This window comes from Rathayibacter sp. VKM Ac-2754, from assembly GCF_009807095.1.
In the GTDB taxonomy this organism is placed as follows: Bacteria; Actinomycetota; Actinomycetes; order Actinomycetales; family Microbacteriaceae; genus Rathayibacter.
The window spans coordinates 1-56,185 of the sequence record NZ_WUCC01000004.1 but is presented as its reverse complement, the minus strand read 5'-3'; the positions used below and the strand labels follow the sequence as shown (position 1 = coordinate 56,185).

The following is a 56,185-nucleotide window of genomic DNA, read 5'->3' as shown; positions in this document are numbered from 1 at the left end:
CGGAGGCGAGGAGGGCGTCGAGGACGGCGTCGACCGATCGCCCGGGGTGCAGCCACCGGGCGTCCTCGTCGCTGAGCTTCACCGTGTCGCACCGCGGGAGGAGCTGCTCGACGATCCCGAGCACGTCGCGGCGGGACGGCAGCAGATCGGCGCGGATGTTGGGGTCGAGACTCAGCGTCGTCCCCTCGGGCAGGCGGCCGATCAGGTCGGCCACCCGGCCGGCCCCCGGAGCGAGGAAGACGGCGGCCGACCCTGTGTGGACGTGCGAGGCCCCGGCCGGATCCACCGGATCCGGATCCCACGACAGGTCGAAGTCGTAGCGAGCGGATCCGTCGGCGCCGATGCGCGCGACGGCGCTCGAGGTGCTCCCCCGCCCCGTCGCGCGGACACGCACGCCGGAGGCGCCGAGGTGCGCGCGCGCCCGCTCCCCGCGGGCGTCGTCGCCGAGGTCGGTCGCGAAGCCCACCGGTCGCCCGAGCCGGGCGAGCGTCAGCGCGACGATCGCGGGAGAGCCGCCGACGTGCTCCCGCCGGTGCCCGTCCTGCTCGACGACGTCGATCACGGTCTCGCCGACGACGAGGACGCCACCCGTCGTCACTCGGCCGCCTCCCGGACGCGGAGGGTGGTGAACGGAGCGGTCGGGAACACCAGCTGCGTCAGCGTGCTGAGCCCTCCCCCGAGGAAGATCTCGACGACCGAGGCGTCGATGACGATGCGGATCGCCACTCGGCCGGACTCGTCCGGCGCGGGCAGGGGCGCCCAGTCCACCGAGGGGAACGACGGAGCGAAGTCGACGGAGCCGCTGCGGGTGCGGTCGCAGGTCAGGACGCCCTCGCCCGCGTCGACGGTGATGACCACCTCGTCGTCGGTCTCGTCGGTGAGGAGGCGGAGCTCGCTCCGGTCGCCGGGGAGGCACGACACACTGACGTCGAAGACGGTGCAGGCGCGCGCCGCCGCGCCCGCAGGGAGGACGGGCCGCTGCGCGAGCGCGAGCCGCCCGTCGACTCCGGCGACGAGGTCGAGCTCGCGAACGAGCGACATCGTCGACCGCCACGGCCCGGTGGGTGTCGCGTCGGCGTAGTCCCAGTTGCTGGCCCAGGCGATCGTGAGCCGGCGCTCGTCGGGGGCGTCGTTGAACGAGACGGCGGCGTAGTAGTCGCGGCCGTAGTCGAGCCAGTCGTAGTCGGCGAGGTCGGTGGAGTCGCTGATCCGATCGGCGGTGAAGGTCGTGCCGTCGAAGTCCCCGACGAAGTACTGGCTGCCGGATCCCCCGGCGACGCCGCCCGGGTTCAGGCTGACGATGAGGAGCCACTTGGTCTCCTCCGTCCCCCGGATGCGCAGCGGGAAGAGATCGGGGCACTCCCAGACGCCGCCGACGGCGTGCGCCGGGCCGAAGTCGGAGCGGCGGGTCCACGTCTTCAGGTCGTCCGAGGTGTAGACGACGACGCGGCGCTCGACGGCCTCGACGGCGACCATCACCCAGTGGCCGTCGTCACCGCCGAACCAGAAGACCTTCGGGTCGCGGAACTCCGCCGATCCGATGTCGAGAACGGGATTGCCCGCGTAGCGGGTCCAGGTCGCGCCGTCGTCGAGACTGAACGCGAGGGCCTGTGCCTGGGAGGCGCCGGTGCCGTCGGCGAGCGGCGCTCGGGCGGCGGTGTAGACGGCGACGAGGGCCGTCTCTCCGGGGCCCGCGAAGCCGGCTGTGTTGCGGACGTCGGCCACGGCGCTGCCCGAGAAGGCCATCTCCCCGTCGAGGACGGGGATCGCGACCGGCTGCTCCGTCCACGACACGAGATCGGTCGAGGTCGCGTGACCCCAGGACATGTTGCCCCAGGTGCTCCCGCTCGGGTTGTTCTGGAAGAACAGATGGTACGTACCGTTGTGGAAGAGCAGCCCGTTGGGGTCGTTCAGCCAGGTCGATCCGGCGGTGAAGTGCGCGGCCGGACGCCAGGCGTCGGTCGTCGTGATGGTGGTCACAGGGGCTCCTGAGTGAGGGGATCGGTGCGGCCGGACGGGGGGCGCGGGCGGGACGGCCCGCGCCCCCGGGAACTACTCGCCGCCGCTCTGGAAGCGGTCGTAGGCCTGCTGGTAGGTGGCGGTGACGTCGGACGCGCCCATCGACTCGAGCTGCGAGACGTAGGAGTCCCACTCGTCGTCGACCGTGCCGTCGACGATCCAGGTCGCGAACTTCTCCTTGACCAGCGTGTTGATGTCGGTGAGCGCGTACGACACGCGGTCGAGCTCGTCGTTCGAGAGCAGCACCGGCGGGTAGGCGTCGTTCGCCTTGAACGGGAGGTAGTACTCGTTCACGAGGTCCTGGCGCTCCTGGGCGCGGGGCTCGGGCGCGACGACCGTCTCGAAGTCCTCCTTCGTGGTGATCTTCGGGCCGCCGGGGGCGACCTTCTGGCGGCGCTCACCCTCCGCCTCGCCCGCTGCGGCGGGGATCTGCACGAGCATCCCGGAGGCGTCCTTCTCGAGCGTCACACCGAGGGGCCCCCAGCTGGTCTGGGCGCTCATCTCGGGGTCGAAGAGGCGGTCGGCCCAGCGCATCGTGGCGGCCGGGTACTCGTTCGAGCGCGTGATGGCCATCGCGCCGCGGCTGATCTCCTGGTTGTTGGCGACGCTGGCGCGCTTCTCACCGTCGACGCCCTCGAGCACACCCAGCACGGCGTAGTCGCCGAGGCGGTCCTCGCCGATCATCTCCTTCGCCTCCCACCAGAAGAAGGAGCCGAGGATCTCGGTGTCGGCCTTGCCCTTGGAGAGGTAGGCGACGTCGTCCTGCGAGAACGACTCCGGGTCGATCAGACCGTCGGAGTACCAGTCGGAGAGGGCCTCGACGCCCTGCTTGTAGCCGTCGGTGTCCGCGGTGAACCGCACCTCGCCGTCGACGACGATGCGGTGGTCGTTGTTCTCGGGCTGTCCGCCGAGGGCCGCGATCAGGTCGTTCGGGTTCGCGCAGAAGGAGTCGGTGCGGAACGACAGCGGGATCTCGTCGGCCTCGCCGTTGCCGTTCGGATCCTGGGTCTTGAACGCCTCGAGGGCTGCGCGGTACTCCTCGATGGTCGTCGGCATCGGGATGCCGAGCTTCTGGAGCCAGGCCGTGTTGATGAAGAGGAAGTTGGGGTACTGCAGGATCCCGAGCTCCTCGACCGAGGGCAGCGTGTAGATGTGCCCGTCCGAGGCGGTCATCGCGGCGCGGATGTCGGGCCGCTCCTCGAGGATGCCCGAGAGGGTCGGCGCGTGCTCCTCGATCAGGTCCTCGAGGGGCAGGAGGGTCCCGTTCTCGCCGTACTGCACGATCTCGGCGTCGGTGAGGCCGGAGTTGAAGAGCACGTTCGGCACGTCGTCGCTGGCGAGGAGGAGGTTCTTCTTCTCGGCGTAGACCTGCTCGGGCAGGTTCTTCCACTCGATGGCGATGTTGGTGTCCTGCTCCCACTGCTGCACGAGCTGCATCGTGGAGTAGTCGGGCGCGAGCGCCGACTTCGTGCCGCCGAAGGTGAGCGACAGGGTGTCGTCGACGATCGGGAGGCCGGTCTCGTTGAAGCCGACCTCGGAGGAGCGGTCCTCGACGGGGTCCGAGCCGCCGCCGCCGGTGCAGCCGGCGAGCAGGAGCGCGCCGGAGAGTCCGATCGCGGTGGTGGTGAAGAAACTGCGGTGTCTCATCGTTCTGATTCCTCTGTGATGGTGCGGCGGGATCGCCGGACGGTGCTGCAGGGCAGCCGGAAGGGTGGCGGGATCGCCTGGCGGAGTGGGAGGAGCGGTCAGCTCTTCACGGCGCCGAGAAGGGCGCCCTTGGTGAAGTGCTTCTGCATGAAGGGCAGCACGATCAGGAGGGGGATCGTCGAGATGACGATCATTCCGTACTTGATCAGCTCGCCCAGGCGCTGGGCGGCGGCGTAGGAGTCCATCGCTCCCGAGCCTCCGGCCGCGGTGACCTCGGACTGGATGAGCACGTTGCGGAGCACCAGCTGGAGCGGGTACTTGCTCTCGTCGTCGAGGTAGATGAGCGCGTCGAAGAAGGCGTTCCAGTTGGCCACGAGGTGGATCATGATCATCAGGAAGATCAGCGGCTTCGACAGCGGCAGGACGATGCTGAAGAAGAAGCGGAAGTCGCTCGCGCCGTCCATCTGGGCCGCGTCGCGCAGCTCTCCGGGAACGTTGTTCTCGAAGAAGGCGCGGGCGATGATCAGGTTCCAGACGCCGACCGCTCCCGGCAGGACCACGGCCCAGATGCTGTCGAGCAGTCCGAGATCGCGCACCACGAGGTAGCGGGCGATCAGGCCTCCGTCGATGAACATCGTGACGATGAACAGGAGGAGGAAGAAGGTCCTCCCGTAGAGGTCCTTCCGCGACAGGGCGTAGGCGGCGCAGAGGATGGTGGCGACGCTGATCGCGGTGCCGACGACCGTGTAGAGCACCGAGTTGCCGAAGCCCTGCCAGATCGCGCCGTCCGAGAAGATCCGGGCGTAGCCCTCGAGCGTGAAGCCCTCGGGCCAGAGCCAGACGTTCCCGTTGAGGATCTGGGACGGCTCGCTGAACGACGCGATCACGATGAAGTACATCGGATAGACGATCGCGACGATCGCCAGGACCAGCACGGTGATCGCGACGGTGTTGAAGACGGGGTCGGCGAACCGTCCGCGGGTCGGCGGGGCGGGGCGCCGGGGCGAGGACGGTGCGGGCCGCGGGCGGACTGCGGACTCGGGGTGGATGGTCTGGGTCATGGCGTCATCACCAAAGGCTCGATTGGCCCGCCCGGCGTGCGACCCAGTTGAAGGTCGCCAGGAGGACGAGGTTGATCAGGGAGTTGAACAGGCCGATCGCGGCCGAGTAGCTGAACTGCGCTTGCTGCAGGCCCGCTTTGTAGACGTAGGTCTGGATCACCTCGGAGGTCGGCAGGTTGAGGTCGGTCTGCATGAGCAGGACCTTCTCGAATCCGAGGTTGAAGAGGTTGCCGATCGCGAGGATGAACAGGATGGTGATCACCGGCATGATCCCGGGGATGTCGATGTGACGGATCCGCTGCCACTTGCTCGCGCCGTCGACCCTGGCCGCCTCGTGGAGAGCGGGGTCGATCGCGGTGAGCGCCGCGAGGTAGACGATCATCGAGAAGCCGGCGTTCTGCCAGATGTCGGAGCCGATGTAGAGGGGGCGGAACCACTCCGGTGACCCCATGAAGAAGACCGGCTCGCCTCCGAGAGCCACGATCGCGCTGTTCACGATCCCGGAGCGCGGCGAGAAGAGCAGGTGGATCATGCCGACCACGACGACGACCGAGATGAACGACGGCGAGTAGAGCACCGTCTGCGTGAACTTCTTGAAGCGCTCGCTCTGGAGCTGGTTCACGATCAGCGCCAGGACGATCGGCACCGGAAAGGCGATCAGCAGCCCGAGAGCGTTCACCGTCAGCGTGTTCTCGATCAGGCGACCGAACTGGAACGACGAGACGAATCTCGTGAAGTTGTCCAGGCCGACCCATGGGCTGCCCGAGAATCCCTCGGACGGGTTGTAGTCGCGGAACGCGATCTGCGCGCCGTACATCGGCCAGTACTTGAACAGGACGACGAAGACGACGGCGGGAGCCAGTAGTACGTATAACTGCCAGGACCGCGCGGCGCGCTTGACGTTCGCGCCGAGCCTCTGCCTCGGTGTCAGGATCCGCCGGGGTCTCGCGACCCCGGTGGTGGAGTGTGTTGCCGTCATGCGCGCACCTTTGCACTCGCCACAGATCCTCGGAGGACCGGTGAGCATTCGATGGGATGGGGTCGGGGGTCCTCGCGCGGATCGGCGAGGAGGATCGAGACGGCCTGGCGGGCCATCCGCTCGTAGGGCAGCGCCATGGTCGTCAGACCGGGGTCGAGATAGGCGGCGAGGGTCTCCTGGTCGTCGAAGCCGACGACCGAGCAGTCGTCGGGCACCTTCAGGCCGCGCGACTCGAGCGTGCGGTAGGCGCCCCAGGCCGTGCGGTCGTTGCCGCAGAAGATCGCCGTCGGAGGGTCGGACTCGTCGAGGAGCTCGGCCGTGAGGGCCAGGCCGTCCTCGACGGTGCCGCCCTCGCCGTGACGCAGCAGGCGGGGATCGACGTCGAGTCCGGCCTCCTCGAGCGCGCGGCGGTAGCCCGCCAGGCGACCGACACCGGCCGGGAGATCGTTCCCGTCCGGCTGGATGTCGATGTAGGCGATCCGCTCGTGACCGGCGTCGGTCAGCTGACGGGTCGCGATGTAGCCGCCGCGCTCCTCGTCGGGGAAGACGCTCGAGAAGCGGCCGCCGGCGGCCTGCGCGTTGGCGACGACCGTCGGGACGTCGTGGAGCGCCTCCGGAACCTCGACGACTCGGTGGTACATCGAGGCGTAGATCACGCCGAGCACCCGGTAGGACAGCATCATGTCGATCGCCGAGGACTCGAGCGCCCTCTCGCCGAAGGTGTCGACGCTGAGGATGACGTGCCCGCTCTCCCACGCCTGCTTCTGCGCCCCCTGGAGGAGGCGGCCGGCGAACGGAGCGCTGGCGACCTCGTCCGAGACGAAGCCGATGATGCCCGACTGACCGCTGCGGAGCGATTTCGCGAAGGCGTTGGTGCGGTAGCCGAGGGCCTCGACGGCCTCCATGACACGGGCGCGCGTCGCCTCGGTCACCCGGTTGCCGGGAGCGTTGTTGAGCACGAGGGACACGGTCGCCTGCGAGACGCCTGCACGCTCCGCCACCTGCCACATCGTGGCCGTGCGTCGAACCATGTCCACCTCCTCGTGACGATCGGTCATTCGTATAACTGGAAGATACACAGCTGTCGCTGCGGGGTCAACAGGCGGTTCGCCCTATCGCGCTCGAGTCGACGGAGCCGACGCGATCGATCCGTCACGGAGGGCCCGGCCGAGTCGGAGGACACGGGCCGTTCGTGACGGATCGACCGAGGGGCGAGCGGCCGGGTCAGCCGCCGGTGACCTGGCCGATGAGGTCCTGGATGAAGGGGACGACGTCCTGGGCCTGGTCGACGCTGGCGAAGGCGGTCGCGACGAGGGGCCAGACCGAGCCGATCAGGGTGGCGACGACGGCGGCGACGGCCGCCACCCAGGCGAGGGCCGCGTTGCGCGAGACGAAGGCCAGGGCGAGGGCCGCGAGGCCGATCAGGTAGCTGATCACGATCGAGAGCGTGATGGCGCCGACCGGGACGTCGAGGACGCCGACGGTCGTGGCGTCGGCCGCGCCGATCAGCCCGAGCACGGGCAGCAGCACGGCGAAGACGACGAGGGCGCTCACGACGACGCCGGTCGCGAAGGCGATCCAGGCGGCACGCGGCTTGCGGCGCGTACCGCCGAAGGAGCGGGTCCTCATCGGACTACTCCTGCCCGGCGCGGTGCGAGGCGCGGGTGTCGGACGAGTCCGCCTCGACGGACTCGCTCTCGACCGGCTCGACCTCGACCGAGACCGGCGCCGGCGCGGCGTCCGCGCCTGGGTCGACCGGCTCGACCTCGACGCGCACGACGAACTCGGCGGCGGCGGGCGCCTCGACCCCGACAGTGCGCTCGGCGGAGACGTCCCGGGTCACTGCGGCCTCGCGGTCCTCCTCCACGGCGTCCGCCGCGGAGTCGAGCGCGTCCGCCGTGGATGCGCGCGCGGTGTCGACCGCGTCGCGGGCCGCGTCGAGCGCGTTCCCGGCCGACTCGCGTGCGGAGTCGAGCGCGTCCCCGGCGGATCCGCGCGCCGAGTCGAGCGCGTCGCCGGCGGCGGCCGCGGCGTTCGAGGCCGCGTCGCGGGCCTTGTCGACGAGGGGCTCGCCGTCCTCGCGCTCGTCGTCCGGGACCTCGATCGGGTCGAACGGCCCGTGCACATCGGTGACGGTGACGTTCACGACGACGGGGCCGGCGGCGACCTGCGCGGCGGCGCGCGACACCTGCTCGCGGGTGGCTTCGATCACCTCGCGGACCTTGTGCGGGTACTCGACGACGAGGTCGAGGTCGACGGTGACGACTCCGTCGGCGCGGCTGACCGTGACTCCGGGGCTCGTGCTGGTGCCCAGCACGGCGCGCGCGGCGCGGTCGAGAGTGCGGGCGGCGGTACCGCCGAGGTGGTGGACCCCGGTGACGCCGGCGGCGGTCTCGGCCGCGGCGGTCGCCACGAGGCGCTCGGTCGACTCCCCCTCGGGATGGCTGCGGTCTGCACCGCTCAGGTCGATCGAGTGATCGACGACGGAATCGGTCATGGAGTGCTCCTAGAAAGTTCGACCCGCGGTGGCGGGCGCTCTCCGGCCCTCCCGAACAGGAGGGCCGGACGGTGGTGCGGTCAGCTCACGCGGGCGGCGCCGCTGACGCGGGTGCGGAGTCCGCCGACGATCTGGATGACGACGGGGGTCTCCTCTCCGAGGAGCGCGTCCCAGCGGCGGACCGCCGTGTCGATGCTGCGACGCACCTGCACGGGCGAGACACCGCGGCGGGTGTGCGCGGTGACCCGGAGGACGTTCTGCCGACGGATCTCGAAGGCGGTGACGTCGACGGAGACGATGGCGGAGTCGTGCGACAGCGCCTCCTCGAGGACCTGCTCGGCGACCTTGGCCTCGATGGTCACCGACCCGGCGCTCGCGGCGTCGGACCTGACGCGCAGCAGCGTCGAAGTGCGGCCGCGGCCCTGGCGCACGATGAAGCGCACCAGCAGGAGGATCAGGACGAGCGCGACGGCGGCGGTCACCCAGAGGATCCAGGGCTGCGCCGACAGGGCGTCCGCGGTCGGCTGGGTCGCGTCCTCGGCGGCCGTCGAGACGGTCTGCTGGACGTCCGGCAGGAGCGACCCGGCAGCGACGGCTCCGCCGGCGACGAAGAGCACGAGCCCGACGACGAACAGCAGAGCGCGGTTGAGGAATCGATTCGTGGTGGTCATCAGCGGACCGTCCCCTTCTCGGACAGGCGCACGCGAGCGCGCAGACGGGGGCTGTAGTCGTAGGTGGCCAGCTCGGCGTCGACGGCCTCGCGGATGCTGCCGACGTCGGTGCTGCGCCCCGAGGTGCGGGCGACGGTGACGCCGACGGTGCGCTTGCCGATCGACACCGACACCTGGTCGGGGTCGACGTCGCTGGCGTAGGCGGCGGTCCGCGCGATGCTCTGCGCGATCACGCGGTCGTCGACCACGGCCGCGGTGCGGTCGGAGCCGGCGCTGCGGCGTCCGCGACGCCCGGGGGCGAACGACACGACGAGCAGGACGAGCCCGATCACGGCGGCGACGGCTCCTGCCGCGGCGGTCAGCGCGATGGGGGCGCCGGCCGCACCGAGGAGAGCGCTCGCGCCGTCCTGCGGGGCCACGAGCAGCGCGGGCTGCCCGAGGGCGGCGAGCACCGCCTCCGTGCCGAGCCAGGCGAAGAGCAGGATCAGCACGACGGCGAGGACGATCGCCGAGCCCGAGCGCGACGAGTGGGTCTCGCGGCGCACGAGGCGCGGATAGAGCGCGGTGGAACTGGGGGTCGTCACGACACCCTCCTTCGTTCTCGGAGGTCGGCGCCCGTGATGCGGAGGTCGACCCGGCCGATGGTGGAGCCGGTGAGCTCCAGGCACTGGGAGCGGATGGTGGTCTGCGCCGTGCTCAGGCGGGAGAGCAGCGTCCCGGAGGAGCGCCGATCCGACTCGCCGAGGGGCGTGACGTGGATGGGAGCGCGCGCGGTGACGTGGAGCTGTCCTCCGTCGTCATCGAGCTCGACGGAGACGTCGGACGCTGTGACGTTCAGCGCCTCCGCGGTGACGGCCGACACGATCCGGCGCACGGCGCGCGAGGTGATCGTCGTGCGGCCGTGGCGGGCCTGGTCGGCCATCACCGCCGCGGTCACGAGGTCCGCCGCCCGCGGAGGGTGTCGGCCAGCGAGTGCAGATCGAGCTTGCCCTCGATGACCCGGCCGACACCGAAGCCGATCGCCATGGCGAGGGCGACGAAGATCATCGCCCAGAAGCCGAAGGCGAGGGCCGCGAACGCGAGGACGGCGCCGAGGACCAGTCCGTTGCGGGACGGAGTCACTTGACGCGGCTCTCGGTGTCCTCGTCCTTGTCGTCCGAGGGGATGTAGACGTCGGCGACGGTCACGTTGACCTCGGTGACCTCCATGCCGACGACCGAGGAGATGGCCTCGGAGACGGCGGAGCGGATGCTGTCGGCGAGCTTCTGCAGCGCGACGGGGTACTCGGCGACGACGGTGATGTCGGCGGCGACCTGCTTCTCGCCGACCTCGACCGAGATGCCCTGGCCGCGGTCCTGCGCGTTGATCGCGTTGCGGATCGCGCCGATGGCACGGGCGGCTCCGCCACCGAGGTCGTGCACGCCGGGGACCTCGCGGGCGGCGATGCCGGCGACCTTCTCGACGACGCCGTCCGCGATCGTGTTCTTGCCGGTCGAGGTGGAGGTGCCGTGCTTGGCCGAGGAGCCGGTGGCGGGAGTGGTCGGGGTGACGTTGGTCATGGTCTTCTCCGATGTCGTGAGAGAGGCGCGGGTTCCGCGGTGCCGATCAGTTGCGGCACATGGATCAGACGTGTCCAGGGGCGCCGTCGTCCTGCCGGTTCAGCCGAAATCCAGAGAACATCGAGGGGCGACGCGCTTGGCGGCCAACCGCCTCCCGAGGGCATAGGGAGGCTCTTCGTCCTGCGGCCAGCGGTGTCCACAGGGTGGGGCGGACCGGTGGGGAGCATCGCTCCGGAGCGGCGGGCGAGCACGGACTCAGCGGCGGCTCGCTCGCCCTTCCCGGTGGGAGGATGGAGGGGTTCGAGACGGAGCGCATCCGATCCGCCGACCCGGGAGGGCCCGATGACCACGTCAGCCGCCACTCCCCTCGGCCGTCGCGAGCGCAACAAGCAGCAGAAGCTCGAGCGCATCACCGCGGCCGCGAGCGAGCTGTTCGCCGAGCACGGCATCGACGAGGTCACCACGCAGCAGATCGCCGAGCGCGCCGACATCGGCACCGGCACGCTGTTCCTCTACGCGAAGACCAAGGGCGAGCTCCTCCTGCTCGTGCAGAACGCGCACTACGAGGAGGCGCTCGAGCGCGGCCGGCGGGAGGCGGAGACCGCCGCGACCGCGCTCGACGCCGTGCTCGCGGTCCTCGAGCCGATCGTGGAGTGCAACCGCGTGCAGGTCGAGAACGGCCGCACGTACCTCCGCGAGATGGCCTTCGGCGACCCGAGCGAACCCCACCACGCCGCGGCACGGGCCATCGCGGCCGAGACCGACCGCACCATCGCCGAGATCCTCGTGCAGAGGGCGGAGCTCGACGCCGCGCGGGCCGCGACCCTGGCGGGCATCGTCTCAGCCGCGATGTTCCTCGCCCTGGCTACCAGCGCCGACCCGCGGACGAGCGTCGCCGAGATCGTCGCCGCCGTCCGCGCTCAGGTCGCGGCGATCCTCCCCCGCTGACGCCGACGCGACGAGCTCAGGCCGCGAGGAACTCCGCGGCGACGGGGGCGAACTGCTCCCAGTACTGGAAGATCCCGCCGTGGCCCGAGTTCGGGTAGATGATCAGCTCGGAGCCCTCGATGCGGCGGTGCAGGTCCTCGGAGAGGACGGAGGGGACCATCCGGTCGTGGTCGCCGTTCGCGATGAGGGTCGGCTGGGTGATGACGGAGAGGTCCGACGGGGCGGAGCGGCCGTAGCGCTGGATCGCCTTGAGCTGGGTCGTGAACGCCTTGTTGCCGATCTTCACGTCGCGGTCGACGGTGCGCTCCTTCAGGCGGCCGACGAACTGCTTCGCGGCCTTCTTCCCGGCGGCGTCGCGGTTGAAGAACGAGGAACTCCTTGATGTCGGAGCGGGTGAGGATCGAGCGCACGAGGTCGTAGTAGGTGACTCCGACCACCTTGTCCATGTCCTTCCCGCCGCGGGGGCCGGTGCCGGTGAGCACGAGCCTGCGGACGAGCGCCGGGTGCTTCACGACGAGGTCCTGCGCGATCATGCCGCCCATCGAGAACGAGAAGACGTCGATCCTCGTGTGGCCGAGGCCGCGGATGAAGTCGTAGGCGTCGTCGGCGGCCTCCTCGAGAGTCGGGGGGAAGGTGCCGCCCGAGGCGCCGACGCCCTGCTGATCGAAGGTGATCACGTGCCGGTTCGCGGCGATCGCGTCGACGATCCGCGGGTCCCAGTTGTCGAGGGTCGCCGCGAGGTGGGCGAAGAAGACGACGGGGATCTCCTCCGCGGGGCCGAGCTCGCGGTAGGCGAAGGTCTTCCCGGCGGTGGTGACCGTCTTCGCCGGTGCGTTCGCGTAGGAGGTGATGACGGGTGCGCTCATGATGCTGATTCCTTCTTCGGGGATCGGTGGCGGTCGGAGACCGAGGACGACGGCTCTGCCGCGGATGCGACTCGTCGTGAGGGAGGCGAGCGCCTCCGGTGTCTCGTGGAAGGGGAACGTCGCTCCGACGACGGCCCGGAGGACTCCGGAGTCGACGAGAGCGGCGATCTCGCGCAGCTGCGATCCGCTGGCCTGCATGAAGAGGAAGCGGTAGCTCACACCGAGCTTCTTCGCGCGGGCGCGGGTCTTCCGGCTGAGCGCCGCGATCGCGAGGCGCAGCACCGGGTTCAGCCCTGCCTGCACCGCGAAGGCCGGGTCGGGGACGCCGTTGATGCCGACGACCGTGCCGCCGCGCTTCAGGACGCGCATCGACTTCTCGAGGGTCTCGCCGCCGAGCGAGTCGAGCACGAAGTCGTAGCCCGAGAGCTCCTCCTCGAAGTCCTGCGCCGTGTAGTCGATCACGATGTCCGCACCGAGCTCTCGGACGAAGTCGGCGTTCGCCGCGGACGCCGTGGTGGCGACGACCGCACCGAGGTGCTTCGCGAGCTGGATCGCGATCGTGCCGACTCCTCCGGAGCCGGCGTGGATGAGGACCTTCTGGCCCGGCCGGACGTTCCCCCTCACCACGAGCGCCTGCCAGGCGGTCAGCGCCACGAGGGGCAGGGACGCCGCCTCCGCCGCGCTGATCGACGTCGGCGCGAGGGCCACGTCGGCCTCGTCGATCGCGATGCGCTCGGCGAACGTGCCGATCCGGAAGTCACGGGGCCGGGCGTAGACCTGATCGCCCGGCTTCACGCCGCGCACCTCGGCGCCGGTGCGGATGACCGTGCCGGCGACGTCGTGGCCGAGGGTCAGCGGAGTCCGGTAGGGCAGGATCGGCCTGAACTCGCCCGCGCGGATCTTCTCGTCGAGCTGGTTGAGGCCCGCGGCCTCGACCTTCACGAGCACGTCGCGCGGGCCCACGGTGGGCTCGGGCACGTCGGCCTCGTGGAGGGGCTGCTTGTACTCGTCGAACACGAAGGCTCGCATGGGACGTCTCCTGGTGGTCTCGGGTGCCGCGGTCAGCGGCGGAGGAAGTCGCGCGCGGCCTCGGTGACCGCGCGCCGGTTCTGGGACACGACCCCGTGGCCGGAGTCGTGGAGGACCCGGACCTGCGCGTCGGCGAACCGGGCCCGCAGCGGGTCGACGTTCGCGGGCGGGACCATCCGGTCGCTGTCGCCGTGCAGGATCAGCGCGGGGGCCGCGAACGGGCCGGCCGGCACCGGCCGCCTCCCCCACTCCGCGACGGCCTGCAGCTGCGGGCGGAAGACGCCGAGCCCGACGGAGGCGTCGCGGCCCGCCCGACGCCGCTGCAGCCTCGCGGCGTACTCCTTCGCCGACCTCCTGCCCAGGTCGGATCGCGTGAAGAAGAGCAGCGAAGTCGGGTCCGTCCCCGTGAGCCCGCCGCGCAGGATCGAGCGCAGCATCACTCCGGCCATCGTCGTGAGCCCGGCACCGCTCTCGGGGCCGGTGCCGGCGAGGATCACCCGATCGACCAGCTCCGGAGCGCGCTCGAGGATCGCCTGGGCGACCATGCCTCCCATCGACAGCCCGAACAGGTCGACCCGCTCGAGACCGAGCACCCGCAGCACGGCGATCGCATCGCCGGCCGCCTCGTCGAAGGACCGCCGCACCACCCCGGTGGAGCCGCCGACGCCGCGGTAGCCGAGCAGGATCACACGACGCTCGGCGGCGAGCGGATCGATGACCTCCGGATCCCAGCCGTCGAGGTTCGCGCCGAGGTGCGTCAGCGCGACGAGGGGCGGCAGGTCGCCGCGGCCCACCTCGCGGTAGACGAACTCGGCCCCCGCGGCGCTCACCCGTCGCGTCGGTGCATCGACGGCGGAGGCGGCCTTCGCGTCATCCGATCTCGGCGCCATGAGTGCCTCTCCCGCTCGCTCCCGGGTCGCTTACCCGAGTAGACTCAATCATGAGCAGACTCAGTTACTTTGTCAAGGAGGCGTCGATGACGACACAGCAGGGCCCACCGGGTCGACGCGAGCGCGCCAAGGAGGAGAAGCGGCGCCGCATCACCGCAGCGGCGACGGCGCTGTTCGCCGAGCACGGTGTCGGCGGCGTCACCACTCAGCAGATCGCCGATCGGGCCGACGTCGCGATCGGCACCCTGTTCCTCTACGCCGCGACGAAGGCGGAGCTGCTGATCATGGTGCAGAACGAGAAGTTCGAGACCGCCCTCGACGAGGGCCTGGCCGCCGCGGCCGACCTCGGCGCCCGGTCGACCGTGCTCGGCGAGGTGCTGGCCCTGCTGACACCCGCGGTCACGTGCCTCCGCGAGCAGCCCGAGAACGGCCGCACCTACCTGCACGAGCTGGTCTTCGGCGACCCCGCCGAGCCCCACCGCGCCGAGGGGCTCGCGCTGTCGCTGCGGCTCGAGGACGGCGTGACCCGCGCCCTCTCCCGAGACCGCTCGCCCGTCGACGCCGCGACGCTGGCACGCGTGGTCAGCTCGGTCCTCCACGTGACCACCACGGCGACCCTGCACCTGCACGATGCCCTGCCGGAGGTGCTCGACCACCTCCGGCGTCAGGTCGCCGTCGTCCTCCCCCGCCCGGAGTGACGCCCGACCCCGCGTCGACGTGATCGCGCACTCGCCGCGACCGTCACGTCGCACGCGCGAACAGCACCAAGGCGAGCACGTCGTGGCGCCGCCGCCCCCTGCTGCTCGGGCCCGCAGCCCCGCAGGGACGTATCGAGACCCACCGGCGTCAGCAGATCGCGGTGCAGATCGCGCCTTCTGAAGGACGTGGATCTCGATACGCCCGCTGCGCGGGCTACTCGATCAGCAAAAGTGGGGTCACGCGCAGGAAGCCCGTTGGTCGAGTAGCCGCCGCAGGGGGCGTATCGAGACCCGCCTCCCTGCGAGCGTCAGGCGTCCGCTCGCCCCGGCCGGGCCGCCGCCGCGCCTCCGTCAGGAGCGCAGAGTCTGGCTCGGCTTCTCGGCGAAGCGCGCCTGGTACGAGCTGGCGAAGCGGCCGAGGTTGCCGAAGCCCCACTCGCGCGCGACGGCGGCGACGGTGGTCGAGCACGGGTCGCCCGCGACGAGGTCGTTGCGCGCGCGGTCGAGCCGGATGTCGCGCAGGTAGACCGAGGGCGAGACTCCGAGGTGGCGCTGCGTCGCCTGCTGCAGGGTGCGGGTGTGCAGGCCTGCGGCGCGCGCGGCGTCGGCGGGGGTGATCGGCTCGTGGGCGTGGTGCTGGAGGAAGTCGAGGGCGACCCGGGTCCGCGACGCGGACGGGCGGCGGAGCACCGCGGGCACGTCCCACGCCCGCCACGAGAAGAGCAGCAGCAGCGCGCGGGCGAGGTTGAGCTCGGCGGTGAAGCGGACGAGCGGCGCGATGGCGGCCGTCGCGAGCGCGGCGCTCGCCTCCGACACCGCGGCCCGCCACCGGGCGAGCACGGTCGGATCGGGGTCGGCCTCGTGGTCGAACGACACGGGCTGCCGGGGTCCGGCGTGCGACTCGGTCGCGACGTCCTCGAGGAAGCCCGGCGCGAAGTGGATCAGGTTCTGGCGGTGCGGCCGGAAGTCGAGCCCGAACTGCCGCTCGGCGGGGAAGAGGAACGGCGCCGAGGAGGCCTCGGTGCGGGTGAACGGGCGGAGGTTCAGAACTCCACCGCCGGCGCGGAACCAGCCGACGACGTACTCGCGCAGGTGCGGGACCTCGCCGATCAGCTCGCCCGCGCAGTCGGAGGTGCGGAGCGTCACGCGCTCGCTGCCTCGGTACGCGTAGCGGAACGAGAAGTCGCGCGACGCGGGGGCCACGCGGAAGGTGCCGCCGCCGTAGGCGTCGGCGTAGACGGCGGAGGCCTGGTCGGGGTTCTCACCGGAAGCCTCGAAGCGTCGCTCGGCACCCTCGTGCACCGCATCGGCGGAGGCGAACGGGCTGCCCATCGTGAAGGTCGACCCGCTCATGACAGCCGCTCGAGCCGTCGGAGGAGGAAGGAGTGCATGACCGGTCTTCTCTCGTGTCAAGGCCCTTTCGTGCGGGGCCGGCTGGCCCTCGAAGAGGGCGGTTACAGATCAGACGAGTCCAGAGCGCGATTCGTCACGAATTCGCCTTCGAATCGACCCTCACTCGGGTGACAGCGTGTGCCTCGAAGGGGCGACTTTCTCGCCCGGCGGCCATCGACTCCGGTGGTCGTCTCCTCAGGCTGATAGGCATTCGGAGCGGACGTGGCCGTCGGGGCGCCGCCGACGCGGATCGACGGACCGCAGGCGAGAGGAGGCGACCATCGACGACGAGGACGACCCCCTCCTCGGGGCCTCCGACGCGACCCTCGCCGCCCGCGCGGTGGACGGCGACGTGCAGGCCTTCGAACTGCTCGCGCGCCGGCACGGCTCGCTGATGCGCGTCTACGCGGCCAAGCTGCTGGGCTCGTCGGCCGAGTCGGACGACGTCGTGCAGGAGGCGTTCCTCACCGGCTGGCGACGACTCTCGGACCTCGACAGCCCGGCGAACATCCGCAACTGGCTGATGCGCATCGTGTCGCACAAGGCGATCGACCGGATCCGCGTCCGCCGCCGCCACGACGACATCGACGACTGGGACCCGCCGGCACCCGCCGAGTACTCCCCCGAGCGGATCGTCGAAGCCCGGCTCCAGCTGGACGCCGTCTGGGAGGCGCTGGACCGATTGCCCGCCGATCAGCGACGCTGTTGGCTACTCCGCGAGACCGCCGGCTACAGCTACCAGGAGATCGCCGACGCTCTCGACATCCCCGTCTCGACGGTCCGCGGACTCCTCGCGCGGGCCCGGCGATTCCTGCTCCACGAATTGGAGGCATGGCGATGACACTCGATGACGACGCTGTGCCCGAGGGCGGCCCGGTGCACCGGGAGCGCGAGCCCGTGGGCGACTCGGCGCGCGAGGACGCGCGGGACGACGTGGCCGGTGACGGCGGGCTGGACGACTCTCTGCCCGGTGACTCCGTGATCGACTCCGTGCCCGACGACGACCTCGACGGCCACACCCTCGACGAGCTGAGCGACTACCTCGACCGCGGACGGCAGCCCTACGACCCCTCGATCGAGGACTCGGCCGCCTGCCGCCTCGCCCTGGCCAACCTCACCCGGCTCACCGAGCTGTCGGCGCGGGCGCTGCGGCGCGAGTCCGAGCGGGAGCCCGCCCGCGACGAGGTCTGGATCGCCGGGCTGCTCGACGCGATCCGCACCGAGGTGCGCTCGGGCCGCGACGTTCCCGTGCGCCACCCCGACCCCACCCTCCGTCTCGCGCTGACGGAGGCGGCGGTGCGCGGCATGATCCGCCGCGCCGGCGACACGATGGGCGGCGTGATCATGGGGCGCTGCACGCTCGACGGCGACGTGGCGACTCCGGGTGCGGTCATCCGCGTGGACGTGACCTTCGCCCTCGAGTTCGGGCTGGCGATCGCGGAGGTCGCCGACCGCCTGCGCGAGCGCATCCGCTACGCCCTCGAGCGCCACACCGAGCTCGTCGTGGGCGCCATCGACGTCACCGTCGACGATGTCTACCCCCGCAGGGAGGACCGACCGTGACCGACGACACCGAACTCTCGCAGCGCCTGACCGCCGCGATCCGCGACACCGAGGGAGTGGCCGGGGTCTACCCGGCGCAGCCGATCCTCGAGGCGGCGGCCGAGGCCATCGCCGTGAAGCTCGAACTGCGGCAGCCCGACGTGCTTGTCGACATCCACCGCTCCGCCGGATTCACGACCGTCAGCGCGCACATCTCGGCGCTCGCGGCGCTGCCGGCACCCGACACGCTCCGGACGGTCGGCGAGCTGATGCGCGGGATGCTCGAGGCCGAGCTCTCGGGCCCGTTCGCCGTCAACGTGAAGGTGCGCCTGATCGAGGACTCGGGGCGCGCCGAGCACTGATGGTCGCCGTTCAGGCGTCGCGCGGTCGGCCGTCGTCCGGCCGGGCGTCCTGCGGGCGCGCCGGCTGCGACGGAGGGGCGGACTGCTCGGCGAGGCCACCCTCCGCCTCCTCCTTGCTCAGGCTCGACACGGTCCCGCAGTTCGCGCACTCGAGGAGGTAGCGGGTCGAGATCGTGAGGAGCGGCACGAAGAAGAGGGCGAGGCGCGTGCGGCTGCGCAGGACGCGCTGCTCGTCGCGCACCCCGCAGAAGCCGCAGACGAGGACGACGACGCGCAGGAGGTCCTCGACCGAGCGGGTCCCGAAGATGAGCAGCATGCCGGCGAGCCTACGGAGGCGTCACCCCCTGCCCGTAGGGGGTTGCGGATCGCTCCTGGCGAGCGGGGCGCGCAGTCGATCCGTCGGAGACGACCCGTGCTGCTCGGACCCCGCTGCGACGTCTGGTTGTCTCCGGAAACGACCGTTTCCGAGCACTGATGGGCTCGCGGGAGGACCGCACGTCGTACGCGCGTCACTTCGGGGGCCCCCGAACTGAGGGACCTACTGCTGATGACGACTGAAGCACGAGGGGTCCGCACCCGGTGCCGCCATACTGCTGACGGAAGACCACCTCTACTGCGAAGGAGCAGGCATGAGCACTACCAACGCACACCACGGCTGGCAGGTTGGAGAGACCCCTTGGGTGCGCAGCGCTCTCGTCGGGCCGGCGGCGAACAGCCCGGGATACGCCCAGTGCTACTTCTGCGGGCAGATGACCGCGAAGCTCTCCGAGTCGGATGTCGAGGCAGACACGGGCCGCGTCGACGTGTACTGCAATAACACTTGGTGCGAGGCACGCGAGACGACGGTTCTGATCCTCCGCGACGGCGCCGCCGCATCCGACCGCGCTGACACCCGAATGCCTGCAGCGATTGACAACGATTTGCACAGCACACAGCAGAAGCCGTTCAAGGTGCTCTCGCTCGGTGAACTCCTTGAAGACGAGCCAGCCGAAGCCGAAATCGTCGCCCGCCGCACCGATGATGGGCCTGCCGACTATGCAGCCCCAGGCCGGCCGACGGAGTGATCCTTGCGACGCTGAACACAGCGGGAAGGGCCGACGCACCGCAAGTGGGCCGGCCCTTCCCGCTGTGTCCGATAGCCGATGGTCTATTGGCCGGTTAGGGGATGCAAGTCGTCGCTACGGCGCTGATGTCGCCGTATCCGGAGGATTGCCAACATTTATTCGGATTCGCGACCCAGTTCTTCGAAGTGCTGAGGGTAAGTCGTGAGTTGGGAATCCCCGGCGCTGTAGTGTTGGGGATTCCCATGCAGTCAGTCAATGCGATAGAGCCGTCGCTTGGGCAGCTTGAGCCGTTCACGAGTTGAAGCCCTCCGCCGAGTCTGCTGGACGAGGTGACTCCTAGTCTCGCCTCGATCTGTGTGGTGAGTTCCAGGCCCACCATCTTCTGCGGATCTTGGAAGCCGATAGTCATCGAGTTCCGACCACACGAGTCCAGAAGGTCGTTGTAGTCGGCGTATGGATGGGTGGCGGCCATTGAACGTGGTCCAGGACTTGAAGCTGTAGTTTTTCGCGATGAACTGATCGCGGAAGTTGGGTCCACAGATCTGGCCGGGAATGACGCTTCCGCGGGTTCCGGTTGCGTTGTTGTAGAGATCCGTGCCGACTTCGAGGCCCCAGGGGCCGGGGATTGCTCGGGGGTTACCGCCGCCCCAATTGATCTTGTTGGTGATGTACTACGAGCTCCCAGATCGTTGCACCGTCACCCGGACGTGTTCAGGCCTCCACCCGGCCGCGGCAGCAACCGCCTGAGCCGACGTCGCCGACGCTGCTCGAGCGCCAGAACCGTCGCTCGAGACGAGCGTCGCGGCCTTGTCGGCCGGGACTGCCGGGGGCACGAAGTCTGGCAGCTTGGTGTCGATCGGGGAAGGCGCGCTCACTGAGCGTCGCTCAGGTGCCGACGGCGTCGGGGTCTCGATCACGGCTCCAACTACCCGAGGAACCGTGCCGAAGCGATTGGAGAACTCCACGATGAATTCGTCAACCGGGTCGCCCACAACCGTGGAGTACTCCCCGACGATCTGGTCGCTCTCGAATCGGAACGCCACCGGAGTTACCCCGGCTGACTGCGCGATCTCCACTGCAGAGGACAGTTCCACCCCTCCGCTGAAGGGGACCGTGACGCGAGTGACCTCAGGCGTCTTCACCGCCGATGTCGCGTCTTGAGCGGTTGCCGGTTGAGCTATCGAAAGAGACGCCCCCACCCCCAGGACCAGAACTGTGGCCCACATTGCTCGTGTTCTTCTCATCATTCTTCCTCATCTCAATGTTGCGAAAGATGAGGGGGAACGTAATGCCCACTGCCACTGCGGCCAGGCTCGAAAACAACGTGACGGTGTAGACCCACGGAGGATCAACGGCGATCCACCCCGAATCGTCATCGCGCTCGTAGAAGCAGCGCAATCCGAGAGGGAATGCGCTGAACTCTGCACGGATACCCATTGTCTCGCCTGCCGACACCTCAGAGTGAGGCCGAGCGTTGCATTGGCTTTCCGGTGTCGTTTTCGGACCGATTACAGGAATGGTTGCGACTAGAGAGAATACTGCAATAAGTGTGAACACCCATCGAAAAACTCGGGTAGAAGCACTTCCTTTGTCCCAGCGGCTCATGATCCCCCAGATCCATTACGCGGGCCACGCTAGCGGTCGCCCGGTTCCCCGCCTCGGCGAGGGCAGTGTTCGGCACCTGCGTCGCGCCTAGCGTCGGTCGGTGGATGCGTTCGCCCGCGAGAGGGTGTCTGGCGCATCGGCTAGGTGGGCTTCGACAGGCGCTTTGGGCAGGTGGCGATACAGGGTCGTCCTGGTGATCCCGGTCTTCGCGACGATCTCGGCGATGGTGTGGTCGGTGTTGCGCAGGTGTGCGGCGTAGGCGAGCTTGTCGGGATCGACGACAGTGGGGCGGCCGGTGCGCCGGCCTTTCGCTTCGGCGGCGGCGCGGGCGCCGGCGGCGCGTTCCAGGCTGTAGGTGCGCTCCATCTGCCCGAACAGCGCCAGCAGGACGACGGCGAGCTGCGCCATCGGGTCGGCAGGGTTGGAGGAGTCGATCTTGATGGGGTCGGCGAGGTTGCGGATCCCGATGCCTTGTTCGGCGAGGTCGTGGATGAGGTTGAGGGTGTCGCGGACGGTGCGACCGAGCCTGTCGAGGGTGTGCACGACGATCACGTCGCCGTCGCGGGCGTACTCGATCGCGGCCTGCAGCCCGGGCCGGTTGGTGGTGGCGCCGGACTTCTTGTCGACGTAGATCCGTCCGGACGGGATCCCGGCCGCCTCGAGGGCGATGATCTGCCGATCGAGGTCCTGTTTCGTGGTCGACACCCGTGCGTAGCCCAGCTCCATGACGCGACCGTACCGGAAGTCTAAATCGCACGCGTCAGGCGGGACGGTGTTTTGGGATAGCTTTTATTTTCTCCTCGCGACCGCTCGGGTCCATCTGCGTGAAGCGACCCAGTGTGGTGTCGTAGTAGCGCGCCGACGAGCGCCTCCCTCGCGCCGTCGCCGAGCGGTCCGTCGAAGACGATCCGTCCTGACCCGCACGGTGCGTCTGTGGCGGATGGATCGCGAGATCCGCGCGCGGAACGGGCGCGGTCAGCGCTTGTCGCGGCGGAAGCGGGCCTCGCGGCTGGCGGCGTGGATGCCGACGCCCGTCGTCCCGAGCGCGAACGCCGTGATCAGCCCCAGGAAGGCGAAGATGTCGCCCGCGCCGACCGCGAAGGCTGCGATGACCAGCCAGATCGCGGACACGAGCACGACGATCGCGCCGACGATCTCACCCTTGCTCTCCAGCATCCCCTGCATGCCCCCAGACTGCGCCGCGACCGACCGCGACGCAATGCCCCCGACATGAACACCGCGGACCATCCACGCCCCGCCGCCACCGGCCGGCCTTCAGCCGTCGGCGCCCGGTGCCTCGAGGTGCGCGCGATCGCGCTGGAGCCGCCGCGAGCGCACGTAGTCGAGGAGTGCGTCATCCGGAGGCGGCTCCGACTCCTCTCCACCGAGCAGCGCCCTCGCCGCCGCCAGCCGCGCACGCCGGATCTCGCCGAACACCGTCGTCCCGTGCCGCGCGAAGACCCTCTGCAGGGTGCGCCTGGGCACCCCCGTCCGCGCGCTGAGCGCCTGCACCGACAGACCCGGGTCAGCCGCCGTCGCCGAGATGAGCGCGAGCGCCTCGGCGTAGGTGCCCTCGCTCTCGTCCCGCGGCAGCGACGCCAGGATGACGGCCCCCGCCAGCTGCTCCAGCGCCGCCCCCACGAGCGGCAGCGCCGGCGAGCGGGCGTCCAGGCGGGCCGCGAACACCGCGTTGATCGTCGACACCAGGATGCGGCGGGTCGCGGCGTCGGCGGTCGTCGCCAGGGCTCCTCGGTCGATCGAGGTGCCGATCAGGGGGCGCTCCAGCTCGATCTCGAGGCGGGTGGTCGGCGCGTCCGAGACGAGAGTGAAGGGTGTGTCGCGGCGGAGTACCGCGAGGTCGCCCTCCCCGATCCCGACCTCGCGCGCCCCCGGCTGGTCGGGCAGCACCGACAGGCCGCCCTCCAGGGGGATCAGCATCCGGATGCCGTCGCCCGCCCCCGGACGCCGCGAGAAGCGTCCGGGGGTGTGCCGGATCCGCAGCGTCTCGATCCCGTCGTGTCGCAGAACGTCTGCCGCGATGCGCAGCGGGGCGGAGGGTCGACTCAGAACCCCGAGCTCGCCGAGCCAGGTGGACGCGGCCTGGTCGTGCCGTGCGGCGCTGCGCACGAACGGCGGTCGCGCACCGGGTGCGATGAATGCCACGACGACTCCCGACCTGTTGCGCCGCGCCCTCGGGTGACTCGGCTCGCTCAGGGTGGCGGTCGCCGACGCTCGGGAGGACGGACTTCACCCCCTTGCGCAGGGATTTCACCTGGCACCGGAAGGGGAGCTGTCGCCTCGGCCCCCGGGCCGGTAGCGCGTCGGCTCCGATCGGTCGACGTCCGAGCGCCGATCCCCGGCCGCCCGTCTGCGAGGCTGCCACCATGACCGACGATCGCGCTCGCACAGGTTCGCCTCCCCCGTTCGTCGATCCGCGGCGGATCGGCGCCGCCATCGGGCTGGTCGGCGCAGCGGTCTTCGTGTTCTCGTACACGCCGGGGTTCGCCGATCCGCTGTCGATCGGCGTGCGGCTCGTCACGGTCGCGGCGATCGGCGCGGCGCTGTGGCTGCTGTTCGCTCGGCCGCGGTTCCTGGGCGAGTTCGTGCCGCCGCGGCGGTCGCGGATCGTGGTCTACGTCTGCTGCGTCGCCGTCGAGTTCGCGCTCATCGCGGTCGGGAGCAGGCTCCTCGAGGCGGAGGGGCGGTCGGACCTGCGGCCCGCTCTGATCGCGGCGGTCGTCGGGCTGCACTTCCTGCCGTTCGCATGGGCGTTCGCCGAGCGCATGTTCGTCGTGCTCGGCGGCGCGCTCGTCGTGCTGGGCGGAGCGGGGCTGCTGATCGGGACGGGGAGCGCGGCCCGAGGGGCTGCGGTCGCCTCGGGAGTCGTGATGGCCGTGATCCTGGTCGCGTACGGTGCGGGGCTCTTCGCTCCGCGGGCGAGGAGCGGCGGGCGCTGAGCCGAGCGCACGACGCCGGCCGGGAGTGGTGAGGAGGTGCTCTCTCCCGATCGGGTGACGACCCGGTGAACACTCGCGGCGACCCTCGGAGGGGGCGCGGACGCCTCCGTATGCTGGCGGTGCCGAGCCGGGGGGAGCGCGCATGGGCAGCAGCAGAGCAGAGCGGCCGAGCCGCCTCCCCGCGGTCATCGCGGCCCTCGCGGTGGCAGTGCTGCTGTGGCCGCTCACCCTGATCGGGGCTCCGGCAGGATCCCCCTCCTTCCCCCGGCAGCTCAGCACCTACTCGTGGTGGACGCCGATGCTCGGCGCCGCGCAGATCGAGGCGGCGGCGATGACCTACCAGAACGGCGTCGGCGTCGAGTTCCTCGACGTCCCGCAGGCCGTGGTGCTCGGCGCCGACGGAGCCACCTACCGTCGGCTCGGGGCGGCGGAGGAGCGCTCGGTCGCAGCCGACCAGGGCGACCCCGCCGACAGCGTCCTCTCGGCCGACGGGACCTTCGTGGTGATCAGCGCGCCCGGGCGGCAGGCGGGCGTCGAGCTGCTCGACCTGAGCACTCTCTCGAGCCGCATCGTGCCGATCACCGGTGCCGCCAGCGCGGTCGCCCTCAGCATCGACTCCGCGGGCGAGACCGTGCTGCTCCTCACCAGCGACGACGACATGAGCCGGTACACCGACGCGGAGTTCCGGCTGTACGGCACTCTCGCCACCCTCGACCTCGCCTCGGGCGAGCTGCGGACCCTTCCGCTCGAGACGCGACCCGGGTTCCGCCCGACAGCCGTGCAGTCGGGAGCGGTCTCGCCCGACGGACGCCGCATCGCCGCCCAGACCGGCGACGCCCTCCTGATCCTCGATGCGGTCGACGGCTCGGCGACCCACGAGCTCGCGCCGCTGGCCGGGATCCTGGACGGCGACGCGTGGTCGCCCGACGGCACGCGCCTCGCGGCGGTCGGCACGGCGGCGCTCCGCGTGATCGACGTCGTCGGCGAGGGGGTCGAGGAGCGCGTCCTGCCGCTCCCGGCCGATCGCTGGAGCAGCATGCTCGGCTGGCGCGACGACCGGACCGCTCTGCTGCACCTCTCGTCGGCCGACGACAGCAACGACTCCGGATTCGCGTGGCTCGACGTCGAGACCGGCGAGCTGGACGCCTTCTCCTCCTACCCCGCCGACCCGCTGACCGGCGCCGCGCTGGGCAGCGCCGACGTGGCGCGCGACCTCGTGGCCGAGTGGGAGGTCGTCGACCGGCCCGCGGGCTCGCCGATCACGGTGCTGCACGTGCTGCTCTTCTCGGCGCTGGCCGGGCTCGTGGTGTGGACGGTGACCAGCGCCCGCGCGCGGGAGCCGCGCCTGCGCTGACGCCCGTCGGTGACGGAGTGCCGAGTCGATGCGCGGGCGACGGTGCGGACCACCTCCGGCTCGCAGGAACGCGTTCGGCTCGCAAGAAAGCGCCGATTCAGCGAGCCGAACCGGATTCCACGAGCCGGAGGTGCTCGGCCGGAGGTGCTCGGCCGGAGGTGCGGCTCGGCGGTCAGCGGTGCAGCGTCGACGCGCGCGCGACGAGCTCCGGCGCGAAGACGCGGCGGCGGTCGACGGCGTCGTCGGGCGCGCCGATCACCGACTGCAGCAGGTCGACGGCGGAGGCCCCGAACGACTCCTTCGGGGCGCGGATCGAGCTCAGCGGCACCAGGGAGGCCTGCGCGTACTCGATGTCGTCGTAGCCGATCAGGGCGATGTCGTCGGGCACGCGGATCCCGCGGCGGACCAGCACCTGCTCGAGGCCGATGGCCAGCAGGTCGTTGACGGCGAAGATCGCGTCGGGGCGGGAGGCGGGCTCGCGCGCCGCGATCGCCTCGCCGACCTCGTGGCCCTCGGCGATGACGCGGTGCTCGACGTCGATGACCTCGAGCGTCGCGCCGGGCACCGCGGCGACGGCGCGGCTGGCGCCCGACAGGCGCTCGCCGACCTGCTGGATCGACAGCGGTCCGCCCACGAAGGCGAGGCGGCGCCGGCCGAGTCCGAGCAGGTGCTCCGCGGCGAGGCGGCCGCCGACGACCTCGTCGACCGAGACGGAGGGCTGGGTCTCGGACTGCGCGCGGCGGCCGACGAGCACGGTGGGCGTCCCGCGGGAGCGGACGGCGGCGAGGCGGTCCTCGATCGAGCCGTGCGAGGCGACCAGCATCCCGCGGACCCCGTGCTCCTCGAAGAGCTCGAGGTAGGCGTCCTCGCGACCCTTCTCGCCGCCCGAGTTGGCGAGGAAGAGGGACAGGCCCAGCTCGGCGGCCCGGCGCTCCGCTCCCTCGGCGATCATCGCGAAGAAGGGGTTCGAGACGTCGGGGGCGATGTAGGCGATGGTCGAGCTGTGCCCGAGGCGGAGCTGGCGGCCCGCGTTGTTGCGGACGAATCCGAGCGACTCGATCGCCTCCTGGATCCGCTTCGCCTTCTCGTCGGAGACGCGGGCCGGGTGGTTCAGGAAGTGCGAGACGGTGCCCATCGAGACGCCGGCCGCGGCTGCGACGTCGCGGATGCCGACCTTCGCCATCCTTGCCTCCTGGTGCTCTCCGGTGCCCCGGCGTGCCGCCGGACGGGGTTCGATGCTCTCACGCGACACCGGGCGACCCCGGCAGACGCGATCCGAGCGGGCGCGACTCCGCCGCCCGCTACTCCGGCAGCAGCGGCTCCGGCAGCGCGACCCCGTGCTCCACGAGCGCCTCCGACACGACCTTCACCGCGTTGAGCGCCCGCGGGAAGCCGACGTACTGCACCGTGTGGATCACGGCCTCGACGACCTCCTCGGCGGTGGCCCCCGTGTTGATCGCCGCGCGGGTGTGCCCGCGGAGCTGGGCGTCGACTCCGCCGAGCGCGGTCAGCACGCCCAGCGTGATCAGCTCGCGCTCGCGGAGGGTGAGGCCGGGGCGCGAGTTGATGTCGCCGAAGTTGAACTCGAGGCCGTAGCGGGCGAGGTCCTGGGCGCGGCCGGCCTGCAGGGCGATCAGGCCGTCGGCCTTCCCCTCGCCGTAGACGGCGTCGAAGGCGACCCTGCCGCGGGCGAGGCGATCGGGATCCGGGGTGGGGTTCATCGGGCGGCCCTTCTAGATCGAGTGTCCGCCGTCGAGCGGCAGGATCACTCCGGTGATGTTGACGGCGGCGGGCGACGCGAGGAAGACGATGGTCTGCGCCAGGTGCTGCGGCTCGCCGAGCAGTCGAGAGGGGATCTGCGCGAGCAGCGCCTCGCGCCGCTCCGGAGTGTCGTTGTCGCGGCCCGGCGTCCGCTGCGCCCCGGGGGCGAGAGCGTTGACCGTGACCCCCTGGTCGGCCACCTCGATCGCGAGCGCCTTGGTCAGACCGACGACCCCCGCCTTGGCGGCGGCGTAGGCGGTCGCCCCGCGCACCAGTCGCCCGCCGGCGACCGCGGCGACGGAGGCGATGTTCACGATCCGCCCCGAGCGCTGCTCGAGCATCGCGGGCAGCACCGCGCGGGTGACCGCGAAGACCGTGTCGAGGTTGCGCTCGATCTGGGTGCGCCAGGTCTGCTCGGTCATCTCGTGGAAGAACGAGACCGCGCCGCCTCCCGCGCCGTTGACCAGGACGTCGATCGCGCCGTCCTCCTCGATGACGGCGCCGAGGGCGCTCTGCACCGCGTCGAAGTCGGTGAGGTCGACCGCGACCGCGCGGGAGGCGCGCCCCTGCTCGCGGACGGAGCGGGCCACCTCCTCCGCTCCGGCACCGTCGAGATCGACGACGACCACGTCGGCACCGGCCCGCGCCAGCTCGAGGCAGATGATCCGTCCGAGCGCTCCCGCGCCCCCGGTGACCAGGGCGCGTCGCCCGTCGAGTTCCATGCGAATGCTCTCCGATCCCCGCCGTGCACCGCACCTGCGGCGCTCGGGCTGCTCCGCCCGTACGACGACTCCATCGTCCGGCACTTTTTGAAACGTGTCAAACTTTCCGACAGACGAAGCGCAACGTCGGTGCTCCCGCGGGAAATCGCTTCGACATCGATCCGCCGATCGTTCTTGACACCGCCAGGCGCCGTGGCTAGCCTCGCAGATTGTAACGTTTCAAACGTTCCCGCACCTTTCAAGGAGGAAATGTGTCCCGCTCTTCACGCCCCTGCGAACGACGTCGATCCCGCCGTGCTCTCACCGGCCTGGTCGCCGGCACGGGAGCCGCCGTGCTGCTGCTCACCGGCTGCGCCTCGGGAGACGGCGGCGGCTCGTCCGAGTCCGCGAGCGCCGGTTCCTTCTCGGTGCTCACCCCCGCCGAGAACTCGATCATCCGCGATGAGCTGACCACCCTCGGCGAGGGCGTCTGCTCGGCCGAGAACGAGGCCATGCCCCTCGACAACCAGACGGTCGCGCAGGCCGACGTCGTGCAGAAGATCACGCTGCTCGCCAGCCAGGACGCCCTGCCGACGTCCTTCGTCGCCGGCACCGCGCAGGTCCGCCCCGACGGCGACCTCGGCAAGGGCGGCCTGATCGTCGACTACGAGGAGAAGCTGACCGAGCTGGGCGTGTGGGACGACATCCTGCCCGCCGCGCGCTCGACCATCACCTCGGTCTACGGCGGGATGGTGTCGCTGCCGTTCCAGTACAACGTCGAGGGCATCTGGTACAACAAGCAGATCCTCGCCGACAACGGCATCACCGAGCCGAAGACCTGGGACGAGCTCGTCACCGCGCTCGAGACTCTCAAGGCCGCCGGAGTGGTCCCGCTCACCGAGGCCGGCAGCCAGGGCTGGCCGCTGACCCGCCTGATCGGCAACTACATCTTCCGCTCGGTCGGCCCCGACGCCATGAAGGACATCCAGTCGGGTGACGCGAAGCTCACCGACGCCGAGTACGTCGAGGGCGCCCAGGCCGTGGCCGACCTCGGCCGCGCCGGACTGTTCGGCGAGGGCGTCACCTCGCGCGACACCGACACCGCCAACGCGCAGTTCCTCACCGGCGAGGCCGCGATGACCTACAACGGCTCCTGGTTCCTCGCCAACCTCAACGACCCGGCGCAGAACCAGATCGGCGAGGAGAACGTCGGCTTCCTGCCCTTCCCCGACGTCGAGGGCGGCGCCGGCGACAGCAGCCAGTGGCCCGCCAACGCCGGTGCGGCGACCGCGACCTCGACCAAGGCCTACAGCGACGGAGTGGGCGACTGGCTCAGCTGCATCGCCGAGAACTACGGCTCCAGCGTGCTGCAGAACCAGGGCGTCATCTCGGGCTTCGCGATCAACGAGGAGGTCACCGACGTCCCGCCGCTGACCACCACCGTGCAGGAGTACGTGAACGAGGCCGACGAGACCGTGCTCTGGTTCGAGGCCCTCTTCGACGCGAAGACCACCTCGGACGCGCAGACCAACGTCTCGCTGCTGGTCTCGGGCGGCATGAGCGCCGAGGACTACATGAAGGCCCTCCAGGCCGACCTCGACCAGGCCCAGTAGACCGGCTCCACAGGCCCGGCACCGCTGCGGTGCGGGCCGGGGGCTCATCCCTCCCCCGGCCCGCCCGCTCCTCCTTCTTCTCCCCGCGTGCGCGCACGTCGAAAGGACTCCCGTGAACAGCGTTCTCGGTGACAAGAAGGCGATCCTGATCCTCCTGGGGCCAGCACTCGCCGTCTACACGCTCATCAAGCTCGTCCCGGTGCTCTGGTCGCTCGGGCTCACCTTCTTCACCGGCAACCCGCTGAGCGGATTCGAGTTCGCCGGCGGCGCGAACTTCCTCCGCTTCTTCCAGGATCCGCAGGCCCTCGAGGCCCTGTGGTTCACCGTGCGCTACTCGCTGGTGATCACGGTCGGGCAGGTCGTGCTCGGCTACGCGCTGGCCCTGCTCTACGTCTTCGTCCTCAAGAACTCGTCGGCGTTCGTCCGCACTGTCGTGTTCTTCCCGACCGTGCTGCCGACGGTCGCCGTGGCGCTGCTGTTCAAGAGCATGTTCGCCGTCGGCGGTCAGGAGGGGCCCGTGAACGCGGGTCTCGGCTTCCTCGGCCTCGACGGAGTCGACTGGTTCGCGACCGCCGAGGGCACCTTCGCCGTCGCGGTGGGCATGGAGCTGTGGCGCTCGATGGGCTTCTTCGCGATCCTGCTCTACGCCGGCCTCGTCGACATCCCGGAGGAGACGCTCGAGTCGGCCCGCATCGACGGCGCGACCGGGTGGCGCCTCGTCCGCTCGATCGTGCTGCCGCTCTCGCTGCCGGTGCTGCTCTCCTCCGTGATCTTCAGCTTCAACAACACGCTCAAGGTGTTCGACACCCTGCTCGCGCTGAACAACGGCGGACCGGGCAGCTCGACCACCCCGCTGACGCTCTACATGTACCGGACCGTCTTCAGCTACTCCGACTACGGGTACGGATCGACGATCGCCCTGGTGCTGACGATCATGTGCTTCCTGGTCACCCTCTTCATCTTCCGCTCGTCGCGCCGCGACAACACGAAGGAGGCCTGAGGTGTCCACCTCGACTCTCACCCGCCCGGCCTCCCGGCCCTCCGTGCCCGCCGGGCCGCACCGTCAGGCCCGCCGCATCGGCCGCGGCACGCGCCGCTGGATCGGCCGCGTGCTGATCGCGATCCTCGTGGTCGTCGAGGCGTACCCGATCTTCTGGATCGTGATGGGCTCGTTCAAGACGCAGAACGAGTTCTTCTCGAACCCCACCTGGGCCCTGCCGCAGAGCCTCGACTTCTCGAACTACGTCTCGGCGCTGACCGAGGGCGACCTGGCGACCAACCTGCGCAACAGCGTCCTGGTGACGGTCCCCTCCCTCGCCCTGATGATCGTGCTCGGAGTCGCGGCCGCGTTCGCCCTCGAGATCCTGGTCTGGAAGGGCCGGAACACGGTGCTGCTGCTGTTCATCGCGGGCATCATGATCCCCGGCCAGATGATCCTGGTCCCGCTGTTCACCGTGTACTTCCGGACCGGGCTGACGAACTCGCTCTGGCCGCTGATCATCACGTACACCGTGATGGGGCTGCCGCTGACGGTGTTCCTGATGACGGCCTACTTCCGGGCCATCCCGCGCGAGGTGTTCGAGGCCGCCGCGATCGACGGCGCGAGCATGATCACCGCGTTCTGGCGGGTGGGCGTGCCGATGATGCGCAACGCGATCATCACCATCGCGCTCGTCGAGTTCTTCGCCGTCTGGAACGACCTGCTGATCGCGCTCACGTTCACCACGAACGACGAGCTGGCGACGGTGCAGGTGGGCCTGCTGAACTTCAGCGACGAGTACGGATCGACGCAGTACGGACCGCTGTTCGCGTCGATCAGCATCAACATCCTCGGGATGCTCGTGCTCTACCTCTTCCTCAACAAGCAGATCATGGCCGGCCTCGCCGCCGGCTCGGTCAAGGGCTGATGCCCGGCACCCGGTACTGGGAGGACCCGGCGCCGGGGCGCGGGCGACGCATGCCCCGGGCGGATGTGCCGAGCGACGCGCCCCGGCTGCGGTTCGACGGGCAGTGGCGGTTCCGGCTCGCGCCGACCGCGGAGGGGACCGGGCCGGGATTCGCCGGCGTCGACCTCGACGACTCCGGCTGGGACCTCCTCCGCCTCCCCTCGCACTGGGTGCTCGAGGGGCACGGCGACCCGCTCTACACGAACACCGCGTACCCGTTCCCGCTCGACCCGCCGCACCTCCCCGACGAGAACCCGACCGGCGACCACCGCCTCCGCTTCGACCTGCCGGACGACTGGCCGGTCGACGGCCGCACGGTCCTGCGGTTCCAGGGCGTCGACTCGTGCGGAGCCGCGTGGCTGAACGGCCGGCCGCTCGGGCACTCCACGGGCAGCCGCCTCCCGTTCGAGTTCGACGTGACGGAGGCGCTCCGCCGCGGCGGGAACGTCCTCGCCGTCCGCGTGCACCGCTGGTCCTCCGGCAGCTACCTCGAGGACCAGGACATGTGGTGGCTGCCCGGGATCTTCCGCGAGGTCGAGCTGCTGCACCGCCCCGACGGCGCGGCCGACGACGTCGTCGTCACCGCCGACTACGCGGACGGCATCGGCTCGCTGCTCGTGCGGGCGCTCGACGCCGACGGCGGGGCGGTGCCCGGAGTCGTCCGGCTGCCCGAGCTCGGCCTCGAGATCGCGGCGGGCGAGACCGCACGGCTGCCGGTCGAGCCGTGGAGCGCGGAGTCGCCCCGCCTCTACCGCGGCACCCTCGAGGTCGCGGGCGAGCGGATCGAGCTCGCCGTCGGGTTCCGCACGGTGCTGATCCGCGACGGTGTCTTCACCGTGAACGGCGCGCCCGTGCGCCTGCGCGGAGTGAACCGGCACGAGCACGATCCCGACCGCGGGCGCGCCCTCGACGAGGCCACCATGCGCCTCGACATCGAGCTGATGAAGCGGGCCGGCGTCAACGCCGTCCGCACCTCGCACTACCCGCCGCACCCCGCGTTCCTCCGGCTGTGCGACGAGCTCGGCCTCTGGGTGATGGAGGAGTGCGACATCGAGACCCACGGCTTCATCTACGCCGGGTGGGAGGGCAACCCGCCGACCGACCCGCAGTGGCGCGACGCGCTCGTCGACCGGATCACCCGGATGGTCGCCCGCGACCGGAGCCACCCCAGCATCGTCATCTGGTCGCTCGCCAACGAGAGCTGGGTGGGCGAGGCGTTCGACGAGCTCGAGCGCGTGGTGCGCTCCCTGGACCCGAGCCGGCCGATCCACTACGAGCGGGATCCGAGCTTCCGCAACTCCGACTTCTCGTCGGCGATGTACCCCGCGCTCGAGGCCCTCGAGGCGATCGCCGAGCGGCGCGAGCCGGCTCCCGAGGGAGTGGTCGCGGGCTCGCCCGACGACGCGCGCCGGCGCCGCCTCCCCTTCGTGCTCTGCGAGTACGGGCATGCCATGGGCAACGGGCCGGGCTCGCTCGACGAGTACCAGCGCCTCCTCGAGTCGAGCGAGCGGATGGTCGGCGGCTTCGTCTGGGAGTGGATCGACCACGGCTTCCGCGCGACGGCGCCCGACGGCTCCGAGTACTTCCGGCACGGCGGCGACATCGACTCCGCCCCCAACGGCGGCAGCTACTGCATCGACGGCCTGCTGTTCCCCGATCGCACGCCCTCCCCCGGCCTCGCCTCGGTCGCCCGGGCGTTCGCTCCGGTCGTGATCGCGGTGTCGGAGGCGGCGATCACCGTCCGCAACCGGCAGGACGTGGTCGACACGACGGCCCTGCGCTGGCGGTGGAGCGTCGAGGGCGGCGCGTCCGGAGTGCTCGAGATCCCCGCCGTGCCACCGCGCGGGGTCGTCGAGGTGCCGTTCGCGGCGCCCGCCGGCGTGCTCACCGTCACGGCCGAGCTCGCGGAGGCGACGCCCTGGGCCCCTGCCGGCCACGAGGTGGCGTGGGGGCAGCGGATCGACGCGGCGGCGCCTCCGACCCGCGGGACCGCGACGCGGGTCGCGCCCGATGGTCTGCGCTTCGGCGACGCCGCCCTCGACGAGCGGACGGGGCGGCTCACGACCCTCGGCGGGATCCCCGTGGGCGGTCCGCTCGTCGACCTCTGGCGCGCGCCCACCGAGAACGACCGCGGGCAGGGGACGCTGAACGCCCTCGCCGCGAGCTGGACGGCCGTGGGCCTCGACCGCGTGCTGCACCGCACCATCGCGGTCGACCGCGGTGACGCCTCCGTGACCGTGACCACCCGGAGCGGCCCGGCGACCGAGACCCTCGCCGTCGTCAGCCGCCTGGTCTGGACCGCCGACGAGGACGCGGTGCACCTCTCCGCGCACCTCTCCTTCGTCGGCGCGTGGCAGGACACCCCGCACGGCCACCACTCGGTGACCCCGCCGCGCCTCGGGCTGCGGCTCACGCTGCCGGGCGCCTACACCGACGCGGACTGGGTCGGCCACGGCCCCGGGGAGTCGTACGTGGACACCCTCGACGCCGTGCGCTTCGGGCGCTTCGCCTCGAGCATCGACGCGCTGCAGACGCCGTACGTCGTGCCGCAGGAGAACGGCAACCACGTCGGCACGCGGCGGCTCGCGCTCACCGGCGGCGGGCTGCCGACGCTCGAGGTGAGCGGCACCGGCTTCGACTTCACCGCCCGGCGCTGGTCGAGCGGCGCGCTCGCGGCGGCAGGGCACCCGCACGAGCTGCGCGACTCCGGAGTCGTCGTGCTGAACCTCGACGTGCGTCAGCAGGGCGTCGGCAGCGCCTCGTGCGGGCCCGCTCTGCCGGAGCGGTACCGGGTGCCGCTCGAGGACGCGGTGCTCGAGCTGACGTTCCGCGTGGGGAGCGCCTAGAGCCCCAGGCGCCCCTCGCCGAGGCCGGAGAACGAAGGGGAGCAGGCTCTGAACGGATGCGTCGCCGGTCTGAGCACCACCGCGCTCGCCTCCTCCGGTACGTTCTACTCGTTCGGCTTCCCGGTCCTCTCGTCGGTCTCCCCCTCCGTCGTCGGCCCAGCCGGGAGCTTCCTGGGCTCCTCGTGCGCGCCGAGCACGGCGCGTCCTCGCACGCCGCCGTGGCACCGACTCTCGCGGCACCCGACGTCGAGAGTGCTCTGTTCGAAAGGCCGTCCTCATGGACCCCTCCCGCGCCCTCCCGCACCCCCTGCCGCCGGGATCACCGCTGATGCCCGCCGCCCGCCGCGGACTCGGCCGCCTGCGCGCCTCGCTCCTGGCGGCCACCGCCGCCGTCGTGCTCGTCGTCATCGGAGCCGTGGTCCCCACGGCGAGCGCCGAGACCCCGTGCGCCGCCGGGCAGAACGCCATCGTCTGCGAGAACTCCAAGCCCGGCGCGGATCCGTCGGTGTGGGACGTCGCGGGAGCCGGCGACCCGTCGATCCAGGGCTACGCCACCGACATCAGCGTGAACGTCGGCCAGCGCGTCGACTTCAAGATCGACACCGACGCCGCCGCCTACTCCGTCGACATCTACCGCACCGGGTGGTACGCCGGGAAGGGCGCGCGGCTCATCGCCTCCGTGACCCCGAGCGCCTCCCTCCCGCAGACTCAGCCGGAGTGCCTCTCGGACGTCACCACCGAGCTGTACGACTGCGGCACCTGGGCCGTCTCGGCGGGCTGGGACGTGCCGAGCACCGCCGTGTCCGGCGTCTACGTCGCCCTGCTCACCCGCGCCGACACGGGCGGGCGGAGCCAGATCACCTTCGTCGTGCGCGACACCGCCAGCACCTCGGCCGTGCTGTTCCAGACCTCCGACACCTCGTGGCAGGCCTACAACACCTACGGCGGCTCCAACTTCTACAGCGGCGGCGCGAACGGCCGCGCGTACAAGCTGAGCTACAACCGCCCCGTCACCACGCGCGGCGACAACGCGGGCCGCGACTTCTACTTCGCCAACGAGTACCCGCTGGTGCGCTTCCTCGAGCGCAACGGCTACGACGTCAGCTACTTCAGCGGCATCGACACCGACCGCTTCGGCTCAGCGCTCAAGCAGCACCGCACCTTCCTCTCGGTCGGCCACGACGAGTACTGGTCGGGCGCCCAGCGAGCGAACGTCACGGCTGCGCGCGACGCCGGCGTCCACCTCCAGTTCCTCTCGGGCAACGAGAACTACTGGCGCACCCGCTACGAGCCCTCGCCGACCGCGGGCGGCGCGGACTACCGCACCCTCGTCACCTACAAGGAGACCTGGGCGAACGCCAAGACCGACCCGGCCGCCGAATCCACCGGCACCATGCGCGACCCGCGCTTCGCCTCGGTGGCGAACGGAGGCGGGCAGCCCGAGAACAGCCTCGCGGGCACGCTCTACATGGTCAACTACTCCGACCTGCCCGTGACGGTGAGTGCCGCCGAGGGCAAGCTGCGGCTCTGGCGCAGCACCTCGCTCGCGAACCTCGCCGCCGGCACCAGCGCCGCCCTCGCGCCGCACACGATCGGCTACGAGTCGAACGAGGACGTCGACAACGGCGCGCGACCGCCGGGCCTGGTCCGGCTCTCGACGACGACCGGCGCCGTCACGGAGTACCTGCAGGACTTCGGCAACACCGTCGCGCCGGGCACCACCCGGCACAACCTGACGCTCTACAGGGCGGCCAGCGGCGCGCTTGTCTTCTCGGCCGGCTCCGTGCAGTGGTCGTGGGGCCTCGACCAGGAGCACGACGGCGACGGCGCGCCCGCCGACGTGCGGATGCAGCAGGCGCAGGTGAACCTGTTCGCCGACATGGGCGTGCAGCCCACCACGCTGATGACCGGCCTGGTCGCCGCGACGAAGAGCACCGACACCACGCGCCCCACGGTCTCGATCACGACTCCCTCCGGCACCACCAGCAAGGCCAACGGCAGCATGGTGACGGTCTCGGGCACCGCCGCCGACGCCTCGGGGGGACGGGTCGCGGGCGTGGAGGTCTCGACCGACGGCGCCACCTGGCACCCCGCCTCCGGGACCACGTCGTGGACCTACAGCTACGTGCTGCACGGCTCGGGCACCGGCACCATCCGGGTGCGCGCGGTCGACGACAGCGCCAACATCGGCACCGCGGTGAGCCGCACCGTCACCATCACCGGCACGGCCAGCGTGTTCGGCGCCGAGGTCCCCAGGACGATCGACTCCGGCGACAGCGCGGCGGTCACGCTGGGGCTGCGCTTCACGCCGACCGCCGACGGATTCATCCAGGGCGTGCGCTTCTACAAGAGCTCGGCCAACACCGGCACGCACACCGGAGCGCTCTGGAACCTCGACCGCCAGCAGCTGGGCACCCTCACCTTCGCGAACGAGACGGCGAGCGGATGGCAGACCGGCACGTTCGCCTCGCCCGTCGCCGTGACGGCCGGGACCCCGTACGTCGTCTCGTACACGACCACGACCGGCCGCTACTCGGCGGCGGAGTGGTTCTGGGCGAGCGCCGGCTACGACGCCGCCCCGCTGAAGGTCGCCGGCGGCTTCGGCGCGGAACCGGCGGGGCTCTACAGCACCACCGGCGGCTTCCCCGCCGACAGCTACCGCGCGGGCAACTACTACGTCGACGCCGTCTACAGCACGGTCGACTCGACGCCCCTGAGCGTCGCGTCGCAGAAGCCGCTCGCCGGCTCGTCGAGCGTCGCGCCGTCGACGACCGTGTCAGGAGCGTTCTCGAAGGCGGTGACGTCGACCTCGGTGAAGATGACCGTGAAGACCGCCTCCGGCGCGACCGTGGCAGGCAGTACGGCCTATTCGGCCACGACCCGCACCGCGACCTTCACGCCGAGCGCCCCGCTCGCGGCGTCGACCACCTACACCGCCACCCTCGCGGGCACCGCGACCTCCGGCGGCGCCGTGACGGCCGGCGGCAGCTGGACCTTCACGACCCAGGCGCCCGACGCCGTCGTGGGGGTCTGCCCCTGCCGGCTCTTCGACGACTCCGCGGCCCCGGGCATCGCCCAGGTCGCCGAGGGCACCCCGATCACCCTCGGCGTGCGCTTCGCCCCGACCGTCGACGGCACCGTCACCCGCCTCCGCTTCTACAAGGGCCCGGGCAACACCGGCACCCATGTCGGGACGCTGTCGAACGCCGACACCGGCGCCGAGATCGGCCGAGCGACGTTCGTCGGCGAGAGCACGGGCGGCTGGCAGGAGGTCGCGTTCGCCACTCCCGTCGCCGTGACCGGCGGCACCGACTACGTGGCCGCCTACACGACGACCACGGGGAGCTACTCCGCCACGGTCAACGGGTTCGGCTCCGGAGGCACCCGCGGCCCGCTCGTCACGGCGAGCGACTCCGGCGCCTACACGTACGGCACCGGCTTCGCCTCGTCGCGCTCGACCACGAACTACCTGGTCGACGTCGCGTTCGTACCGTCGGTGGCGACCCCTCCTCCTGCGACCCCGACTCCTGCGGGCACGCGCCTGTTCGACGGCGCTACTCCCACGACCGCCTCCGCCGAGGACTCCTCCTCGGTCGAGGTGGGGATGAGCTTCACCGCCTCGGCAGCGGGCAGCGCGACCGGCATCGCCTTCTACAAGGGCTCCCGCAACACCGGCACGCACGTCGGATCGCTGTGGGACGCCTCCGGCACGCGCCTCGCCCAGGTGACCTTCACCGGCGAGACCGCGAGCGGCTGGCAGAGCGCGGCGTTCGCGTCGCCGGTGGAGCTGGTGCCGGGGGCGCGGTACACCGTGTCGTACCTGGCGCCGGCGGGGTACTACTCGGCGACGCCCGCGGGGCTCGCGTCGCCGGTGACGGCGGGTGCGCTGACCACGGCGTCGGCGCCGAACGGGGTGTACCGCTACGGGGCGGGCGGCGTGATGCCGACGGCGGCGTACAACAGCACGAACTACTTCGTGGACGTGTACTTCCAGGCGCGGGGGTAGGTAGGGGCGACGGCCGGCCGTCAAGTGCCTTCACATGCGCACCAGGGGAACCCCGGCGGACGACCCCTTCGCGAGACGGTCTCTGCAGAACACCTGCTTGAGTCGAGGGACACTCCGAACGGAAGCGCGCTGGATCTCGGAATTCATTCCGATCGACCGGGTCAGCTGCAGGTGACAACGGGCGCGGAGACCCGGATGTCATCGTTCGCCTGATCCACGGCCCAGAACCTCTCCTCCCTGAGCGGCAAGATCCTGCGCATCGACCCCGACGGCAGCATCCCCGGGGACAATCCCTTCGGCAACGCCGTCTGGAGCTAAGGGCACCGCACCCCGCAGGGGCTCGCCTTCGACTCGCAGGGACGCCTACGGCCGCCTCCGCACCGTCGAACCCGACGGGCGGGGCGGCCTCTGGATGACGACCTCCCACAGCGGGGACGAGGACAGCATCGCGAACAACAGCGACGAGAGGATCCTCCGCGTCACCCTCGGCGGATGACGCGGCCCTCGGCTACTCGAGCAGCTTGCCCGCGGTGGCGACCTCGCCGGTGAGGGCCTGGATCTCCTCGGGGATCGCGGGGATCTCCTCGCGGGTGATCCCCGTGCTGGGCGACCAGACGAGGTTCACCTGCAGGGCCGGATCCATCTCGGGATAGTCGCTCCGGTTGTGGCAGCCGCGGCTCTCCCGGCGCTCGAGCGCTGCGTCGAGGGTGGCCCGTGCGGCCATCGCGGCCGACTTGAGGTCGAAGGCGTGCGCGAGGTCCTGGAACCCGGCGATGTCGGGGTGGATCCCGATGTCGGCGATGCGCGCCTCGATCGCGTCCAGCTCGGCGAGTCCGGCGAGCAGGCCCGCCTCGTCGCGGACGACTCCCGCGTGCTCGGTCATCGTGTTGCGGATCGCGCGCTGCAGCGCCCGCACGTTCTCCTCGCCGTCGGCGGCGAGCAGGTCGGCGATCTCATCGCGAGCGACCTGCACCGACGCCGCCGAACGGGTCTGCGCGGTCAGAGACGCGGAGTAGTCCGCGGCGGCCTGGCCGACGATCCTGCCGAAGACGAGCAGCTCGATCAGCGAGTTGCCGCCGAGGCGGTTCGCGCCGTGCAGACCGCTGGACGCCTCGCCGATGGCGTAGAGCCCGGGGACGTCGGTGCTGTGGTCCTCGGAGCGGACCCAGACGCCGCCCATCGAGTAGTGCGCCGTCGGGGCGATCTCGATCGGCTCCTTCGTGATGTCGAGCATCTGCAGCTCGAGCATCGTCTGGTAGACGCGCGGGAGCCGGGTCATGATCGTCTCGCGCGGCAGGTGCGAGACGTCGAGCCAGACTCCGCCGTTCGGCGTGCCGCGGCCCTCCTTGATCTCGGTGTAGCAGGCGAGCGCGACCCGGTCGCGGGTCGAGAGCTCGAGACGCTCGGGGTCGTACTTTCCCATGAAGCGCTCGCCGAGCCCGTTGCGGAGGATGCCTCCCTCGCCGCGCGCGGCCTCGGAGATCAGCGTGCCGGCCGCGTTCTCGGGCTCGATGATGCCCGACGGGTGGAACTGCACCAGCTCGGGATCGCGCAGGCGCCCGCCGGCCTCGACGGCCAGGCGGAACGAGTCGCCCGTGTTCTCGTCGCGGCGCGAGGAGGTGCGGCGCCAGATGCGATTGTGGCCGCCGGCGGCGAGGATCACCGCGTCGGCGTGGATGAGGTAGCGAGTGCCGTCGACGAGGTCGAAGCCGTAGGCGCCGAAGACGGCTCCGTCGTCGTTGACGAGGATGCGCGTGACGTAGACGGTATCGAGGATCGGGATCTCGAGCTGCGCGGCGCGGTTGACCAGCGTCCGCTGGATCTCGAGGCCCGTGTAGTCGCCGGCGAAGGCGGTGCGGCGGTAGGTGTGCGCTCCGAAGAAGCGCTGCGAGATGCGGCCGTCGTCCTCGCGGGCGAACGGCATGCCGTAGCGCTCGAGGTCCTGGATGCCGCGGGCGGCGTTCGAGGTGACGATCTCGACGGTGTGCGGGTTCGCGAGCAGGTACGACTCGGTGATGGTGTCGGCGGCGTGCTGCTGCCAGCTGTCGTCGGGGTCCATCGTGGCGAGGGCGGCGTTGATGCCGCCGGCGGCGAGCGAGGTGTGCGCGTCCGACTTCGAGCGCTTGCCCAGCGCGAGGACGTCGACCCCGGCCTCGGCCAGCTCGATGGCGGCGCGGAGGCCGGAGCCGCCGGTGCCGATGACGAGGACGGAGGTGGAGATCCGTCGCTCCGTGGTGGTCTGTGAAGTGCTCATCCCCCCACGCTAGGCAGCGCTGTTCGATTACTCCAATGCATATTTCGGCTATGAACCATGCGATTAGGCTATGGATATGAACTTCGAGCAGCTGACCGGCTTCGTCGAGATCGCGCGCCTCGGCAGCTTCACCCGTGCCGCCGACGAGCTGCATCTCGCACAGCCGTCGCTGAGCCGCCAGATCGCGTCGCTGGAGCAGGATCTGGGCTCGGAGCTGTTCCACCGAGCGCGCGCCGGCAGCAGCCTCACCCCGGCCGGCGAGCTCCTGCTGCCGCTCGCCCGCCGCATGCTGGCCGACGCCGAGTCGGTGCGCCGCGAGCTGGCCGAGCTGGCCGGACTCGAGCGCGGCCGGGTCCGCTTCGGTGCGACTCCGACCCTCTGCATCAGCCTCGTCGCGGAGGTGCTGCACGCGTTCCACGCGGCGCATCCGGCCATCGAGCTGCACCTCGCCGAGGACGGCTCGCGGAGCCTCTTCGACCGGCTCGCGCGGGGCGAGCTCGACCTCGCGCTCGTGACGACCTCGACCGCCGCGATCGGCGGCGCCTTCACCGTGACTCCGCTGCTCGTCGAGGAGCTCGTCGTGGTCTCGTCGACCACGGAGCCGCCCCTGGCCGACGGCGACGCGCTCGATCTGGCGGCCGTGGCCCGCCTCCCGCAGATCGCCTTCAACTCGAGCTACGACCTGCGCCGAGCGACCGACGCCGCGTTCTCGGCGGCCGGCCTGGCACCCGACGTCGTGCTGGAGGGGGCCGAGATGGACGCGGTGCTGCGCTTCGCGGAGCGCGGCCTCGGCATCGCGGTCGTCCCTGCGATGGTGCTCCAGGGCCGCCCGGGCCTGCGCTCGATCCGCATCGAGGAGCCCGACCGGCCCCACCTGACCCGCACGATCAGCCTCGCCCGCCCGGCCGACCTCGCGCCGACCGCCGCGGTGCGCGTCATGCAGCGCACGATCGCTGCGACGGCGCGAGCGTTCGCCGCGCAGGCGGGCGGCACGATGCGCCTGGCCGAGGTGTCGTCGCCGGTCTGAGGGCCCGCCCTCAGCCCCGCACGACCGACGGCGACCAGGCGTGCTCCAGGTAGAGCTCCGGCGCGCCTCCGCCGTCGACCGCGATCGACCACACGTCGGTGTCGCCGGGCGAGTCCTCCCGCGGGAGGCCGTAGAGCAGCGTGCCGTCGTCGAGCCAGACCACCTGGTCGTCGACGCTGCGCTCCTCCGAGAGGACAGTCTCGGTGCCCGAGGCGAGGTCGAGCACGGCGATGCGCCAGTCGGGCACGGCGCCGCCGGCGTCCTTCTTGTAGGCGATCCGGGTGCCGTCGGGCGAGAGGGACGGGCACTCCGCGGTGTCGTGGATCGCCGTCAGCGCCCGTGCCGCCATGCTGCCGCGCACCAGCCAGGTGCGGGATCCCGAGGCGGCGGTCGCGTAGAAGGTGTCGCCGTCGTCGGCGAAGGTGACTCCCCAGAGGTTGCGGTCGACGGCGGTCAGCGGCTGGCCGGCGACGCTCAGCGCGAAGGACTCGAGATCGCCCGGGTCGGGGACCGCCGGGTCGAGGGAGCGGATCACGGTCTGGGTCGAGAATGTGGTCGGCGCGTAGGAGTGGCCGGTGACGAACGCGGTCGTGCTCAGCATCCCGTCGCCGATCCGCGCCCGGCTGGGGATGCCGGGCAGCGGCCACTCGAGCAGGATCGCTCCGTCGGCATCGGTCAGCACCGCCTCGAAGGTCGTCAGCACGCCGCGGTCGGTGCGGAGGCACAGCTGGGTCTCGGCGGTCGCTGCCACCCGGTCGCAGGCCCGGTCGCTGATCGCACGGGCGGCTCCCGGATCCGCCAGCGGCACGGAGGCGACCATCCCGTAGCCCTGCCCGCTCGCGGTGTTGCGGAACACGATCCGATCGCCGTCCGCCGGCGCGCCGGTGGCGACCGCGACGGCGGAGTCGGCCGAGGAGCGCGCCTCGAACCGCTGCCACGCACCCACGCCGTAGGCGGCCGCGCCGCCGAGCAGGGCGACGGCCGCGGTGACGGCGACGATCCAGCGCGTGCGCTCCGAGAGGCGGGAGGCGCGTTCCTCCGTCATCGCGCCGCCTCCGCGAACCGGTCGCGCAGCAGCAGCACCGCCACCGGGAGCGCGGCCACGAGCGCGATGGCGACGGCGACCATCGCGCCCTCCCGCCCGAGCCACAGCCACAGCGCCCCGAAGCCCACCGACGCGATCAGGCGCGCCACCGCGACGACCGTCTGGGCGGCCGCGATCCCGCTCGCCCGGATCTCGACGGGCACGCTCGCCCCGGCGACCGCGGCGAGCACTCCGTCGGTCGCCGCGTAGAAGGCGCCGAGCAGCAGCAGGCAGGCGAGGGTCGCGGGCAGTCCGGAGGCGGGCGAGGCGGCCAGCACGTACACGGCCAGCAGCAGCACGTGGCCGGCGGCGAACATCCGGGCCCGGCCCCAGCGGTCGGCGAGGCGCCCGAACGGGATCGCGAGGGCGAGGTAGGCCGCGTTCGTCCCGACGTACAGCAGCGGGAACCACTGTGCCGCGAAGCCGCTCCGACTCTGCAGCACGAGGTAGACGAAGCCGTCGCCGACCGTCAGCACGCCGAGCAGGCCCGCCGCGAGCAGGAGGCGGCGCGGGCGTCGATCCCACAGCCGACGCCACGGCAGCCGGGCCCGGGCCGGGCCACCGGCGGGGCGCGTCCGCAGGTCGGGGACGAACAGCAGCAGGACGACCACTCCGAGCGTCGCGAACGCGGCCGACACCACGAAGACCGTCGCGTAGCCGTCCGGCACGAGCAGGAGCACGACGAAGGCGAGGAGGGGCCCGATCGTCGCCCCGACGGTGTCGAGCATCCGGTGCACGCCGAAGGAGCGCGCGAGCGATGCGGAGTCGGAGGAGGCCGAGATCATCGCGTCCCGCGGCGCGGTGCGGATCCCCTTGCCGACGCGGTCGACGGCGACCACGGCCGTGAGGGCGGCGGGCCCGCTCCCCGCCAGGAGCCCCAGCCTGGCGAGCATCGACAGGCCGTAGCCGGCGAGCGCCACGAGCTTGGGCCGGTCGGTGCGGTCGGCCGTCCAGCCGGCGCCGATCCGGACGAACGCGCTGACGCCCTGGTACAGGCCGTCGAGGAAGCCGTAGGCGAGCGTCGACATCCCCAGCGCCGCGGTGATGTAGAAGGGCAGGATCGCCGCGGTCGACTCCGACGAGATGTCGGTGAACAGGCTCACCACGCCCAGGGCGATCACGGCCGGGGCGACCCGCGCGGGACCGGAGGCGCGCGCCGGCTGCTCCGCGGGGCCCTCCGGCCGGTCGGACAGCGAGATGTACACCTCTCAGCCTCCGCTCGGGGCGTGCAGGACGGACAGCAGCGAGTAGCTCATCCGGGGCGTGCCGGTCGGGGTCACCGAGAGGCTCACCGTGTCCTCGCCCGCGGTGAAGAGCGTGGCGGAGCCGCCGTCGGGAGCCTCGACGGCCGCCGAGGTGAAGCCCTGCGCTGCCAGCGAATCCCGGTAGTGCTCGGTGATCTGCTCCGCGTCGAGGGCGACGGTCGCCGTGAGACCCGAGCGCAGCACGTCGCCCGCGGGCTCGACCGAGCTCGAGGCCACGATCGAGCCGGGGACCGGAGCGACGACGGCCGACGGATAGCCGTCGACCACCGCGCCGGAGGAGCTCGCGGCGGCCGGCAGCGGCAGCGCGATCAGCGCCGCGCGGGGGGCCGAGGCGGGCAGCCCGGTCTCGACGGGCGCCGGCCCGGAGACCTCGAGCGGAGCCTCGGGGTCGGGCTCCGCGGCGAGCGCCGCCGGGGTCGACGGGGTCGACGGGGTCACGGTGGCGAGGCCGCCGGGAGAGGCAGCACCGGTCGCCGGCGGAGCCTGAGAGACGGCCGGAGTCGCGCTCCCGGCGATCGGGCGACTCCCGGACGCGTCGCCCGGGCTCCCCGCCGTCGCATCGAGCACCACCGCGCCCGCCACGAGCACCGCCGCGACCGCTCCGGCCACGACCAGCAGGCGTCGTCGAGCGTCCATGGGTCACCGCGTTCCGGCGCGCCGACGATCGTGGCCGGCCGGGTTCCGTCCATCCGCGTCGGGTCGCGTACCGCGAACCTAGCCGACGGACCGCGGCGACCGCAGCCCATGTGGCCGTCGAACGTGACATTCCGTCCGCTAGCCCGCTGACCCGGCGCGCCCCTAGGTTGGGGGAACCCGCTCCGCACCCCACGAGTTCCGACGGAGGAACCCCATGGCCACGACACCCGGTCTCCGACGGATCGCGCTCGCGCTCGTCGCGGTCGTCTCTCTCGGGGTGGCGGGCGCCGCGCCCGCCTCCGCTCTCGAGAGGCCGATCCCCGGCTTCCCGAACCTCTCGCCCGACGACGTCCGCGGCGCCCTCGGTGGCCCGCTGATCTCGCCCTCGACCTCGGTCGGCTCCGGCGGTGCGGTCTCGTCGGTCGACGCGAGCGCGAGCCGCGTGGGCCTGGAGGTGCTGAGGCTCGGCGGCAACGCCGCCGACGCCGCCGTCGCGACGGCCTCGGCTCTCGGCGTGACCGAGCCCTACAGCGCCGGCATCGGCGGTGGCGGGTACTTCGTCTACTTCGATGCGGCCACCGGCGCGGTGAGCACCATCGACGGGCGGGAGACCGCACCGGCCGGCATCACCTCGGACGCCTTCATCGACCCCGCCACGGGCGAGCCCTACCCCTTCACTCCGGAGCTCGTGTCGTCGGGCGTCTCGGTCGGGGTCCCCGGCACCGTCGCGACCTGGGACACCGCGGTCGACCGCTTCGGCACCCTGCCGCTCGCGGCCGTGCTTGCGCCGTCGGTCGCGCTCGCCGCGAAGGGCTTCCGGGTCGACGAGACCTTCCGCAACCAGACGCTCGACAACCTCGAGCGGTTCGAGCAGTTCCCCGACACGGCCGAGCTGTTCCTCCCCGGCGGTGACGCCCCGACGGTCGGCAGCACCTTCCGCAATCCCGATCTCGCGAAGACGCTGGCCGGCATCGCGATCCACGGGCCGAGTGCGTTCTACGAGGGAGCGCTGGCCGGCGAGATCGCCGACACGGTCCAGAACCCGCGGACCGCCGCCGACTCGACGCTCCCCGCGCCGGCCGGCACGCTCACCGAGGCCGACCTCGCCGCGTACTCGGTCGTCGAGCAGGCCCCCACCCACGCCTCCTACCGCGGGCTCGACGTCTACGGCATGGCGCCCTCCTCCTCGGGCGGGATCGCGGTCGGCGAGGCGCTGAACATCCTCGAGAACCACGACCTCGGCGCCGAGGGGACCGGCGGCGCCCTGCACCTCTACCTCGAGGCGTCGGCCCGCGCCTTCGCCGACCGGGGCGCCTACGTCGGCGACCCCGCCTTCACCGACGTGCCCACCGAGACGCTGCTCAGCCAGGAGTTCGCGGACTCGCGGGACTGCACGATCGACCCGACGACCGCGTCCGTCCGTCCGGTCGCCGCCGGCGCGCTCGACGGCTCCGGATGCTCGACCGCCCTCGCCGCGGAGCAGCCCGACACCGAGAACATCTCGACCACCCACCTCTCGGTCGTCGACAAGTGGGGCAACGCCGCCTCCTACACGCTGACGATCGAGCAGACCGGAGGGTCGGCGATGACCGTCCCCGGACGCGGGTTCCTCCTCAACAACGAGCTCACCGACTTCTCCACGGTGTACGTCGACGGCGACCCGAACCGGATCGAGCCGGACAAGCGCCCGCGCTCGTCGATGTCGCCGACGATCGTGCTCGACGACGGCAAGGTGAAGTTCGTCGTCGGATCGCCCGGAGGCGCGACGATCATCACGACGGTGCTGCAGACGCTGGTCAACCGCATCGACCTCGGCATGACGCTCCCGGAGGCGGTGGCCGCGCCCCGGGCGTCGCAGCGCAACACCGCCTCGACCTCGGCCGAGCCCGCGTTCATCGACGCCTACGCCGACGACCTCGCCCCCTTCGGGCAGCAGCTGACGCCCTCGGGCGACACCTTCACGTCGGCCGCGGAGATCGGCGCAGTGGCCGCGATCGAGGTCGACGCCTCGGGGCGGATGACCGCGGTCGCCGAACCCGTGCGCCGCGGCGGCGGCGTCGGGCTCGTGGTCGACCCGGAGGACTGACTCCGGGCCCCGGCCCTTCGCCGAGGGGAGCACTCACGGCGCCGGCGGGAGGCCTGCCTGCAGACGGAGCCCGGCCAGCAGCAGGTCGAGCCCGGAGCGGAACACGTCGAGGTCGTCGTGCGTCGCCATCTCGTCGGCGATCTGGTGCAGGAAGGGGAACTCCTCGGGGTCGAGTGCCCGCCAGCGGTCGGCGTACGCGGCCAGGAACTCCAGCCGGTCCATCCCGCTCTCGAGGAACTCCTTGGGCGGCGGCTGCGCGAGGTCGATGGCGACGCCGACGACGTAGCTCACGATCGACGACGCCGCGTGGAAGCGCTGCCGGGGCGTCAGGTCGAGCCGCATCAGCTGCTGGCCGATCCGCTCGTGCATGGCCATCGAGTTGGCCTGCAGCCCGTTGTCGCGGAGCATGAACTGCCCGAACCACGGCCGGCGGACGAACTCGTCGAACAGCGCGAGGGCGAGCGCGCGCAGGTTGGCGACCGGGTCGGAGCCGTGGGTGAGCGGCTCGCTGTCCTCGAGGACCCGGCCCATCACCTCCTCCGTCGCCCGGTCGAGCAGCTCGTCGCGGCTCCCGACGTACCAGTAGATGCTCGCCACTCCGCCACCGAGGCGCGCCGCCAGAGCCCGGAAGGTCAGCGCCGGCTCCCCCGACTCGTCGAGGATCGCGATCGCCTCCGCCAGCACCGTGTCGAGCGAGTGCGACGCCCGCTGGCGTCCCCGGGCTCGCGCGGGCGGCGCACCGGAGCGCCCGGTCTCGTTCGCTCGATCTGCAGACATGTCTTGCATGTTATCGAACGGCGTTCTAGGTTATCGAACGCCGTCCGATAGTCGTACGGCGTTCGAGAGGAAGGCCCGCCATGAGCACGCCGACGATCAGCCCCGCCAAGCCCCCCGCCTACACCTCGCTGCGCGCCGCGGCGCTCCCGCTCGCTGCGCTCTGCCTGGCCTTCTTCGTCGAGATGGTCGACAACACACTGCTCTCGATCGCCCTGCCGACGATCGGTCGCTCGCTCGACAGCGGGACGGCCGGACTGCAGTGGGTGACGGGCGCCTACTCCCTCACCTTCGGCGGGCTGCTGCTGACCGCGGGATCCGCCGCCGACCGCTTCGGTCGGCGCCGCGTGCTGCTGATCGGCCTCACGGCCTTCGGACTGATCAGCCTCGCCGTCGTCCTCGTCACCGACATCGGCCACCTCATCGCGCTGCGCGCCGCGCTCGGGTGCGCCGCGGCGGCCATGGCCCCCGTCACGATGTCGCTGATCTTCCGCCTCTTCGACGACGAGAAGCTGCGGATGCGCTCGATCACGATCGTGATGATCGTGGGCATGTCGGGGTTCGTCCTGGGGCCGATCCTGGGCGGGACGGTGCTCGGCCAGTTCAGCTGGCAGTGGCTCCTCGTCATCAACGCGCCGATCGCCCTCATCGCCTGGATCGGCGTCCGCGTCGGAGTGCCGGCCGACCGTCGAGCCGACCTGACCTCCGAGCGGATCGACCTGCCCGGCGCGGCCCTCACCGTCGCCGCGATCGGGCTCGGCTGCTACACCCTCACCAGCGGAGTGCAGGACGGCTGGCTCGCGCCCGTCACCCTCGCCTGCGCCCTCGGCACGGTCGCCGCGATCGGAGGCTTCATCCTCCGCGAACGTCGCGCAGCCTCGCCGATGATCGACCTCGCGATCTTCCGCACCGGGCCCGTCCGAGGCGCGGCCCTCACGCAGCTCGCAGCCTCGGTCGCCTTCGCCAGCGTCCTGTTCGGTCTGATCCTGCACTTCCAGTACGCGTACGGCTGGAGCCCGATGCAGGCCGGCCTCGCGAACCTGCCCGTCATCGTCACGATGATCGCCGCGACTCCGATCGCCGAGCAGCTCGCCGCCCGGCTCGGCCACCGCCTCGCCTGCCTCGTCGGCACCGGCCTCCTGGTGGGCGCGCTGCTCGGCATGGCCTGGGCGGTGGAGCACGGCTACCTCGCGATCGCCGCGATGATGGTGCTCCTCACGATCGGGCTGCGGACGATCATGACCATCTGCGCGGTCGCTCTCGTCGAGGCGATGGACGAGAACCGGACCTCGATCGGCGCCGCCCTCAACGACACCTCCCAGGAGCTCGGCACCAGCCTCGGCACCGCCGTCGTGGGCACCCTCGTCGCCGCGCTGGTCACGAAGACCCTCCCCGCGGGCGCGTGGAGCTCCGACCTCGTCCAGACCTTCTTCACGGGCGAGCGGATCATCTACATCGTGGTCGCGGTCCTCGTCGGGGTGATCGCGACCATCGGGTCGCTGTCCCTCACCGACTCGCACGCCACCGAGGAGCCGACGCCGGCCGAGGCCGACCGCAGCACGGTGTGAGCGGGCCGGTGCCGCCTCCGGCCGCTGGCGCCCGCCCGACCCCCGTGCTTGACTCCCGGAACGACCAGCGCACTCGCCCTCGGAGGTCCGCATGTCCCGTCGCCGCACGACCGCGCTCCTCCTGACGGCCGGCTCGCTGGCAGCAGCGCTGGTCGCATGCACCGCCGACCGCGAGGCTCCGACACCGACGACGGTCGCGGAGCTGGAGCCCGGCGAGTACCGCAGCACCTCGCTCTCCGGCACGCTCGTCGACGCCGTCACCGACCCGGCCGCCTCGATCCTCCTCGTCATCACCAGGGACGGAGGCGACCGACTCACGATCGACGACGGCTGCAACACGCAGTCCGGTCCCTTCCGCCTCGACGACGGCGTCCTCACGGTCACCCGGCTCTCGACCACGTTCGTGGCCTGCGAGCCGCCCCGCGACGAGGCGGGCGCACTGGTCAGCGGCCTTCTCAGCGAGCCCGTCTCCGTCGCGCGCTCGGGCGGCGAGATGACGTGGACGAATCCGCTGGGCGAGATCGTCTTCGTCGAGGCCGACTGAGCGCGGAGGATCGCCCAGATCGGTTACGTTCAGCTCCTCGAGGACGACGCCGCAGGAACGCGCTGAGTCCGACCGCCCGGCGGCTCCGAGGCCCGCCGTCCGAGACCCGGCCGTGCCGACCAGTCGTACGACGCGAGCGACACCGCGAGCACCGCGGCGAGCACCAGCACCGACGCCGGGGCGAGGACGACCCAGGGCGCCCGCTCCGCATAGCCGCTCCCCTCCGCGAGGATGAGGCCCCACTCGGGTGTCGGCTGATCGCTGCCGAGGCCGAGGAAGCCGAGGGCGGCGAGCGTCAGCGCGATCCCGGGGAGGCGCAGCATCGCGTGCCGGAGGACCGGACCGACGACGGCGGGGACGAGGTAGCGGAGCGTCGTGCGGACCGGTCCGACACCGAGGACGGGCAGGATGCGGATGTGCGGCTGCGCTCTCGCCTCGAGCACGAGGGAGCCGGTGTGGGCGGCCAGCGGCGCCCAGCTGACGGCCGCGACGGCGACGGCCGCTCCCTCGATCGAGGGGCCCCAGAGTGCGGTGACGACGATGCCGGCCAGGATCGGCGGCGCGGCGTTCGCGACCTCGAGCGGGCCGGTCGACGCGTGCGGGAACAGGCCGATCGCGATGCCGAGGACGACGCAGACGAGGACGACGAGCAGCGCGACTCCGAGCGTCGTCAGCGCTCCGTGCCCGACCCTGCCGAGCAGATCGCGGCCGCTGGCGTCCGCTCCGAAGGGCAGCGCCCTCGAGGGTGCCTCGAGTCGGGAGTGCGCGGAGGTGAAGGGGTCGCGGAGCAGGCCCGCGGCGACGATGACGGCGAGGGAGCCCGCGGCGACCAGCGGGACGAGGAGGTCGCGCGGTCGGGGCGCGACCCGCGCATCCGGGACGGGGAGGGACCCCAGCCGCAGCGCGGATCCGAGCAGGAGTCGGCGGAAGAGCCCGACCAGGGCCCCGACGACGACCGCCACGGCGAGCAGCGCGAGGATCCCGGCCTGCAGCGCGGGGATGTCCTGCGTGCTCGCCGCCCCCAGGATCGCTCGGCCGAGCCCGGGGATCGCGAAGACCTGCTCGACGGCGACGGCGCCTCCGGTCAGGCCGATCAGGACCAGGCCGATCTGGCTCAGCACGGAGGGGAGCGCCCGGCGCAGCACCGCCGCACCGACCCGCCGCCGGGACAGTCCGGCCATCCGCCAAGTGATCACCCATCGTTCGGCGAAGCTCGAGGCGATCGCGTCCGAGAGCAGACGGCCGACGAGTCCGCCGGCCGGGATCCCCAGGGCGAGCGCGGGCAGGACGGCGTACTCGAGCCCCGCCCAGCCGTACGGCGGGAGCCAGCGCAACCACACGGAGCAGACGATGAGCAGGGCGGAGGCGAGGAGGAACTCCGGCAGCGCGGTCAGGGAGGCGCCGAGCACCCCGGATCCGCGGACCTGCCGCCCCCGCAGGCCCGACCGCAGGGTCGGGAGGCAGAGGGCGGCGGCGATCACCGCCGCGACGACCACGGCGAAGCCCATCAGGGTGAGGGAGACCGAGAGCGCCTCGAGAGTTCCCGGGAGCACCGGCCGGCCGCTGACCCACGAGGTCCCCGCGTCGCCCCGGAGGAGGCCGGCCGCCCAGTCGAGGAGGACCGCGACGGGCCCGCGGTCGAGCCCGAGCTCGGCCCGCACGGACGCGAGTGCCTCCGGGGTGGCCTCGAGGTCGGCGTAGCGAGCGCGGAGGACGGTGTACTCGGGGCTGCGTCCCGACAGCCACGGGAGTACGCCGATCAGCAGCACCACCCCGGCGATCGCGACGGTCCGCGAGACGCCGACGAGGGTGGCGGCCCACCCGCGGGTCACCGCCGCGCCACGCGGGTGTCGCCGGTGATCAGCGCGCGCTCGCGCGGGTCGCGCGCGGCGCCCGCGACTCCCTCTCCTTCACCCTGGATGACGCGCTCGTGCAGCATCGGCACGGCGGCGTCCTCGGCGAGGATCAGCGCCTCGACCTGCATCAGCGCGCGACGGCGCTCGTCGCCGGCGGGGAGCACCGCGGCGGCGTCGAGGGCGGAGTCGACCTGCGGGTCGCAGAACTGCGAGAGGTTGAAGGAGCCGTCGCACGCGAAGTCGCTGTAGAGGTAGGCACCGGGGTCGCCGGAGTCGAGCACGGTCGCCCGGGAGAGGATGAAGGCGTCGAACGCGCCGTCCAGAGCGTCGGCCTCGATGTACTGGTACTCGCGGACGTCCGTCTCGACGGTGAAGCCCGCCGCCTCCAGCTGCTGCTCGAGCTGCACGGCGACCTCGGGCAGTTCGGCGCGGTCGGTGAACGTTCCCAGCGTGATCGTGGTGCCGGCGACCTCGGCGGGAGTCGCGCGCGTCGCGAGCACGCTCTCGTAGGCGGGGTCGTCCCGGAGGTCCGCGGCCCACTCGATCGCCGGCCCGAGGAGCCCGTCGGCGACGTCGGCGCGGCCCTCGTAGACCAGATCCACGATCGCGGCACGGTCGATCGCGGCCTGCGCCGCGGCCCGGACGGCGGGATCCGCGAACGGCCCGGAGGCGGTGTTCAGGTAGAGCGTGTTCGTCCGCGGCATCGGGACCTCGTGCAGGAGGTCGTCGTCGATCTGCGCCGCCTGGCCGACCGGGATCGCCTCGACGATGTCGGCGGTGCCCGTGCGCAGGGCGGCGGCCCGGGCCGTCCCGTCGGGGACGAAGGAGACGTCGATCCCGCTCGCGGCGGCCTCGTCGCCCCAGTAGTCCTCGTACCGGTCGAGGGTGGCGGTCGAGGTCCCGTTCACGGCGGTGAGCACGAAGGGCCCGGTTCCCGCGCCGATCGGATTCACGACTCCGTCGGCCCCGTAGGCCGAGGCCGCCAGGATCGCGAGCTGAGGGCTGGACAGGCGCTGCGGGATCAGCGGGTCGGCCTCCGCCGTGACCACTCGCACGGAGTCGCCGTCGGCCGTCGCGGTGAGCTCGACCCCGTCGAGGATGCGCGGCTTCGGGCTCGCGGTCGCGGCCGCGGTGAGCGACGCGGCGGCCTGCTCGGCGGTGAGAGCCGTGCCGTCGTGGAACGTGACGTCGGGGCGGAGGCGGAAGGTCCACGTGGTCGGGTCCGTCTGCTCCCACTCCGTCGCGAGCGCGGGCTGGGCGTCACCGACCTCGTCGAGGGTGACGAGGGTCTCGGCCGTGCTCCAGCGGGAGAGCTTGAAGGCGTCGTCGCTCAGGGGCGAGAGCCCCGAGCGCGGCGGCTGGAGCATCGCGAGACGGAGACGGGCGTCGTCGGAGGAGTCGGCGGAGGAGGCACCTCCGGAGAAGCAGCCCGTGAGGGCGAGGGCGACCGCCGAGGCGGTGGCGGCGAGGGCGAGGGTCCGGTGGAGCCTAGGGCGCATGGTGTCTTTCCGTGACGGGAGGGAGGGAGGGGATGGTGCGGGAGTCGGAGCGAGGGAGCAGTCGCGGAAGCGCGAGCGCGGAGACGAGCGCGGCCGCGGCGAGCAGCGACCAGGCGAGCGGGAAGGCGTCGGAGTCGAACAGCGGCCCGAGCGCGACGCTGCCGCCCAGAACGGCGAGTCCGCCGCAGGTGGCCAGCAGTCCGTAGTGGGCGCCGAGGGGGCGGGAGCCTGCGAAGCGCGGGACGAGCCCGAGGGCGACGGGCCCGACGAGCATGTGACCGAGCGCCAGGAGCGCGGTCATCGCGATCGCCGGCAGCAGCTCCCGTCCCGGCTGCGGAGGGTGCGCGGAGGCGACCGCGAGGGAGGCGAATCCGACGGCGATCGCGCCGAAGCCCAGCGTGAGCGCGCGGCCGGCGCCGAGACGCCAGGCCCAGACTCCGAGGGGCCACTGGCCGGCGAGGGTCAGCAGGGACAGGAGGAGGAAGACCAGGCCGATCGACGCGGCGTCGCCCCCGACCCGGGCGACCTCGAAGCCGAGGCCGAGGTAGAGCTGGTTGTACGCGAGCAGGTTGACGCCGAACAGGGCCGCGAACACGACGAACCGACGATCGAAGGAGGGGCGGCCGGCGGTGGTCCTCGCCGGCGCGGGAGGCGCTCCACTCGGGACGAGCAGCCAGAGCGCGGTGCCGACGACGGCGAACAGCGCGGCCGCGACTCCGGCCGTCGCCGAGAAACCGACGCCGAGCAGCATCGCCCCGACCAGCGGGCCGAGGGCGGCTCCGACCTCGCCGACGAGCAGGAGACCGACGAACAGGGACGGGCGCCCCTCCGGTCTCGTCGGACTCGCGCGGGCGTCGGCCGCTCCGACCAGCGCGTCGAGGGCGGGAGAGAACAGCGCGCCGCCCAGTCCGGTCAGCACGGCACCGATCACGAAGCCCGTCAGATCGGAGGCGTACGCGAGCGCGAGGTACCCGAGGACGCGGACGGCGCAGCCGAGGGCGATGAGGGTGCGGGCGCCGTAGCGGTCGTGGAGCAGGCCGCCGAGCAGGAAGAGGCCCTGCTGGCTGAACGCGCGGACGCCGAGCACCAGCCCCACCGCGGCGCCGCCGAGGCCGTGGTCGTCGCGCATCGTGATCGCGAGGAAGGGGACGACCGCGAAGAACCCGAGGTTGAAGAGCGCCTGACTCGCGAACAGCGCCGGGAGCGGGGCGGTGGTGCGCCGCCTCCGTGGCCCGACCGCCATCAGCGGTCGACGCCCAGCAGCACGGGGACGGCGTCGAGCAGCTCCCGCGTCGCCGGGTGCTCGGGGCGCCGGAGGAGGTCGGCCGTGGCGCCCTCCTCGACGATGCGGCCGTCGGCGAGGACCACGCAGCGCCGGCAGAGCCGGGCGACGGCGTCGAGGTCGTGCGACACGAAGACGAGCCCGAGCGACCTGTGCTCGGTCAGCTCCCGGAGCAGCTCGAGGACCCGGTCGCGCAGCGGCAGGTCGAGCCCGCTCACCGGCTCGTCCGCGAGCAGGTACTCGGGGCCGCTGACGATCGAGCGGGCGAGGGCGACGCGCTGAGCCTGCCCGCCCGAGAGCTCCCCGGGGCGGCGCTTCAGCATCGCGGCGGGGAGGCCCACGTCGTCGAGGGCTGCGGAGACGAGTCGACGGTGCTCGCCGGGGACATCGAGCCGCCGGAGGGGCTCGAGGACGAGCTGGGCGACCGTCATGCGGGGCTCGAGGGTCGAGCCCGGCTCCTGGGGGACGTACTGCACCCGGCGCCGGAACCAGCGCAGCCGCCTCACCGATCCGGGGCGGACCGCCGCGTCGTCGAGAGCGACCCCGCCCTCCGAGGGCCGCTCGAGCGCGAGGAGGATCGTGAGCAGCGTCGACTTGCCCGATCCCGATCGGCCGACGACGCCGACGCTCTCCCCCGGGGCGGCCGAGAAGGAGACGTCGGACAGGGCGGGCTGCGCGGGGCCGCGGCGGTACCGGTGGGTGATCCCGTCGGCCGCGAGCATCAGGCGGCGTCCTCTCGGACGAGCGAGCGCGCCGCGTCCACGAGCGAGCGGGTGAAGGGATGAGCGGGGGCCGAGACGAGGTCGGTCATCGGACCGGCCTCCACCACCGCGCCCCGCTCGAGCACGACCGCCCTGGTGCAGAGGATCGACGCGACAGCGAGGTCGTGCGTGATGAAGAGGAGCGCGGCGTCGGAGGCGGCGCCGTACTCGCGGAGGACGCGCAGCACCTGCGCCTGCGTGACGACGTCGAGAGCGGTGGTCGGCTCGTCGGCGACCAGCAGTCGCGCGCCGCACAGCAGGGCGAGGCCGATGCAGATCCGCTGGCGCTGACCGCCCGACAGCTCAGGAGCGAAGCCCCGCAACGCCCGCTCAGGATCCTGGATCCCGACGGAGTGCAGCACCTCCGTCACGGCGGCCGCCGCTTCTCGCCGACCGAGGTCTCGGTGCGCCCGGAGGACGGACACGAGCTGACGCCCGACGGTCACGAACGGGTTCAGCGCGAGGGACGAGTCCTGGAAGACGGCGGCGACGAGTCCCGCGGGCGGGGTGCGGCCGGGAACGACCGGGCGACCGAAGAGGGAGACGCTGCCCGACATCGAGAAGGCGGGCGGGAGCGCACCGAGCACGGCCGCCGCGGTGAGGGACTTGCCCGAGCCCGACGTTCCCAGCAGGGCCACGCGCTCGCCGACTCCGACCTCGAAGCTCACGTTCCGGAGGAGCGTCCTGCGGTCTCCGACGACCGTCAGGTCTTCGACGGTGGCGGCAGCGGGCACAGGGGGATCCGTTCTGACGAGGGAGCGTTCTTCTCGGCATCACCCTAACGATAAGGATTATCACTATCAAACCAAGCGGTCAGCCTGCGGCGTCCTGCTTCTGCGGCGGGCACTCACCGCCGGGCTCGGTCGCCAGCTCGAAGTGCCACATCTCGTTGCCGTAGGTCTGGCAGAGGCCGTGGTCGGCGCCGTGCTGGCTGAGCCAGCTGTTCGCGTCGGTGTCGCCGATGTCGACGGCATCGCCGGTGACGTGCGCCGAGAGCTCGGGAGTGCTCACCCACCGGCGCGCCTCCTCGTAGCCGCCGTACTCGTGGACGGCGTCGTCGAGGAGCGCCCGCTGGTAGTCGGCGCTCCGCCATCCGGAGGTGACGACCATCTCGACGCCGTCCGCGCCCGCCGCGTCCGAGGCCGCCTCGACCGCGGAGCGCAGTGCCGGGTCGAGGCCGGCGATGGCGGGCAGGTCACCGTCGAGGATCGACACCGGTTCGCCGTCGGCGATAACGCCGTCGTCGGCGGTGCGGCCGACGGAGGTGGCGCTGGGATCCACGGAGCCGCCCGGCACATCGGGCTCGGCGGCGGCGCAGGCGGCCGGGCCGAGGGTCGCGACGAGCACGGCGGCGGTGAGTGCCGCGCGGCGCCGTCGAGAGTTCTGCTGGGTCATGGATCGTCCTTTCCTGCGTCCACCGGTCGGACCGGCGGTGCAGGACCCACTTCATCGGGGCGGATGTTGCCTCGCCGTCGCAGATTTCGGAGACGCGGACGATACAGGCGGCGACCGCGACTCTCGCTCGAGACGCCCCTG

At 71.8% G+C, this 56,185-nt stretch carries 51 protein-coding genes and 3 pseudogenes (1 of these 54 cut by a window edge); 18 read left to right on the top strand and 36 right to left on the bottom strand.

Annotation, left to right across the window (positions count from 1 at the left end; genetic code table 11):
• The 13 genes from GRS92_RS07890 to GRS92_RS07830 form a co-directional block, all read right to left on the bottom strand.
• Positions 1–598: the 5' portion of a carbohydrate kinase family protein gene (locus tag GRS92_RS07890; RefSeq protein WP_159854986.1), read on the bottom strand. The gene continues 278 nt to the left of window position 1, outside the view; 598 of the gene's 876 nt are visible here — the first part of the coding sequence; the start codon lies at positions 596–598; its stop codon lies off the left edge, out of view.
• Entirely contained in the window at positions 595–1,980 is a 1,386-nt protein-coding gene (locus GRS92_RS07885; protein ID WP_159854984.1) for a glycoside hydrolase family 32 protein, read from the bottom strand. The genes GRS92_RS07890 and GRS92_RS07885 overlap by 4 nt, the downstream gene beginning before the upstream one ends.
• A 72-nt stretch (positions 1,981–2,052) precedes the next feature.
• On the bottom strand, positions 2,053–3,666 hold the full coding sequence (locus GRS92_RS07880) for an ABC transporter substrate-binding protein (protein WP_159854982.1): 1,614 nt from the start codon (positions 3,664–3,666) through the stop codon (positions 2,053–2,055).
• Between the two features lie 98 nt (positions 3,667–3,764).
• Positions 3,765–4,727, bottom strand: a complete 963-nt coding sequence (locus GRS92_RS07875) for a carbohydrate ABC transporter permease (RefSeq protein ID WP_159854980.1) — start codon at positions 4,725–4,727, stop codon at positions 3,765–3,767.
• Positions 4,728–4,734: 7 nt separating this feature from the next.
• Positions 4,735–5,706, bottom strand: coding sequence for an ABC transporter permease (locus tag GRS92_RS07870; RefSeq protein WP_159854979.1), 972 nt, complete (start codon positions 5,704–5,706; stop codon positions 4,735–4,737).
• A complete protein-coding gene (locus GRS92_RS07865; RefSeq protein WP_159854978.1) occupies positions 5,703–6,737 on the bottom strand; it encodes a LacI family DNA-binding transcriptional regulator in 1,035 nt (344 codons plus the stop codon). The genes GRS92_RS07870 and GRS92_RS07865 overlap by 4 nt, the downstream gene beginning before the upstream one ends.
• 193 nt (positions 6,738–6,930) lie before the next feature.
• Positions 6,931–7,335 (bottom strand): hypothetical protein, encoded by a 405-nt coding sequence (locus GRS92_RS07860; protein WP_159854976.1) that lies wholly within the window; start codon positions 7,333–7,335, stop codon positions 6,931–6,933.
• Positions 7,336–7,339: 4 nt separating this feature from the next.
• Positions 7,340–8,203, bottom strand: a complete 864-nt coding sequence (locus tag GRS92_RS07855) for an Asp23/Gls24 family envelope stress response protein (protein WP_159854974.1) — start codon at positions 8,201–8,203, stop codon at positions 7,340–7,342.
• A gap of 80 nt (positions 8,204–8,283) precedes the next feature.
• Entirely contained in the window at positions 8,284–8,874 is a 591-nt protein-coding gene (locus GRS92_RS07850) for a hypothetical protein (protein WP_159854972.1), read from the bottom strand.
• Complete coding sequence (locus GRS92_RS07845; protein WP_159854970.1) at positions 8,874–9,458, bottom strand: DUF6286 domain-containing protein; 585 nt, start codon at positions 9,456–9,458, stop codon at positions 8,874–8,876. Before GRS92_RS07845 ends, GRS92_RS07850 begins: the two co-directional genes overlap by 1 nt.
• Positions 9,455–9,811, bottom strand: coding sequence for a hypothetical protein (locus tag GRS92_RS07840; protein ID WP_235021881.1), 357 nt, complete (start codon positions 9,809–9,811; stop codon positions 9,455–9,457). Before GRS92_RS07840 ends, GRS92_RS07845 begins: the two co-directional genes overlap by 4 nt.
• Positions 9,808–9,996 carry a DUF2273 domain-containing protein gene (locus GRS92_RS07835; protein ID WP_159854968.1) on the bottom strand — a complete coding sequence of 63 codons (189 nt, stop codon included), beginning with the start codon at positions 9,994–9,996 and terminating at the stop codon, positions 9,808–9,810. Before GRS92_RS07835 ends, GRS92_RS07840 begins: the two co-directional genes overlap by 4 nt.
• Positions 9,993–10,433 (bottom strand): Asp23/Gls24 family envelope stress response protein, encoded by a 441-nt coding sequence (locus GRS92_RS07830; protein WP_159854966.1) that lies wholly within the window; start codon positions 10,431–10,433, stop codon positions 9,993–9,995. The genes GRS92_RS07835 and GRS92_RS07830 overlap by 4 nt, the downstream gene beginning before the upstream one ends.
• A gap of 342 nt (positions 10,434–10,775) precedes the next feature.
• Here GRS92_RS07830 and GRS92_RS07825 point away from each other — a divergent pair, with 342 nt between their 5' ends.
• Positions 10,776–11,381: a TetR/AcrR family transcriptional regulator gene (locus GRS92_RS07825; protein WP_159854964.1), complete on the top strand. Its 606-nt coding sequence runs from the start codon at positions 10,776–10,778 to the stop codon at positions 11,379–11,381.
• Positions 11,382–11,397: 16 nt separating this feature from the next.
• Here GRS92_RS07825 and GRS92_RS07820 read toward each other — a convergent pair.
• The 3 genes and pseudogenes from GRS92_RS07820 to GRS92_RS07810 all read right to left on the bottom strand — a co-directional run bounded on the left by GRS92_RS07820 (position 11,398) and on the right by GRS92_RS07810 (position 14,166).
• Positions 11,398–12,247: pseudogene (locus tag GRS92_RS07820) on the bottom strand (alpha/beta fold hydrolase).
• Between the two features lie 45 nt (positions 12,248–12,292).
• A pseudogene (locus GRS92_RS07815) lies at positions 12,293–13,276 on the bottom strand (NADP-dependent oxidoreductase); the annotation flags it as partial.
• A 32-nt stretch (positions 13,277–13,308) separates the two neighbouring features.
• Complete coding sequence (locus tag GRS92_RS07810; protein WP_159854962.1) at positions 13,309–14,166, bottom strand: alpha/beta fold hydrolase; 858 nt, start codon at positions 14,164–14,166, stop codon at positions 13,309–13,311.
• 86 nt (positions 14,167–14,252) lie between these two features.
• On the opposite strand from GRS92_RS07810, the gene GRS92_RS07805 reads away from it, so the two are divergent.
• Positions 14,253–14,864 carry a TetR/AcrR family transcriptional regulator gene (locus GRS92_RS07805; RefSeq protein ID WP_159854960.1) on the top strand — a complete coding sequence of 204 codons (612 nt, stop codon included), beginning with the start codon at positions 14,253–14,255 and terminating at the stop codon, positions 14,862–14,864.
• A gap of 351 nt (positions 14,865–15,215) precedes the next feature.
• Here GRS92_RS07805 and GRS92_RS07800 read toward each other — a convergent pair whose 3' ends face one another.
• A complete protein-coding gene (locus tag GRS92_RS07800) occupies positions 15,216–16,217 on the bottom strand; it encodes a helix-turn-helix transcriptional regulator (RefSeq protein ID WP_159854958.1) in 1,002 nt (333 codons plus the stop codon).
• Between the two features lie 391 nt (positions 16,218–16,608).
• Between GRS92_RS07800 and GRS92_RS07795 the strand changes: the two genes are divergently transcribed.
• The 3 genes from GRS92_RS07795 to GRS92_RS07785 are packed head-to-tail and all read left to right on the top strand — an operon-like array spanning position 16,609 to position 18,160.
• On the top strand, positions 16,609–17,097 hold the full coding sequence (locus GRS92_RS07795; protein WP_235021880.1) for an RNA polymerase sigma factor: 489 nt from the start codon (positions 16,609–16,611) through the stop codon (positions 17,095–17,097).
• On the top strand, positions 17,094–17,819 hold the full coding sequence (locus GRS92_RS07790) for an Asp23/Gls24 family envelope stress response protein (protein WP_159854956.1): 726 nt from the start codon (positions 17,094–17,096) through the stop codon (positions 17,817–17,819). Before GRS92_RS07795 ends, GRS92_RS07790 begins: the two co-directional genes overlap by 4 nt.
• On the top strand, positions 17,816–18,160 hold the full coding sequence (locus tag GRS92_RS07785; RefSeq protein ID WP_159854954.1) for a hypothetical protein: 345 nt from the start codon (positions 17,816–17,818) through the stop codon (positions 18,158–18,160). Before GRS92_RS07790 ends, GRS92_RS07785 begins: the two co-directional genes overlap by 4 nt.
• Positions 18,161–18,170: 10 nt before the next feature.
• On the opposite strand, the gene GRS92_RS07780 is transcribed toward GRS92_RS07785, so the two are convergent.
• Positions 18,171–18,476, bottom strand: a complete 306-nt coding sequence (locus tag GRS92_RS07780; RefSeq protein ID WP_159854952.1) for a zinc-ribbon domain-containing protein — start codon at positions 18,474–18,476, stop codon at positions 18,171–18,173.
• A 313-nt stretch (positions 18,477–18,789) separates the two neighbouring features.
• On the opposite strand from GRS92_RS07780, the gene GRS92_RS07775 reads away from it, so the two are divergent.
• Positions 18,790–19,224 (top strand): hypothetical protein, encoded by a 435-nt coding sequence (locus GRS92_RS07775; protein WP_159854950.1) that lies wholly within the window; start codon positions 18,790–18,792, stop codon positions 19,222–19,224.
• A 1,128-nt stretch (positions 19,225–20,352) separates the two neighbouring features.
• On the opposite strand, the gene GRS92_RS07770 is transcribed toward GRS92_RS07775, so the two are convergent.
• From GRS92_RS07770 to GRS92_RS07755, 4 genes are all read right to left on the bottom strand, one after another.
• Positions 20,353–20,829 carry a hypothetical protein gene (locus GRS92_RS07770; protein ID WP_159854948.1) on the bottom strand — a complete coding sequence of 159 codons (477 nt, stop codon included), beginning with the start codon at positions 20,827–20,829 and terminating at the stop codon, positions 20,353–20,355.
• Between the two features lie 87 nt (positions 20,830–20,916).
• The gene (locus tag GRS92_RS07765; protein WP_159854946.1) at positions 20,917–21,555 is read right to left on the bottom strand and encodes a recombinase family protein; all 639 of its coding nucleotides are present in this window, start codon (positions 21,553–21,555) and stop codon (positions 20,917–20,919) included.
• 249 nt (positions 21,556–21,804) lie between these two features.
• Complete coding sequence (locus GRS92_RS07760; RefSeq protein ID WP_159854944.1) at positions 21,805–22,014, bottom strand: hypothetical protein; 210 nt, start codon at positions 22,012–22,014, stop codon at positions 21,805–21,807.
• Between the two features lie 90 nt (positions 22,015–22,104).
• Complete coding sequence (locus GRS92_RS07755; protein WP_159854942.1) at positions 22,105–22,992, bottom strand: hypothetical protein; 888 nt, start codon at positions 22,990–22,992, stop codon at positions 22,105–22,107.
• A 221-nt stretch (positions 22,993–23,213) separates the two neighbouring features.
• Between GRS92_RS07755 and GRS92_RS07750 the strand changes: the two genes are divergently transcribed.
• Positions 23,214–23,786, top strand: a complete 573-nt coding sequence (locus tag GRS92_RS07750) for a hypothetical protein (RefSeq protein ID WP_159854940.1) — start codon at positions 23,214–23,216, stop codon at positions 23,784–23,786.
• 142 nt (positions 23,787–23,928) lie between these two features.
• Entirely contained in the window at positions 23,929–25,140 is a 1,212-nt protein-coding gene (locus GRS92_RS07745) for a hypothetical protein (RefSeq protein WP_159854938.1), read from the top strand.
• Between the two features lie 172 nt (positions 25,141–25,312).
• Here the strand turns inward: GRS92_RS07745 and GRS92_RS07740 are convergent, their stop codons facing one another.
• The 3 genes from GRS92_RS07740 to GRS92_RS07730 all read right to left on the bottom strand — a co-directional run bounded on the left by GRS92_RS07740 (position 25,313) and on the right by GRS92_RS07730 (position 27,623).
• Entirely contained in the window at positions 25,313–26,323 is a 1,011-nt protein-coding gene (locus GRS92_RS07740; RefSeq protein WP_159854936.1) for a LacI family DNA-binding transcriptional regulator, read from the bottom strand.
• A gap of 118 nt (positions 26,324–26,441) precedes the next feature.
• On the bottom strand, positions 26,442–26,861 hold the full coding sequence (locus tag GRS92_RS07735) for a carboxymuconolactone decarboxylase family protein (RefSeq protein ID WP_159854934.1): 420 nt from the start codon (positions 26,859–26,861) through the stop codon (positions 26,442–26,444).
• Positions 26,862–26,873: 12 nt separating this feature from the next.
• Positions 26,874–27,623: an SDR family oxidoreductase gene (locus GRS92_RS07730; protein WP_159854932.1), complete on the bottom strand. Its 750-nt coding sequence runs from the start codon at positions 27,621–27,623 to the stop codon at positions 26,874–26,876.
• Between the two features lie 251 nt (positions 27,624–27,874).
• On the opposite strand from GRS92_RS07730, the gene GRS92_RS07725 reads away from it, so the two are divergent.
• The 6 genes and pseudogenes from GRS92_RS07725 to GRS92_RS18840 all read left to right on the top strand — a co-directional run.
• A complete protein-coding gene (locus GRS92_RS07725) occupies positions 27,875–29,215 on the top strand; it encodes an ABC transporter substrate-binding protein (RefSeq protein WP_159854930.1) in 1,341 nt (446 codons plus the stop codon).
• A gap of 112 nt (positions 29,216–29,327) precedes the next feature.
• Positions 29,328–30,215, top strand: a complete 888-nt coding sequence (locus GRS92_RS07720) for a carbohydrate ABC transporter permease (RefSeq protein WP_159854928.1) — start codon at positions 29,328–29,330, stop codon at positions 30,213–30,215.
• A gap of 1 nt (position 30,216) precedes the next feature.
• Positions 30,217–31,122, top strand: a complete 906-nt coding sequence (locus GRS92_RS07715) for a carbohydrate ABC transporter permease (RefSeq protein WP_235021879.1) — start codon at positions 30,217–30,219, stop codon at positions 31,120–31,122.
• On the top strand, positions 31,122–34,007 hold the full coding sequence (locus tag GRS92_RS07710) for a glycoside hydrolase family 2 TIM barrel-domain containing protein (protein ID WP_159854926.1): 2,886 nt from the start codon (positions 31,122–31,124) through the stop codon (positions 34,005–34,007). Before GRS92_RS07715 ends, GRS92_RS07710 begins: the two co-directional genes overlap by 1 nt.
• A gap of 277 nt (positions 34,008–34,284) precedes the next feature.
• Positions 34,285–38,013, top strand: a complete 3,729-nt coding sequence (locus GRS92_RS07705) for a DUF4082 domain-containing protein (RefSeq protein ID WP_235021878.1) — start codon at positions 34,285–34,287, stop codon at positions 38,011–38,013.
• Between the two features lie 228 nt (positions 38,014–38,241).
• Positions 38,242–38,331, top strand: a pseudogene (locus tag GRS92_RS18840) (PQQ-dependent sugar dehydrogenase); the annotation flags it as partial.
• 190 nt (positions 38,332–38,521) lie between these two features.
• Here GRS92_RS18840 and GRS92_RS07695 read toward each other — a convergent pair.
• The gene (locus GRS92_RS07695; RefSeq protein ID WP_159854924.1) at positions 38,522–40,267 is read right to left on the bottom strand and encodes an L-aspartate oxidase; all 1,746 of its coding nucleotides are present in this window, start codon (positions 40,265–40,267) and stop codon (positions 38,522–38,524) included.
• Between the two features lie 70 nt (positions 40,268–40,337).
• Here GRS92_RS07695 and GRS92_RS07690 point away from each other — a divergent pair, with 70 nt between their 5' ends.
• Positions 40,338–41,294 (top strand): LysR family transcriptional regulator, encoded by a 957-nt coding sequence (locus GRS92_RS07690; protein ID WP_159854922.1) that lies wholly within the window; start codon positions 40,338–40,340, stop codon positions 41,292–41,294.
• Positions 41,295–41,304: 10 nt separating this feature from the next.
• Here the strand turns inward: GRS92_RS07690 and GRS92_RS07685 are convergent, their stop codons facing one another.
• Genes GRS92_RS07685 through GRS92_RS07675 form a run of 3 tightly spaced genes read right to left on the bottom strand, consistent with a single transcriptional unit; the run spans position 41,305 to position 44,279 of the window.
• Complete coding sequence (locus tag GRS92_RS07685; protein ID WP_159854920.1) at positions 41,305–42,339, bottom strand: TolB family protein; 1,035 nt, start codon at positions 42,337–42,339, stop codon at positions 41,305–41,307.
• A complete protein-coding gene (locus GRS92_RS07680) occupies positions 42,336–43,583 on the bottom strand; it encodes an MFS transporter (protein WP_159854918.1) in 1,248 nt (415 codons plus the stop codon). Before GRS92_RS07680 ends, GRS92_RS07685 begins: the two co-directional genes overlap by 4 nt.
• 3 nt (positions 43,584–43,586) lie before the next feature.
• Complete coding sequence (locus GRS92_RS07675; RefSeq protein ID WP_159854916.1) at positions 43,587–44,279, bottom strand: hypothetical protein; 693 nt, start codon at positions 44,277–44,279, stop codon at positions 43,587–43,589.
• Positions 44,280–44,493: 214 nt separating this feature from the next.
• On the opposite strand from GRS92_RS07675, the gene ggt reads away from it, so the two are divergent.
• On the top strand, positions 44,494–46,365 hold the full coding sequence (ggt, locus tag GRS92_RS07670; protein WP_159854914.1) for a gamma-glutamyltransferase: 1,872 nt from the start codon (positions 44,494–44,496) through the stop codon (positions 46,363–46,365).
• A 33-nt stretch (positions 46,366–46,398) separates the two neighbouring features.
• Here ggt and GRS92_RS07665 read toward each other — a convergent pair whose 3' ends face one another.
• On the bottom strand, positions 46,399–47,142 hold the full coding sequence (locus GRS92_RS07665) for a TetR/AcrR family transcriptional regulator (RefSeq protein WP_159854912.1): 744 nt from the start codon (positions 47,140–47,142) through the stop codon (positions 46,399–46,401).
• Between the two features lie 80 nt (positions 47,143–47,222).
• Here GRS92_RS07665 and GRS92_RS07660 point away from each other — a divergent pair, with 80 nt between their 5' ends.
• The gene (locus tag GRS92_RS07660; RefSeq protein ID WP_159854910.1) at positions 47,223–48,707 is read left to right on the top strand and encodes an MFS transporter; all 1,485 of its coding nucleotides are present in this window, start codon (positions 47,223–47,225) and stop codon (positions 48,705–48,707) included.
• Positions 48,708–48,798: 91 nt separating this feature from the next.
• The gene (locus tag GRS92_RS07655; RefSeq protein WP_159854908.1) at positions 48,799–49,251 is read left to right on the top strand and encodes an META domain-containing protein; all 453 of its coding nucleotides are present in this window, start codon (positions 48,799–48,801) and stop codon (positions 49,249–49,251) included.
• Between the two features lie 29 nt (positions 49,252–49,280).
• On the opposite strand, the gene GRS92_RS07650 is transcribed toward GRS92_RS07655, so the two are convergent.
• The 6 genes from GRS92_RS07650 to GRS92_RS07625 all read right to left on the bottom strand — a co-directional run bounded on the left by GRS92_RS07650 (position 49,281) and on the right by GRS92_RS07625 (position 56,044).
• Positions 49,281–51,083 (bottom strand): ABC transporter permease subunit, encoded by a 1,803-nt coding sequence (locus GRS92_RS07650; RefSeq protein ID WP_159854906.1) that lies wholly within the window; start codon positions 51,081–51,083, stop codon positions 49,281–49,283.
• Positions 51,080–52,606 (bottom strand): ABC transporter substrate-binding protein, encoded by a 1,527-nt coding sequence (locus GRS92_RS07645; RefSeq protein ID WP_159854904.1) that lies wholly within the window; start codon positions 52,604–52,606, stop codon positions 51,080–51,082. Before GRS92_RS07645 ends, GRS92_RS07650 begins: the two co-directional genes overlap by 4 nt.
• On the bottom strand, positions 52,596–53,849 hold the full coding sequence (locus GRS92_RS07640; protein ID WP_159854902.1) for an MFS transporter: 1,254 nt from the start codon (positions 53,847–53,849) through the stop codon (positions 52,596–52,598). The genes GRS92_RS07645 and GRS92_RS07640 overlap by 11 nt, the downstream gene beginning before the upstream one ends.
• Entirely contained in the window at positions 53,849–54,610 is a 762-nt protein-coding gene (locus GRS92_RS07635) for an ABC transporter ATP-binding protein (protein WP_159854900.1), read from the bottom strand. The genes GRS92_RS07640 and GRS92_RS07635 overlap by 1 nt, the downstream gene beginning before the upstream one ends.
• Positions 54,610–55,383: an ATP-binding cassette domain-containing protein gene (locus GRS92_RS07630; protein WP_159854898.1), complete on the bottom strand. Its 774-nt coding sequence runs from the start codon at positions 55,381–55,383 to the stop codon at positions 54,610–54,612. The genes GRS92_RS07635 and GRS92_RS07630 overlap by 1 nt, the downstream gene beginning before the upstream one ends.
• Positions 55,384–55,462: 79 nt before the next feature.
• A complete protein-coding gene (locus GRS92_RS07625) occupies positions 55,463–56,044 on the bottom strand; it encodes a M15 family metallopeptidase (protein WP_159854896.1) in 582 nt (193 codons plus the stop codon).
• Positions 56,045–56,185 lie beyond the last annotated feature (141 nt).

Excerpts from the sequence above, each read along its gene's own strand:
- GRS92_RS07880 (WP_159854982.1), bottom strand. The coding sequence starts at position 3,666 with ATGAGACACCGCAGTTTCTTCACCACCACCGCGATCGGACTCTCCGGC.
- GRS92_RS07875 (WP_159854980.1), bottom strand. The coding sequence starts at position 4,727 with ATGACCCAGACCATCCACCCCGAGTCCGCAGTCCGCCCGCGGCCCGCA.
- GRS92_RS07870 (WP_159854979.1), bottom strand. The coding sequence starts at position 5,706 with ATGACGGCAACACACTCCACCACCGGGGTCGCGAGACCCCGGCGGATC.
- GRS92_RS07865 (WP_159854978.1), bottom strand. The coding sequence starts at position 6,737 with ATGGTTCGACGCACGGCCACGATGTGGCAGGTGGCGGAGCGTGCAGGC.
- GRS92_RS07860 (WP_159854976.1), bottom strand. The coding sequence starts at position 7,335 with ATGAGGACCCGCTCCTTCGGCGGTACGCGCCGCAAGCCGCGTGCCGCC.
- GRS92_RS07855 (WP_159854974.1), bottom strand. The coding sequence starts at position 8,203 with ATGACCGATTCCGTCGTCGATCACTCGATCGACCTGAGCGGTGCAGAC.
- GRS92_RS07850 (WP_159854972.1), bottom strand. The coding sequence starts at position 8,874 with ATGACCACCACGAATCGATTCCTCAACCGCGCTCTGCTGTTCGTCGTC.
- GRS92_RS07830 (WP_159854966.1), bottom strand. The coding sequence starts at position 10,433 with ATGACCAACGTCACCCCGACCACTCCCGCCACCGGCTCCTCGGCCAAG.
- GRS92_RS07825 (WP_159854964.1), top strand. The coding sequence starts at position 10,776 with ATGACCACGTCAGCCGCCACTCCCCTCGGCCGTCGCGAGCGCAACAAG.
- GRS92_RS07810 (WP_159854962.1), bottom strand. The coding sequence starts at position 14,166 with ATGGCGCCGAGATCGGATGACGCGAAGGCCGCCTCCGCCGTCGATGCA.
- GRS92_RS07805 (WP_159854960.1), top strand. The coding sequence starts at position 14,253 with ATGACGACACAGCAGGGCCCACCGGGTCGACGCGAGCGCGCCAAGGAG.
- GRS92_RS07800 (WP_159854958.1), bottom strand. The coding sequence starts at position 16,217 with ATGAGCGGGTCGACCTTCACGATGGGCAGCCCGTTCGCCTCCGCCGAT.
- GRS92_RS07790 (WP_159854956.1), top strand. The coding sequence starts at position 17,094 with ATGACACTCGATGACGACGCTGTGCCCGAGGGCGGCCCGGTGCACCGG.
- GRS92_RS07780 (WP_159854952.1), bottom strand. The coding sequence starts at position 18,476 with ATGCTGCTCATCTTCGGGACCCGCTCGGTCGAGGACCTCCTGCGCGTC.
- GRS92_RS07775 (WP_159854950.1), top strand. The coding sequence starts at position 18,790 with ATGAGCACTACCAACGCACACCACGGCTGGCAGGTTGGAGAGACCCCT.
- GRS92_RS07770 (WP_159854948.1), bottom strand. The coding sequence starts at position 20,829 with ATGAGCCGCTGGGACAAAGGAAGTGCTTCTACCCGAGTTTTTCGATGG.
- GRS92_RS07765 (WP_159854946.1), bottom strand. The coding sequence starts at position 21,555 with ATGGAGCTGGGCTACGCACGGGTGTCGACCACGAAACAGGACCTCGAT.
- GRS92_RS07760 (WP_159854944.1), bottom strand. The coding sequence starts at position 22,014 with ATGCAGGGGATGCTGGAGAGCAAGGGTGAGATCGTCGGCGCGATCGTC.
- GRS92_RS07750 (WP_159854940.1), top strand. The coding sequence starts at position 23,214 with ATGACCGACGATCGCGCTCGCACAGGTTCGCCTCCCCCGTTCGTCGAT.
- GRS92_RS07745 (WP_159854938.1), top strand. The coding sequence starts at position 23,929 with ATGGGCAGCAGCAGAGCAGAGCGGCCGAGCCGCCTCCCCGCGGTCATC.
- GRS92_RS07740 (WP_159854936.1), bottom strand. The coding sequence starts at position 26,323 with ATGGCGAAGGTCGGCATCCGCGACGTCGCAGCCGCGGCCGGCGTCTCG.
- GRS92_RS07735 (WP_159854934.1), bottom strand. The coding sequence starts at position 26,861 with ATGAACCCCACCCCGGATCCCGATCGCCTCGCCCGCGGCAGGGTCGCC.
- GRS92_RS07730 (WP_159854932.1), bottom strand. The coding sequence starts at position 27,623 with ATGGAACTCGACGGGCGACGCGCCCTGGTCACCGGGGGCGCGGGAGCG.
- GRS92_RS07710 (WP_159854926.1), top strand. The coding sequence starts at position 31,122 with ATGCCCGGCACCCGGTACTGGGAGGACCCGGCGCCGGGGCGCGGGCGA.
- GRS92_RS07705 (WP_235021878.1), top strand. The coding sequence starts at position 34,285 with ATGGACCCCTCCCGCGCCCTCCCGCACCCCCTGCCGCCGGGATCACCG.
- GRS92_RS07695 (WP_159854924.1), bottom strand. The coding sequence starts at position 40,267 with ATGAGCACTTCACAGACCACCACGGAGCGACGGATCTCCACCTCCGTC.
- GRS92_RS07690 (WP_159854922.1), top strand. The coding sequence starts at position 40,338 with ATGGATATGAACTTCGAGCAGCTGACCGGCTTCGTCGAGATCGCGCGC.
- GRS92_RS07685 (WP_159854920.1), bottom strand. The coding sequence starts at position 42,339 with ATGACGGAGGAACGCGCCTCCCGCCTCTCGGAGCGCACGCGCTGGATC.
- GRS92_RS07675 (WP_159854916.1), bottom strand. The coding sequence starts at position 44,279 with ATGGACGCTCGACGACGCCTGCTGGTCGTGGCCGGAGCGGTCGCGGCG.
- ggt (WP_159854914.1), top strand. The coding sequence starts at position 44,494 with ATGGCCACGACACCCGGTCTCCGACGGATCGCGCTCGCGCTCGTCGCG.
- GRS92_RS07665 (WP_159854912.1), bottom strand. The coding sequence starts at position 47,142 with ATGTCTGCAGATCGAGCGAACGAGACCGGGCGCTCCGGTGCGCCGCCC.
- GRS92_RS07660 (WP_159854910.1), top strand. The coding sequence starts at position 47,223 with ATGAGCACGCCGACGATCAGCCCCGCCAAGCCCCCCGCCTACACCTCG.
- GRS92_RS07655 (WP_159854908.1), top strand. The coding sequence starts at position 48,799 with ATGTCCCGTCGCCGCACGACCGCGCTCCTCCTGACGGCCGGCTCGCTG.
- GRS92_RS07645 (WP_159854904.1), bottom strand. The coding sequence starts at position 52,606 with ATGCGCCCTAGGCTCCACCGGACCCTCGCCCTCGCCGCCACCGCCTCG.
- GRS92_RS07640 (WP_159854902.1), bottom strand. The coding sequence starts at position 53,849 with ATGGCGGTCGGGCCACGGAGGCGGCGCACCACCGCCCCGCTCCCGGCG.
- GRS92_RS07635 (WP_159854900.1), bottom strand. The coding sequence starts at position 54,610 with ATGCTCGCGGCCGACGGGATCACCCACCGGTACCGCCGCGGCCCCGCG.
- GRS92_RS07625 (WP_159854896.1), bottom strand. The coding sequence starts at position 56,044 with ATGACCCAGCAGAACTCTCGACGGCGCCGCGCGGCACTCACCGCCGCC.